The sequence below is a fragment of the Mycobacterium sp. NGS15 genome, from assembly GCF_059813245.1.
On the sequence record NZ_JCALEF010000002.1, the window covers coordinates 563,015 to 620,178 of the forward strand.

At 64.4% G+C, this 57,164-nt stretch carries 54 protein-coding genes and 1 tRNA gene (2 of these 55 running past the window's edge); 31 read left to right on the forward strand and 24 right to left on the reverse strand.

Annotation, left to right across the window (positions count from 1 at the left end; genetic code table 11):
- The 8 genes from AC5Y5C_RS07035 to moeA form a co-directional block, all read right to left on the reverse strand.
- Positions 1-444, reverse strand: the 5' portion of a protein-coding gene (locus tag AC5Y5C_RS07035) for a Na+/H+ antiporter subunit D (protein ID WP_499970676.1). Its footprint begins 1,149 nt before the window's first position; 444 of the gene's 1,593 nt are visible here — the first part of the coding sequence; it begins with the start codon at positions 442-444; its stop codon lies off the left edge, out of view.
- A 5-nt stretch (positions 445-449) separates the two neighbouring features.
- A complete protein-coding gene (locus tag AC5Y5C_RS07040) occupies positions 450-914 on the reverse strand; it encodes a Na(+)/H(+) antiporter subunit C (protein WP_499970379.1) in 465 nt (154 codons plus the stop codon).
- Entirely contained in the window at positions 911-3,814 is a 2,904-nt protein-coding gene (locus AC5Y5C_RS07045) for a Na+/H+ antiporter subunit A (RefSeq protein WP_499970381.1), read from the reverse strand. The genes AC5Y5C_RS07040 and AC5Y5C_RS07045 overlap by 4 nt, the downstream gene beginning before the upstream one ends.
- A gap of 226 nt (positions 3,815-4,040) precedes the next feature.
- On the reverse strand, positions 4,041-5,150 hold the full coding sequence (locus AC5Y5C_RS07050) for a hypothetical protein (protein ID WP_499970383.1): 1,110 nt from the start codon (positions 5,148-5,150) through the stop codon (positions 4,041-4,043).
- Positions 5,151-5,720: 570 nt separating this feature from the next.
- Positions 5,721-7,943 (reverse strand): AAA family ATPase, encoded by a 2,223-nt coding sequence (locus AC5Y5C_RS07055; RefSeq protein ID WP_499970385.1) that lies wholly within the window; start codon positions 7,941-7,943, stop codon positions 5,721-5,723.
- A 6-nt stretch (positions 7,944-7,949) separates the two neighbouring features.
- Complete coding sequence (gene pssA, locus AC5Y5C_RS07060; protein WP_499970387.1) at positions 7,950-8,837, reverse strand: CDP-diacylglycerol--serine O-phosphatidyltransferase; 888 nt, start codon at positions 8,835-8,837, stop codon at positions 7,950-7,952.
- 11 nt (positions 8,838-8,848) lie between these two features.
- A complete protein-coding gene (locus tag AC5Y5C_RS07065; protein ID WP_499970389.1) occupies positions 8,849-9,580 on the reverse strand; it encodes a phosphatidylserine decarboxylase in 732 nt (243 codons plus the stop codon).
- Between the two features lie 83 nt (positions 9,581-9,663).
- On the reverse strand, positions 9,664-10,857 hold the full coding sequence (gene moeA / locus AC5Y5C_RS07070) for a molybdopterin molybdotransferase MoeA (protein WP_499970391.1): 1,194 nt from the start codon (positions 10,855-10,857) through the stop codon (positions 9,664-9,666).
- Positions 10,858-10,973: 116 nt separating this feature from the next.
- Here moeA and AC5Y5C_RS07075 point away from each other — a divergent pair, with 116 nt between their 5' ends.
- From AC5Y5C_RS07075 to AC5Y5C_RS07085, 3 genes are all read left to right on the forward strand, one after another.
- Complete coding sequence (locus AC5Y5C_RS07075) at positions 10,974-11,771, forward strand: HAD-IIA family hydrolase (RefSeq protein ID WP_499970678.1); 798 nt, start codon at positions 10,974-10,976, stop codon at positions 11,769-11,771.
- Between the two features lie 15 nt (positions 11,772-11,786).
- The gene (locus tag AC5Y5C_RS07080; protein WP_499970393.1) at positions 11,787-12,167 is read left to right on the forward strand and encodes a VOC family protein; all 381 of its coding nucleotides are present in this window, start codon (positions 11,787-11,789) and stop codon (positions 12,165-12,167) included.
- 114 nt (positions 12,168-12,281) lie between these two features.
- Entirely contained in the window at positions 12,282-13,196 is a 915-nt protein-coding gene (locus AC5Y5C_RS07085; protein WP_499970680.1) for an SDR family NAD(P)-dependent oxidoreductase, read from the forward strand.
- Between the two features lie 9 nt (positions 13,197-13,205).
- Here the strand turns inward: AC5Y5C_RS07085 and AC5Y5C_RS07090 are convergent, their stop codons facing one another.
- From AC5Y5C_RS07090 to AC5Y5C_RS07105, 4 genes are all read right to left on the reverse strand, one after another.
- Positions 13,206-14,036, reverse strand: coding sequence for an alpha/beta fold hydrolase (locus AC5Y5C_RS07090; protein WP_499970395.1), 831 nt, complete (start codon positions 14,034-14,036; stop codon positions 13,206-13,208).
- Between the two features lie 28 nt (positions 14,037-14,064).
- Positions 14,065-14,568 carry a cupin domain-containing protein gene (locus tag AC5Y5C_RS07095; protein ID WP_499970397.1) on the reverse strand — a complete coding sequence of 168 codons (504 nt, stop codon included), beginning with the start codon at positions 14,566-14,568 and terminating at the stop codon, positions 14,065-14,067.
- Positions 14,569-14,587: 19 nt separating this feature from the next.
- A complete protein-coding gene (locus tag AC5Y5C_RS07100; protein ID WP_499970399.1) occupies positions 14,588-16,282 on the reverse strand; it encodes a DEAD/DEAH box helicase in 1,695 nt (564 codons plus the stop codon).
- Between the two features lie 146 nt (positions 16,283-16,428).
- Complete coding sequence (locus tag AC5Y5C_RS07105) at positions 16,429-17,352, reverse strand: SDR family NAD(P)-dependent oxidoreductase (protein ID WP_499970401.1); 924 nt, start codon at positions 17,350-17,352, stop codon at positions 16,429-16,431.
- Between the two features lie 100 nt (positions 17,353-17,452).
- On the opposite strand from AC5Y5C_RS07105, the gene AC5Y5C_RS07110 reads away from it, so the two are divergent.
- Together AC5Y5C_RS07110 and AC5Y5C_RS07115 are read left to right on the forward strand one after the other, a co-directional pair.
- Entirely contained in the window at positions 17,453-18,016 is a 564-nt protein-coding gene (locus tag AC5Y5C_RS07110; protein WP_499970403.1) for a TetR/AcrR family transcriptional regulator, read from the forward strand.
- Between the two features lie 46 nt (positions 18,017-18,062).
- A complete protein-coding gene (locus tag AC5Y5C_RS07115) occupies positions 18,063-19,157 on the forward strand; it encodes a hypothetical protein (protein ID WP_499970405.1) in 1,095 nt (364 codons plus the stop codon).
- Here the strand turns inward: AC5Y5C_RS07115 and AC5Y5C_RS07120 are convergent.
- A complete protein-coding gene (locus AC5Y5C_RS07120) occupies positions 19,148-19,393 on the reverse strand; it encodes a hypothetical protein (protein WP_499970698.1) in 246 nt (81 codons plus the stop codon). The two genes, AC5Y5C_RS07115 and AC5Y5C_RS07120, sit on opposite strands and share 10 nt — an antisense overlap.
- Before the next feature lie 129 nt (positions 19,394-19,522).
- Here AC5Y5C_RS07120 and groL point away from each other — a divergent pair, with 129 nt between their 5' ends.
- Complete coding sequence (gene groL, locus AC5Y5C_RS07125; RefSeq protein ID WP_499970406.1) at positions 19,523-21,148, forward strand: chaperonin GroEL; 1,626 nt, start codon at positions 19,523-19,525, stop codon at positions 21,146-21,148.
- 154 nt (positions 21,149-21,302) lie between these two features.
- Here the strand turns inward: groL and AC5Y5C_RS07130 are convergent, their stop codons facing one another.
- Positions 21,303-22,271, reverse strand: coding sequence for a DUF7847 domain-containing protein (locus AC5Y5C_RS07130; RefSeq protein WP_499970408.1), 969 nt, complete (start codon positions 22,269-22,271; stop codon positions 21,303-21,305).
- Positions 22,272-22,601: 330 nt separating this feature from the next.
- Here AC5Y5C_RS07130 and scoE point away from each other — a divergent pair, with 330 nt between their 5' ends.
- The 9 genes from scoE (at position 22,602) to AC5Y5C_RS07175 (ending at position 31,271) form a co-directional block, all read left to right on the forward strand.
- Positions 22,602-23,471, forward strand: a complete 870-nt coding sequence (scoE, locus tag AC5Y5C_RS07135; protein ID WP_499970410.1) for a (3R)-3-[(carboxymethyl)amino]fatty acid oxygenase/decarboxylase — start codon at positions 22,602-22,604, stop codon at positions 23,469-23,471.
- On the forward strand, positions 23,468-24,022 hold the full coding sequence (locus tag AC5Y5C_RS07140) for an FcoT family thioesterase (RefSeq protein WP_499970412.1): 555 nt from the start codon (positions 23,468-23,470) through the stop codon (positions 24,020-24,022). Before scoE ends, AC5Y5C_RS07140 begins: the two co-directional genes overlap by 4 nt.
- 49 nt (positions 24,023-24,071) lie before the next feature.
- Entirely contained in the window at positions 24,072-25,565 is a 1,494-nt protein-coding gene (fadD10, locus tag AC5Y5C_RS07145; RefSeq protein WP_499970682.1) for a fatty acid--CoA ligase FadD10, read from the forward strand.
- Positions 25,558-25,809 (forward strand): phosphopantetheine-binding protein, encoded by a 252-nt coding sequence (locus AC5Y5C_RS07150; protein WP_499970413.1) that lies wholly within the window; start codon positions 25,558-25,560, stop codon positions 25,807-25,809. The genes fadD10 and AC5Y5C_RS07150 overlap by 8 nt, the downstream gene beginning before the upstream one ends.
- Positions 25,806-29,975, forward strand: a complete 4,170-nt coding sequence (locus AC5Y5C_RS07155; protein WP_499970414.1) for an AMP-binding protein — start codon at positions 25,806-25,808, stop codon at positions 29,973-29,975. The genes AC5Y5C_RS07150 and AC5Y5C_RS07155 overlap by 4 nt, the downstream gene beginning before the upstream one ends.
- A 31-nt stretch (positions 29,976-30,006) precedes the next feature.
- A complete protein-coding gene (locus tag AC5Y5C_RS07160; protein ID WP_499970416.1) occupies positions 30,007-30,324 on the forward strand; it encodes a PE family protein in 318 nt (105 codons plus the stop codon).
- Between the two features lie 36 nt (positions 30,325-30,360).
- Complete coding sequence (locus tag AC5Y5C_RS07165; RefSeq protein ID WP_078324150.1) at positions 30,361-30,654, forward strand: type VII secretion protein EsxS; 294 nt, start codon at positions 30,361-30,363, stop codon at positions 30,652-30,654.
- A gap of 34 nt (positions 30,655-30,688) precedes the next feature.
- A complete protein-coding gene (locus AC5Y5C_RS07170; protein WP_030095673.1) occupies positions 30,689-30,979 on the forward strand; it encodes a WXG100 family type VII secretion target in 291 nt (96 codons plus the stop codon).
- Between the two features lie 67 nt (positions 30,980-31,046).
- Complete coding sequence (locus tag AC5Y5C_RS07175; RefSeq protein ID WP_499970419.1) at positions 31,047-31,271, forward strand: heavy-metal-associated domain-containing protein; 225 nt, start codon at positions 31,047-31,049, stop codon at positions 31,269-31,271.
- Between the two features lie 27 nt (positions 31,272-31,298).
- On the opposite strand, the gene AC5Y5C_RS07180 is transcribed toward AC5Y5C_RS07175, so the two are convergent.
- Positions 31,299-32,105, reverse strand: a complete 807-nt coding sequence (locus AC5Y5C_RS07180) for a class I SAM-dependent methyltransferase (protein WP_499970420.1) — start codon at positions 32,103-32,105, stop codon at positions 31,299-31,301.
- 167 nt (positions 32,106-32,272) lie between these two features.
- Between AC5Y5C_RS07180 and AC5Y5C_RS07185 the strand changes: the two genes are divergently transcribed.
- The 5 genes from AC5Y5C_RS07185 to AC5Y5C_RS07205 all read left to right on the forward strand — a co-directional run bounded on the left by AC5Y5C_RS07185 (position 32,273) and on the right by AC5Y5C_RS07205 (position 35,881).
- On the forward strand, positions 32,273-33,682 hold the full coding sequence (locus AC5Y5C_RS07185) for a PPE domain-containing protein (protein WP_499970422.1): 1,410 nt from the start codon (positions 32,273-32,275) through the stop codon (positions 33,680-33,682).
- Positions 33,683-33,835: 153 nt separating this feature from the next.
- Positions 33,836-34,885: an FAD/NAD(P)-binding protein gene (locus AC5Y5C_RS07190; protein ID WP_499970684.1), complete on the forward strand. Its 1,050-nt coding sequence runs from the start codon at positions 33,836-33,838 to the stop codon at positions 34,883-34,885.
- Complete coding sequence (locus AC5Y5C_RS07195) at positions 34,864-35,232, forward strand: YidH family protein (RefSeq protein WP_499970424.1); 369 nt, start codon at positions 34,864-34,866, stop codon at positions 35,230-35,232. The genes AC5Y5C_RS07190 and AC5Y5C_RS07195 overlap by 22 nt, the downstream gene beginning before the upstream one ends.
- A gap of 128 nt (positions 35,233-35,360) precedes the next feature.
- A tRNA-Thr gene (locus AC5Y5C_RS07200) sits at positions 35,361-35,435 on the forward strand.
- A gap of 41 nt (positions 35,436-35,476) precedes the next feature.
- Complete coding sequence (locus tag AC5Y5C_RS07205) at positions 35,477-35,881, forward strand: HNH endonuclease family protein (protein ID WP_499970426.1); 405 nt, start codon at positions 35,477-35,479, stop codon at positions 35,879-35,881.
- Positions 35,882-35,889: 8 nt separating this feature from the next.
- Here the strand turns inward: AC5Y5C_RS07205 and AC5Y5C_RS07210 are convergent, their stop codons facing one another.
- Complete coding sequence (locus AC5Y5C_RS07210; RefSeq protein WP_499970428.1) at positions 35,890-36,639, reverse strand: hypothetical protein; 750 nt, start codon at positions 36,637-36,639, stop codon at positions 35,890-35,892.
- A 116-nt stretch (positions 36,640-36,755) separates the two neighbouring features.
- Here AC5Y5C_RS07210 and AC5Y5C_RS07215 point away from each other — a divergent pair, with 116 nt between their 5' ends.
- Together AC5Y5C_RS07215 and AC5Y5C_RS07220 are read left to right on the forward strand one after the other, a co-directional pair.
- Positions 36,756-37,496 (forward strand): response regulator transcription factor, encoded by a 741-nt coding sequence (locus AC5Y5C_RS07215; RefSeq protein WP_099051502.1) that lies wholly within the window; start codon positions 36,756-36,758, stop codon positions 37,494-37,496.
- Positions 37,462-39,021 (forward strand): sensor histidine kinase, encoded by a 1,560-nt coding sequence (locus AC5Y5C_RS07220; protein ID WP_499970430.1) that lies wholly within the window; start codon positions 37,462-37,464, stop codon positions 39,019-39,021. The genes AC5Y5C_RS07215 and AC5Y5C_RS07220 overlap by 35 nt, the downstream gene beginning before the upstream one ends.
- Here the strand turns inward: AC5Y5C_RS07220 and AC5Y5C_RS07225 are convergent.
- On the reverse strand, positions 38,993-39,397 hold the full coding sequence (locus tag AC5Y5C_RS07225; RefSeq protein ID WP_499970432.1) for an HIT family protein: 405 nt from the start codon (positions 39,395-39,397) through the stop codon (positions 38,993-38,995). The two genes, AC5Y5C_RS07220 and AC5Y5C_RS07225, sit on opposite strands and share 29 nt — an antisense overlap.
- 9 nt (positions 39,398-39,406) lie before the next feature.
- A complete protein-coding gene (locus tag AC5Y5C_RS07230; protein WP_499970433.1) occupies positions 39,407-40,378 on the reverse strand; it encodes an EamA family transporter in 972 nt (323 codons plus the stop codon).
- Between the two features lie 72 nt (positions 40,379-40,450).
- Between AC5Y5C_RS07230 and AC5Y5C_RS07235 the strand changes: the two genes are divergently transcribed.
- Complete coding sequence (locus AC5Y5C_RS07235) at positions 40,451-41,344, forward strand: LysR family transcriptional regulator (protein ID WP_499970435.1); 894 nt, start codon at positions 40,451-40,453, stop codon at positions 41,342-41,344.
- Positions 41,345-41,347: 3 nt separating this feature from the next.
- Here the strand turns inward: AC5Y5C_RS07235 and AC5Y5C_RS07240 are convergent, their stop codons facing one another.
- Complete coding sequence (locus AC5Y5C_RS07240; RefSeq protein WP_499970437.1) at positions 41,348-42,193, reverse strand: alpha/beta fold hydrolase; 846 nt, start codon at positions 42,191-42,193, stop codon at positions 41,348-41,350.
- Positions 42,190-44,001, reverse strand: a complete 1,812-nt coding sequence (locus AC5Y5C_RS07245; protein ID WP_499970439.1) for an N-acyl-D-amino-acid deacylase family protein — start codon at positions 43,999-44,001, stop codon at positions 42,190-42,192. Before AC5Y5C_RS07245 ends, AC5Y5C_RS07240 begins: the two co-directional genes overlap by 4 nt.
- A gap of 108 nt (positions 44,002-44,109) precedes the next feature.
- On the opposite strand from AC5Y5C_RS07245, the gene AC5Y5C_RS07250 reads away from it, so the two are divergent.
- Together AC5Y5C_RS07250 and purD are read left to right on the forward strand one after the other, a co-directional pair.
- Positions 44,110-44,706: a TetR family transcriptional regulator gene (locus AC5Y5C_RS07250; protein WP_499970441.1), complete on the forward strand. Its 597-nt coding sequence runs from the start codon at positions 44,110-44,112 to the stop codon at positions 44,704-44,706.
- A gap of 32 nt (positions 44,707-44,738) precedes the next feature.
- On the forward strand, positions 44,739-45,998 hold the full coding sequence (gene purD / locus AC5Y5C_RS07255) for a phosphoribosylamine--glycine ligase (RefSeq protein WP_499970442.1): 1,260 nt from the start codon (positions 44,739-44,741) through the stop codon (positions 45,996-45,998).
- A gap of 5 nt (positions 45,999-46,003) precedes the next feature.
- Here the strand turns inward: purD and AC5Y5C_RS07260 are convergent, their stop codons facing one another.
- Both AC5Y5C_RS07260 and AC5Y5C_RS07265 read right to left on the reverse strand, forming a co-directional pair.
- Positions 46,004-46,813, reverse strand: a complete 810-nt coding sequence (locus tag AC5Y5C_RS07260; protein ID WP_499970444.1) for an alpha/beta hydrolase — start codon at positions 46,811-46,813, stop codon at positions 46,004-46,006.
- 120 nt (positions 46,814-46,933) lie between these two features.
- Complete coding sequence (locus tag AC5Y5C_RS07265; protein ID WP_499970446.1) at positions 46,934-47,749, reverse strand: alpha/beta hydrolase; 816 nt, start codon at positions 47,747-47,749, stop codon at positions 46,934-46,936.
- On the opposite strand from AC5Y5C_RS07265, the gene AC5Y5C_RS07270 reads away from it, so the two are divergent.
- The 3 genes from AC5Y5C_RS07270 to purB all read left to right on the forward strand — a co-directional run bounded on the left by AC5Y5C_RS07270 (position 47,748) and on the right by purB (position 51,148).
- Positions 47,748-48,965 (forward strand): pyridoxal phosphate-dependent aminotransferase, encoded by a 1,218-nt coding sequence (locus tag AC5Y5C_RS07270; protein ID WP_499970448.1) that lies wholly within the window; start codon positions 47,748-47,750, stop codon positions 48,963-48,965. The genes AC5Y5C_RS07265 and AC5Y5C_RS07270 overlap by 2 nt on opposite strands.
- Positions 48,966-49,036: 71 nt before the next feature.
- Complete coding sequence (locus AC5Y5C_RS07275) at positions 49,037-49,720, forward strand: TetR/AcrR family transcriptional regulator (protein WP_499970450.1); 684 nt, start codon at positions 49,037-49,039, stop codon at positions 49,718-49,720.
- A 9-nt stretch (positions 49,721-49,729) separates the two neighbouring features.
- Positions 49,730-51,148 carry an adenylosuccinate lyase gene (gene purB / locus AC5Y5C_RS07280; protein ID WP_499970452.1) on the forward strand — a complete coding sequence of 473 codons (1,419 nt, stop codon included), beginning with the start codon at positions 49,730-49,732 and terminating at the stop codon, positions 51,146-51,148.
- A gap of 161 nt (positions 51,149-51,309) precedes the next feature.
- Here purB and AC5Y5C_RS07285 read toward each other — a convergent pair whose 3' ends face one another.
- Positions 51,310-51,936, reverse strand: coding sequence for a hypothetical protein (locus AC5Y5C_RS07285; RefSeq protein WP_499970454.1), 627 nt, complete (start codon positions 51,934-51,936; stop codon positions 51,310-51,312).
- Between the two features lie 18 nt (positions 51,937-51,954).
- On the opposite strand from AC5Y5C_RS07285, the gene AC5Y5C_RS07290 reads away from it, so the two are divergent.
- The 3 genes from AC5Y5C_RS07290 to AC5Y5C_RS07300 are packed head-to-tail and all read left to right on the forward strand — an operon-like array spanning position 51,955 to position 55,800.
- Positions 51,955-52,848, forward strand: a complete 894-nt coding sequence (locus tag AC5Y5C_RS07290; protein WP_499970456.1) for a phosphoribosylaminoimidazolesuccinocarboxamide synthase — start codon at positions 51,955-51,957, stop codon at positions 52,846-52,848.
- Positions 52,845-54,986 (forward strand): S9 family peptidase, encoded by a 2,142-nt coding sequence (locus tag AC5Y5C_RS07295; protein WP_499970458.1) that lies wholly within the window; start codon positions 52,845-52,847, stop codon positions 54,984-54,986. Before AC5Y5C_RS07290 ends, AC5Y5C_RS07295 begins: the two co-directional genes overlap by 4 nt.
- Positions 54,979-55,800, forward strand: coding sequence for an SDR family oxidoreductase (locus AC5Y5C_RS07300; RefSeq protein WP_499970460.1), 822 nt, complete (start codon positions 54,979-54,981; stop codon positions 55,798-55,800). The genes AC5Y5C_RS07295 and AC5Y5C_RS07300 overlap by 8 nt, the downstream gene beginning before the upstream one ends.
- Here AC5Y5C_RS07300 and AC5Y5C_RS07305 read toward each other — a convergent pair.
- Positions 55,793-57,164, reverse strand: partial view of a sugar porter family MFS transporter gene (locus tag AC5Y5C_RS07305; protein ID WP_499970463.1) — the 3' portion only. It continues 32 nt past the right edge of the window; only the last 1,372 of its 1,404 coding nucleotides appear in the window; the start codon falls outside the window, past its right edge; its stop codon occupies positions 55,793-55,795. The two genes, AC5Y5C_RS07300 and AC5Y5C_RS07305, sit on opposite strands and share 8 nt — an antisense overlap.

The following is a 57,164-nucleotide window of genomic DNA, read 5'->3' on the forward strand; positions in this document are numbered from 1 at the left end:
CACCTCGAAACCGACGTACAGGTTGAACAGATCGCCGGCCAGGAAGGCGTTGCACACGCCGGCCGACAGCGCCAGATAGGTGGGCATGAAGATCGACACCGGCTGGCGCTCGTCACCGTCACGAATGCCTTGAGCCGCCGCGTACAGCACCACCGTCAGCAGCACGATGGCCGAGACCACCAGCATTAGCGCCGAAAGGCGATCTACCACAAGCGTTATTCCGAGAGGTCCCAGCTTCTCCTCGGTCGGCCCCCAGCCGCCGACGGCCAACGCGAAGGTGCCGTCGCGATCGGCCAGGTAGAGCAGCGCGGCGCAGACCCCGAGCACCGTGGTCAAGGCTGTGACGGTGATCAAGAGTTGCAATCGTGGGCGGCGGCCCGCGATCAGAGTCAGCGCGGCCGCCGCCGTCGGGATGAGGACCGGGAGCGGTGTGAGAACAGTCATGGCACTCATGACTTCTCACCCATCGGTAGGGCATCGAGTTCGGCGGGGGAATCCTCATCGACAGATGCGGATTCCCCCTGGTGTTCGTCCCGATCGTCGGTGACGGGCTCCGGCGGTTCGTGGGCGACGCGCGCGTCCTCGGCGTCGTCATCCACGACGTCATCGGCCTCTAGCGTGAACATGCGATAGATCAGGGCCAGGGCAAAAGCCGCAACACCCATGGTGATGACGATCGCTGTCAGGATCATGCCCTGGGCCAAGGGATCCGCCACAGTGGTTCGGCCATCGGACTGCCGTCCGATGATCGGTGGATTGCCGGACGGGCCACCCACCGTAAGGATCAGGAGGTTCACCGCATTGCCGACGAGCAGCAGACCCAACACCATGCGGGTCAGGTTGCGTTCCAGCATCAGGTACACGCCGCACGCCGTGAGGGCGCCGATGATGACGAGCAGTCCGAGGTTGGTCACGATCCGCGCACCCCTGTCCGGGCGCGTGGAGATTCTTCGAGCTCGACGTCCAGGCGCGCGCCCAGACTGCGGAGCACATCGAGCACCAGGCCAACCACCACCAGGTACACGCCAAGATCGAAGAACAGCGCAGTCACGATCTTGACATGGCCAAACCCGAGCATGTCGAATTGGATTGTGGCCGAAGATAACACCGGCGCGCCCAGCAGAATCGAGGCTAGGGCGGTACCCCCGGAGAAGGCCAGTCCGAGACCGAGGATCTTGCCGGCATCGAATGGCAGAGTCTCGCCCAGCTCGTAACGGCCACCGGCGAGATAACGCAGTACGAGTGCCAGCCCGGCCGTCAGGCCGCCGGCGAATCCTCCGCCCGGAACGTTGTGCCCGGCGAAGAAGAAGTAGAACGAAAGCACCATCACGAGCGGGAAAATCAGCCGCGTCGCCACTTCGAGTACCAGCGACCTGTGCTTGGGATCGCGCAGCTCGCTGCCGCGCAACCAGACCCCTGATGCCACCACGACATCCGGTTGACCTGCCGCGTCGGTTAATGGTCTTCGCCCGAGCTGGGGGTGTCTCCCGCTTGCGGGGGACTCATCCCCAACTCGAGGGGCCCTGCCAAAACGCCGGTGCCGGAACATCAACGAGGCAACACCCGTCGCGGCAACAAGCAGCACCGAGATCTCGCCCAGAGTGTCCCAGGCGCGGATATCCACCAGCAGGACGTTCACCGTATTGGCGCCGTGCCCGCGCAGATACGCCGCGTCGGGGAGCAGGTCGGCGATCGGGCGATCGCGTCGTGCTGCCATCGCATACACCCCGAGAGTGGTGACCGTGCATCCGACCGCGATCGCGAGTACGGCACGGGGCAGCCGGAACCTATTGGCTTGCTCCACATCTGATTCGGCAGGCAAGGCCCGCAGCACCAACACGAAGATCACAAGGGTCAGGGTCTCGACGAGGAACTGCGTCAGCGCCAGATCTGGTGCACCATGTAGCGCGAAGATGACGCCCGTCCCATAACCGGTGATGCCCACCAGTAGCACCGCCGCCAAACGGTTGCGCATGACGGTCGCACCGATGGCGGCCGCAAGCATCAGTAATCCCACCACTCCCTGCAGCGGGGAATCCCACAGTTTCAGGTGTGGTTGGTCGCGGGCCCCGAGGGCCAGCACGATCGTCGGCAGCATGACCAGAGTGACCAAAATGGTGGCCTGGGTGAACGGGATGGAGCCCCGCTGAGTGAGTGCGGTCAGTCGCTGAGACAGCACATCGGCTCCGCGCAGTACCGCGTCGTAGCCGCGGTCGGCATTGCCCAGCGGATTGACGGCGAGCCGTGCTCTGCGCAGGCGGCCCCGTGAGAAGAACGCGACAATGCCGACCGCGAAGGCGAGCGCGGTGAGCAGAAGCGGTGTTCCGAAGCCCTCCCAGATCGCAATATGCGCGTCAACAGGATCGGCGTAGCTGCCCAGTGCCCAGTTGAGCCAGTCGGGCAGTATGCCGGCAGCGATACTTGCCACGGACAGTAGCGCGGGAGCCACCAGGAAGACAGCGGCCGGAGCATGCATGGCCTGTACGCGGGCGCTGGGTTCGGGTAAACCCTTGCGCGCGAAAGCTCCCCACATGAACCGCATGCTGTAGGTGATGGTGAACATCGAACCGACGACGATCCCGGCCAGCACCCAGGGCGCGGCCGAACCGAGCACCTGGCTATGCAGCACCGTCGCGAAGGCCAGCTCCTTGCCGACGAATCCCAGGGTGAGTGGCACCCCCGCCATGCTCGCCGCGGCGAGCCCGGCGATCACGAGTAGCGACGGTGCGCGCGGTCCCAGCCAGGCCAGCTTGCGGATATCGCGCGTACCGACGGTGTGGTCGATGATTCCCACCACCATGAACAGTGCGGCCTTGAACAAGGCATGCGCGCACAGCATGACAAGCCCGGCCAAGAGGATGTCGGGATCGCCCGTTCCGGTGAGAACCACCAGGAACCCGAGTTGGCTTACCGTGCCGAAGGCCAAGATCAGCTTGAGGTCATACTCGCGCAGGGCGCGCCAACCCGCCAGGATCATGGTGGCGATGCCCAGCACCAGCACGATGGGCCGCCACGGTGTCGCCTCGGCGAACCCTGGCGACAGGCGGGCCAACAGATAGATACCGGCCTTCACCATGGCCGCGGCATGCAGGTAGGCGCTGACAGGAGTGGGCGCCGCCATGGCGCCCGGAAGCCAAAAATGCAGGGGCACAATGGCGGACTTGCTCAGGGCACCGATCAGCACCAGCACGAGACCGGCGCTGGCGGCCATACCCGACGGTGGGTGCGCGATGAGGTCGGAGAGCAGGAAGCTTCCACCGACGTGACCGAGCACGATGACACCGACCAGCATTGCCAGTCCACCGGCGGTGGTCACCAGAAGTGCCTGCACCGCCGCGCGGCGACTGGCAAGCCGTTCCGCGTAGTGGCCGACCAAGAGGAAGGACAACACGGTCGTCAGTTCCCAGAAGATGTAGAGCAGCAGCAGATTGTCGCTGATCACCAGGCCGAACATGGCGCCGGAGAATGCCACCAGCTCGGCAGCGAAGCTCGGCAATCGCGGCTCGGTGTGCCCGTCGCGATGACGGAAGTAGCTCGCGCAATAGAACAGCACCATCGATCCGATGCCCAGCACCAGCACACTCATGATCGCGGCCAGCGAGTCGAAGCGCAGTGCGATGTCCATCGCTAGCTCGGGCACCCACGCAATGTCCACGCGGACGTCCGTACCCTCGCCCGGCCATCTCGCCAATACCCAGATCAGCGAACCTAAGGGGACCAGGGCAAGAGGATAGAACGCCAGTCGGCCAGCGCGCGCCACAAGTAGCGGCGCCATCGCGGCCGCAAGTGCGTGGGCAAGCAGAATGGCAAGCAAAGGCACTCCCGTCTATCGGTTATTGGGCGGGGTGTCGTGGTGTCTAGTTTACGGGGCGAAGATTCGACGTTCCTGTTAGGTCTCCGACCGTACTGAGTAGCAAACATATGCAGCAGCTGTGCCAGACCGCTTCATCTAGCGCTATGTAGGGCATGTAGCGAGAGAGATAGGTGCGATCACTACGCATCTAGTTAACCGGCCAACCCGATTATGGTGCGGGAAGGGATTAATCAAGGCTGCCGCTAGGTTTGATCGGATGGTGCATCTTGTCCGCGAGCGGATGATTCGCGCACGGTAACCCGCAGTTCTGCGTCGCTACGCGGTCAGGACGCGCGAGGCGGGGTACCAATGGCGTTGGTGGTGTTCCGGTGGGCGCGGTAACGCTTGCTTCCCCACACTCTCCCCTGCGCTCCCATGTTGAGGTGTGGACAGGTGTGTCGTGTGCTGCCACGGTCGTCATAGTTACCAATGGGGCAGCCCAGAGGCCGGTGGCCTGATGGTATTGGTAGCTGGTCTCGACGGAGTTGGCGAACTGGCGCAGATTGTGCCGGAGCGCGAGGGTCAGATCGGCGACAAGGCGTGTGTGTTCAATCGCAGTCACGTCAATGGCATCAACAAGTTCGCCAACAGGTAGTTCGTGGCATACGAATTCGGTGAATGCGTGACGCGCGGTGTCTGCGAAGCTGTCGCCGACCCGGCGTACACGGTCAATGACGTCGTCCGTGTAGGCGGCATTGATGTTTTCGTTTGTCTTGAGAGCGCGAGTCGGCGCCAGCTCAATGAGAAGAGCCGGTTTAGTGGTCGCCAACGGTGTCAGGTGCGGTGGTGTTGACCATTTGCCAGTGGCTCCGAAGTTTTTCCATGCTCCCGCTATGGCGCTGATAGCGACACTCATGTGTTCGCCCATGATCTTGAACGACTGTCGGTGTGCGGTCATGATCGTCGCAGTGCCCGCCAGCAACAGGTGTACTGCCACCTCGTGGGGTGCCTGATCTCGTATCCCGACGATTGCCTGGAGAGTGCTGGCTGTTACCTGGCTGATAGTGTCAGCCAGAGCGTCCATGCGGCTTAGCGTAAGAGTCACGGCCGGATCTGCGTCAGCGAATGCCTGCGCGTGAGGCACGTCGACGAACTGGCCATGAAACGGATCATCCACCAGGTCATTATGTAGGAACCGTGATTGGGTGGCGACTACGCTGGTCACGTGCATCACCAAACTTGCTATATAACGATGCAAGGACGACGATAGACGCATGGACCGGTTCGCTGGCTCACACTCGCTCGATGATTGCATGGGAATGGATTGCGTGATCCACAATCCCAGTGGCCACCACATGCGGGACTGGCCGCAGCGGTGGCGGGCAACCGACGTTCTGGACCGGGTCTGTGAACATGGGCAGGCCCATCCTGACCCGGACCAGTTCATGTTGTGGCTGGCGCAAGGGTACGAGACGTTAGCGGTGCATGAGTGCGACGGCTGCTGTGCCTACCCCTCGCACGCACAGACAGATCGCCGCACCGCAGCTGATGTCGAGTCAGAATTATCGATGCTGAAAACGGTGCGCGATGTAATAAAAAATAGCGGAGCGCCCGCGGCCCGTCCCACCGTGTTGGATGAAATATTGCGCGACGAACTCGAACGTTTCCGACACCGCGACAAGTAGTAGTAGTCGTAGTAGTCCCACAAGGTTGGCAGGCAGCGTCTCGATTCTGGCGGTCAGATGTCGTTATGCAAAGTGCTGTATGACTGCAGAAGGCATTTCGAGTGATGACGTGAGGATGGCTGTCACCGACCCCTGAAAAAGTTGGCGACAGCACGGGGAGCTGGTTCGACCCGCGCCCCGGCGGCATTTCGTACGCCAACACCGTTTACGGGCACTTGACGATTGGCGCGACGCAACCCTTTTCAGCGGTTGTCAGCAAACGCGCGCAGGGATGCCACCTGCACGGGATCCAGCGACGGGCGCACCGTGGCGCGCGCGGTCTCGACGTCGGCGACGGTGACGTCTGCGGCGTCGATGGATCGTCGCATCGCCGCCATCGCGGCCTCGCGTAACAACGCGGCGCAATCGGCAGCCGAGAAGCCGTCGAGTTCGGCGGCGAGGGCGTCCAGATCCACGTCGGTATCGAGCGGGACCGCGCGTGCGGCCGTCTTGAGAATGTCTTTGCGGGCCTGAGCGTCCGGGGGTTCGACGAACACCAGGCGTTCCATCCGGCCCGGGCGCAGCAGCGCGGGGTCGATGAGCTCGGGGCGGTTGGTGGCGCCGAGCACCACCACATCACGTAGCGGTTCCACCCCGTCCAGTTCGGTAAGCAGGGCCGCCACCACACGGTCGGTGACTCCCGAGTCGAAGCTCTGCCCGCGCCTGGGTGCCAGGGCATCCACCTCGTCGAGGAACACCAGGGAAGGCGCCGAATCGCGCGCCCGCCGAAACAGCTCGCGGACCGCCTGCTCGGAGGCTCCGACCCATTTGTCCATCAGCTCTGCGCCCTTGACCGCATGCACGGACAACCGCCCGGAGCTGGCCAGCGCACGCACCACAAAGGTCTTTCCGCAGCCGGGCGGTCCGTACAGCAGCACCCCGCGGGGCGGGTCCACGCCTAGGCGTTCGAAGGTGTCCGGATGCTGCAAGGGCCACAGAACGGCTTCTGTCAGTGCCTGTTTGGTGGTCACCATGTCGCCGACGTCGTCGAGGGTTATCGAACCGATGGCCACCTCCTCGGTACTGGACCGAGACAGTGGACGGATCACGGACAGCGCGCCGACGAGGTCTGCCTGGTCCAGAGCTGGTGCGCTGGCCTTCTCGCTGGCCCGCGCCGCTGCCCGCAATGCGGCCTCGCGTACCAGTGCGGCCAGATCGGCCACCACAAAACCCGGTGTCCGTGCCGCGATCTCATCGAGCTGAAGGTCTCGCGACGGCACCTTCACCAACAGAACTTCGAGTAGTGACTTGCGGGTGGCCGCGTCGGGCAGGCTCAGACCGAGCTCGCGGTCACACAGCTCGGGAGCACGCAGCCGAACGTCGATAGCATCGGGATGGGCGGTGGTCGCGATGAATGCGACCCCAGAAGTAGCCACCGCAGAACGCAATTCAGCGAGAATTAGTGTCGCCACGGGCTCTGCGGTGGCCGGCAGCAGCGCGTCGATATCGGAAATCAGCAGGACTCCGCCGGACTGCCGGACGCGGCTCACGGCTCCGCGTATTGCGTTGAGGCGCCCGTCCGCTGTGGTGGCACCTACTTCCGGTCCGTCCAGCTCGATGAGTGTGCGCGGTGTACAGACCGCGCGGGCCAACGTTGCCTTCCCGACCCCACCTGGGCCGGATATCAGCACACCCAGATTTGGTTGTGCGCCAAGTGTTTTCAGCAGGCCCGGTTCATCGAGGGCGAGTTTGAGCCACTCGGCGAGCCGGGCAGCCTGCGCCTGCGAGCCCCTGAGATCCTCTGTGGAGACCGCCGCGGGCGGCTGGGGAGGCGGAGCCGTATCGGCGGCGGATTCCGGTGGCCGCGCCAGCGCCGGTTGCGGGGTGGGGCTCAACGGGGTCGAGCCCTGCCAGCTGACAAGAGAATTGGGCTGCACACTGACCGGACCGGCCGGATCCACGGCGGTCACCGTGAGCAGCTCGGAGGTCCAGGTGATGCCCACAGAGCGGGCTAGCGATGTCGTCGCCTCCGATGTGGATGTTCCGGGGCCGAGGTCCCGTGGCAGTAGCGAAACGGTGTCCCCGACGGTCATCACCTTGCCCAGCAGTGCGAGCCGAAGTGTCGCGGACGAAACAGATTGGGTGGTAAGAGAGGAACCGCTCACGCTGATCGACCGTGCTCCGTACACCGTCACGGGGGTGACGATGACGGACGCGTCCTCACGCAGCCCCGCATTGGACAGCGTGACGTCGTCGAGCAAGGCAGTGCCGGCCGGAACTGAGCGCGGTGCGACCCCGACGACGGCCGCCGTCGTTCGCGATCCGGTCAGAGATATGGCATCCCATTCCCGGATGCCCAACGCGGCGATCGCTTCTGGATGCAACCGAACTACACCGCGCCGTGAGTCGACAGCCGATGTGTTGAGGCGAGCGGTGAGAGTCAGCGATGAGCCAGTAGGGCGAAGAGCATCCGGATATGCGCTCATGCGTTCCTAGCGTGGCCTGCCGGGACGGCGCAGGCCCAGGCGTTCTGCGGTGCGCCGCTTGGGCAGCGCGGCCTGCCGGAAGGCGCGTCGCTGGTCTCGGCGCTGATCGCGGCGAAGGTCACGACGCTCTTTGGGCTTGGCGTCCCAGGATTCGGGCCGCGCCGCCACCCAGCGCTGACTGCGCCAGGCGAACGGGATATGTGTCAGGTAGACGACGATCAGGATGAGCAGCAGCACATAGGGGTACTGCAGTAGCCCGGCGGCGGCCACCGTCACCAGTGCGAGCAGTAGAACCACCATGCGCGGCGGTACCGAGACGGATTTCATGGCGGCGGTGGGTATCTGGCTGACGATGAGCATGGACACGAAGACCATCCACGCGCATATCGCCCATACCGACGACCACCATCCGTCGCCGAACTGCAGGACGGCGGCCAGTGGGGCGAGCACCATCAGTGCTCCCGCGGGAGAGGGCACCCCGACGAAGTACTCCTTGGTGAACGCGGGCTGGGAATCGTCGTCGAGCAGCGTGTTGAAGCGAGCCAGCCGCAGCACGATGCATACCGCGTAGAGGAGTGAAAAGACCCATGCGGTAGGGGTATCCGACAGCATCGAGATATACAGCACCACTGCGGGGGCAACACCGAAATTCACCGCGTCGGCCAGCGAGTCGATCTCCGCGCCCATTCGTGACGTCGCGTCCAGCAGTCGGGCGATCCTGCCGTCGAGACCGTCGAGGATGGCCGCGGCGGCGATCAACGTCAGCGAGATGTACGGCTTTCCGTCGAACGCGAACTTGATCGACGACAGGCCACCGCAGATCGCCAGCACCGTCATCACACTCGGCAGGATCCGGATGTGCACGGGGCGCTTCGAGAATGCGGCTTGGGTCATGGCTGAGCCGCTTACGCGTTATCTGTCGAGGAGGGCAGCTCGGCCAGCACGGTCTCGGCGCCGACGGCGCGTTGCCCCGGCTGGACAAGAATTTTCGAACCCTCAGGCAGATATGTGTCCACCCGGGAACCGAATCGGATCAATCCGTAGGTATCGCCGATGGACAGCTGGTCGCCGACCTTGGCGTGGCAGATGATCCGACGCGCGATGAGCCCGGCAATCTGCACCACCACCACATCGTGCCCGGAGCGGGTGCGAATCTGCACGCTATTGCGTTCGTTGGCGACACTTGCCTCGGCGCGATCGGCAGACAAGAACTGCCCGCTGCGGTGAATGACCGCAGTCGCCTCACCGGCGACCGGAACCCGCTGAACGTGGACGTCGAACACCGACAGAAAGATGCTGATGCGGGGGAGCGGTTCGGCAGGCAGCCCGAGCTCGGCCGGCGGCACGGCACGGTCGACCAGGCAGATCTGGCCGTCGGCGGCGGCTACCACCACCTCGGCGCGGTTGGGTGGGATACGCGCCGGATGCCGGAAGAATGCGGCGCACGCGCCGGCGAGCGCCAGCCCGGTACCGCGAATCCAACGATTCTTGAACCCGAGACCTGCCAGCCCCAGTCCCCCGGCGATGAACGGAAGGCCTGCCGGATGGATCGGTGGGATGGTCGAGCGGAAGAGTTCGACGATATGCGGGATGCCGGAATCCGGCTCTGAACCTACGGGGCGGGGGCGTCTTGCCACCGGACCATCCTAGTGATGCGGCCGATGCGCCGGGGACGGCACGACCGACACAGTGGCTAGGATGCCCTTGATAATGCCCGTCATCAGCTCAGATTCCACACGCTGACTGTTGTGCCCGCCGCCAGTTGGGTGACGTCTTCCGGGATATCCAATAGGCAGTTCGATGCCGCCAGCCACCGCAAGTGGTGCGATGCGGGAGGTCCGACTGCCCTCACCGTGCCATTGCCGGCATCCCAGCATCCGCGACGGAACTGCCGCTTACCTGGGGGAGCGGAGATCGGGTCGGTCAGGACCGCCTCGTGGCGTACCCGCGCCGGATCTAATCCCATGGCCGCCCGTAACGGCTCGCGAATGAATACCTCGAACGACACCAGCGCGCTGACGGGATTGCCGGGCAGGGTGAGCACCGGAACGCCGTTGACGTGTCCGGAGCCCTGTGGCTTACCGGGCTGCATGGCCACCGAGACGAATTGGACACCAGCGTTCGTGAGCGCATCCTTGACGACCTCGTAGGCTCCGGCGCTCACCCCGCCGGTGGTGATCACCAGATCGGCCTGCGCACCGAATTCGTCGAGCACGGACAGGAATTGTTCGACGTCATCGGCGACAGTCGGTGCCACCACGGCGTCGGCTCCGGCCTCCTGTACGGCGGCGGCGAGCATGACGGCGTTGGATTCGTAGATCTGTCCGGGCTTGAGATCGGTGCCCGGGGGCATCAACTCGCTGCCGGTAGAGGCGATGACCACCCGCAGCCGGGGGCGCACGGTGAGCTCTTCGAGTCCGAGTGCCGCCGCCAGACCCAACGCCGGCGCCATGAGGCGGGTACCGGCGTACAGCACGGTATCGCCGGCTTGCACATCCTCACCGGCAGATCGGATGTGTTGCCCGGCACGGGGTTCGCCGGTGATGGTCACGATCTCGGTGCCACTGTCGGTGACCTCGACGGGCACCACCGCGGTGGCGCCGGCGGGCAGCGGTGCACCTGTCATGATTCGGTGTGCGGTGCCGGGTTTGAGTGTCAGCTCGTCGGTGCGCCCGGCGGGGATGTCCTCGGTGACGGGCAGTTTTACGGGATGGGTGGGCGAAGCCCCTGCGAGATCGCCGCGGTGGACCGCATACCCATCCATCGCCGAGTTGTCGAACATCGGCAGATTCAGTGGCGCGATGACATCGGCTGCAAGGACCAACCGATCGGCCGCGCCGACCGGTATCCGCACGGGCGATGGCGCCTGGATCAATCCGGCGACGACTTGCTGGTGTTCGGCGACGGAACGCATCGGCTCATTATTGCCCGATCGCCGCGCGCATACCGCATGCAGGGGTTTTTGCTGCGTATGTGCCCACGGTGGGCCCTCAGCGTGCGGTGCTCACCGCATGGCAGGAAACTAGCGTTATGACCGTCGGCGGAGTGCTCTTCGATATCGACGGGGTCCTGGTGACCTCGTGGGAGCCGATCGATGGTGCTGCGGAGGCCCTCAAGGTGCTGGCGAGCGAGGATGTTCGTCGTTGCTTCTTGACCAACACCACCTCGCGGACTCGGGTGCAGATCGCGGAGTTGCTCACTGCAGCCGGGCTGGCGGTACCCGCGGATGAGGTGATTACCGCCGCGATGCTGACCGCCGACCACGTGATCGCCCAGCACCCCGGCGCGCGGTGTTACCTGCTGAATGATGGCGACATCACCGCCGATATGCCCGGAGTCGACTTCGTCGAGTCCCTCTCCGACGATCCCGATGTGATCATTCTTGGCGGGGCCGGTCCGCAGTTCGATCACGTCGCACTGAGCCGGGTCTACGACCTGATGGCTCAGGGGATTCCGGTGGTCGCGATGCATCGCAATGCGATGTGGAGCACCCGCGAGGGATTGCGCGTCGATACCGGTGTGTACTTGGCGGGTATGGAGCAGGTGTCGGGACGCAAGGCCGTCGCGGTGGGCAAACCGGCCCCGGCCGGGTTCCAGCTGGCTGCTGAGCGGATGGGGTGCGAGCCGGATCAAGTCGTGATGGTGGGTGACGACCTACATGTGGACGTGCTGGCCGCCCAGGTTGTCGGCATGACGGGCGTGCTGGTGCGCACCGGCAAGTTCCGTCAGGACACGCTTGATAGGTGGGCGGCCGATCAATATGCGATGCAACCGGCGTACGTCGTTGACTCGATCGCCGACTTACCGCCGCTGTTGTCGGGCCTGTAGGCCAGAATCTGCGTCATGATCGATCACTTCGGCATCAACTGCGCGGACGTGCCGACGGCGGCCGCGTTCTACGACAAGGTGCTCGGCGTCCTCGGGTTCACCCGCCAGATGGATTTCGGTGTCGCCATCGGGTACGGGACGGCGGGAAAGCCCGACTTTTGGATTGGCGGCGGTGACGTTGCGAGCGGTCCCAATCGTGAGATCCACGTTGCTTTCTCGGCTACGAGCACTGAGAAAGTCGACGAGTTCTTCGCGACGGCCACGGGTGAGGGCGCCGAGGTGCTCCATGCGCCGCGGCTGTGGCCTGAGTACCACCCCGGCTACTACGGCGCGTTTGTGCGTGACCCCGACGGAAACAATATCGAGGCCGTGTTCCACGGAGCGGTACCCGCCTAAGCGCCCGGAGACGAGCGTATTGACTCCGACTGTGTGATCGCTGGTATCGAACACCGGGAGAACTGTGAATGCGGTGGGGTGGGCAGTGCGGCGGCTCTGGGGCAGGATGCGTTTGTGACCGCGCACTGGACTACCGCTGATATTCCTGACCAAGCCGGACGCGTCGTCGTCATCACCGGCGCAAATACCGGTCTGGGTCTTGAGACGGCCCGCGCGCTGGCCGCCGCGGGAGCCCAGGTGGTTCTCGCCGTCCGCGACCTGGACAAGGGTGCTGCCGCCATCGAGGAGATCAAAAAGACGGTGCCCACGGGGAACCTGGCGCTGCAGCGGCTCGATCTGTCCTCGCTCTCGAACATCACATCCGCAGCCGGGCAGCTGAGCACCGATTATCCGCGGATCGATCTGCTCATCAACAACGCCGGAGTGATGTATCCACCGAAGGGTGCCACCGCGGACGGATTCGAGCTGCAGTTCGGCACCAACCACCTGGGGCATTTCGCATTCACGGGGCTGCTGCTGGAGAACCTGACCGGGGTGGGAGGTTCGCGCGTCGTCACCGTGAGCAGCAACGGTCATAAGTTCAGGGCCGCAATACATTTCGATGACCTGCAGTGGGACCGTGGTTACAGTCGAGTGGGGGCGTACGCCCAGTCCAAACTTGCGAACCTGTTGTTTACCTACGAGCTGCAGCGTCGCCTTGAGGCTGCAGGAACCGAGACGATGGCATTGGCGTCGCACCCCGGTGCATCGGGCACCGAGCTGATGCGTCACATCACCTTTGGTCCCGAGGCGCTCAGTGCGGCGGTGTTGAAACTCGCACAGAGTCCGGCGATGGGCGCGCTGCCCAGCCTGCGCGCCGCCACGGACCCGGCCGCATCGGGCGGCCAGTACTACGGGCCCGCAGGCTTCGGGGAGCTGCGTGGGTATCCCAAGGTTGTCAGGTCCACCAAGCAGTCACACGATGAGCCTCTGCAACAACGGCTTTGGTCCGTTTCGGAGGAACTGACCGGAGTGCGGTTCCCGGTCTAGCGTGGCCGGTCAGGCTGAGGCAGCGTATCCCTCGGCGGGTCGCAATGCCCGAAGTACCTCCGCCAACACACCGCGGTTATGTGCCATTGACCAGTGATTGGCGAGGCTGCCCGGGTGCAGGTTCTGGATGGTGATGTTCCGCGTGCCCGGCCCATTCAGGAAGGCTGAGGTGTGCGGTGTGATGACCATGTCGTAGCGAGTGACGATCGTGGTGTATTCAACGCCGGGTACGGTGTCGTCAACCGTATTGAGCTGACCGATGAACCCCGAGCTGCGCAGCTGTTGCATCGGTGCGATATCGATAGCCTTGGCAAGTGTGTAGAGGTGCGGCAGGCGGATTCGCAGCCAGTCGATCACCGAGTCCAGTCCCCAGACTGTCGACCCGTGATAGCTCGGCGAAAGACCGATAACCCTGCGGGCGTACCTCGCGCCCCCCAGGAAGTGAAGGTAGTAGCGGATGAGTGGGCCGCCCTGGGAGTGGCCGATAAGGTCGACGGAGTTCGCGCCGGTCACTTCTCGTACGCGGTCGACGAATGCCGCGAGTTCAGCGGCCGAGCGCCGCATGTCTCCGGTACCGCCGACGCGGCCCATCCGCATTCCGCCATAATTGAGCGCGAACACGCGGTGCCCGTTGTTGAATAGTAAGGGCGACAACGCATTCCAGTTCAGTAGCATAGTGACATGGGTTCCATGTACCAGTATCACCGGAATCGTGCCAGCAGGCGCCGGGCTCGTCCAATCATTCGCTCCGGGCGGCGCGGCGAGCGGATTCCGCAGCCAGGATCGTAGTGCGGACAACATCGAGTAATCGACCGGCAAGGCTGCCTGAATCTCGGTCACCCGTGGATGTTGTCACAGGCGACCGGGTTCATACGAAGAAATTGTCGTGATCGATGAACCATTGCGTGCGCTGTTCGTCGGTCATGTCGGCGAGCTCGCCAAAACCTTCGAAATACCGCTGCCGGGGTGCGCCGGGGGCGAACAGCATGAGCAAGGAAGCCGCTTCGCCCGAATCGTTCTGGAATGCGTGAAGGCCGCCCGGCGGGACGAACAAGAAGTCGCCCGAGGTGGCGTCGACCCATGTTTCGCCGTTGTACAACCGCCACGTTCCGGAGAGCACGAAGAACGCCTCCGACATAGCTTTGTGGAAATGCGTTGCGGCCCCAAAGCCTTTCACCGGTCCGGCATCGATTCGGTACAGCCCGTAATCGCCTGCCGTCGACTGCTGGGTCGCCAGGTAGTGATACTGGACGACATTGCCGTCGCCGGGGGCATAGTCGGGTGGATCGGTGGCCGGTGTGAATGTCGCGCTGACCACGCCGGTGTCGCCGTGATACCGCGGCTCGGGGTACCCAGAAACGATCAGTGACATGCGATCCACGCTACGCGCGTCACAGCTCCCGATGAAGGGTGCGGACGGCGACAATGCGCTCCTTGAGCTGATCGCGGGTGGCTGCCGCGATCGGAGGGCCGCCACACCGGCGGCGCAGCTCGTTGTGAATCCAGCCGTGCGGTTTACCCGACTTGAAATGTGTGGCTGACACCAGCGCGTTCAGCTCGCGTCGCAGCTCGCGCAGTTGGCCGTGCGTCGAGGTAATCTCGGGGGGCACCTCACCCGAAGCAGTGCGTTTAGTGAGCTGCTCTTCTTGCCTGCGCCGCAAGAGGTCTCGCATCTGGTTCGGATCGAGCAGGCCAGGGATACCGAGGTACTCGGCCTCCTCGTCGCTGCCCGCGGGTGTCGCGGTGCCAAAGGATGCCCCGTCGAAGATCACCTGATCCAGTTCGGCGCTGGCACTCAGTGATTCGAAGCCCTTCTCTTCCTCACCGGGCTCGGTACGCTTGCGTTCCACCGGCTCCTCATCGCCCATCGGTTCGCGATGTGGCTTGCCGAGCACATGATTACGCTGCTCTTCCAGCAGACTGGCGAGCTCCAGCAGTGTCGGCACCGAGGGCAAGAAGATGCTGGCTGTCTCGCCTGGTGTCCGCGAACGCACGTACCGCCCGATCGCCTGGGCGAAGAACAGCGGCGTGGAGGCACTCGTCGCGTACACGCCGACCGCCAGCCGCGGCACGTCCACACCCTCGGAGACCATGCGCACGGCCACCAGCCACTCGCTGCCGTCGGTAGCGAACTGGGCGATGCGGTCCGAGGATTTCGGATCGTCGGAGAGCACCACGGTGGGTTCTGTGCCGGTGATCGTGGTCAGCAGCTTCGCATAGGCGCGGGCGGCCTTCTGATCGGAGGCGATGATCATGGCCCCGGCATCGGTCATGCCGCCGTTGCGCTTCTGCTGCAGCCGCGCGTGGGCGGCGCGCAGCACCGCGGGTATCCAGTCGCCGTTGGGATCCAGGGTGGTGCGCCAGGCGCGTGCGGTTTGCTCGGCGGACAGCGGCTCGCCGAGGCGGGCGGCGTGTTCCTCGCCGGCGCTGTCACGCCAGCGGGCCTCGCCCGAGTACGCCATGAAGACCACGGGACGCACCACGCCGTCGGCCAGCGCCTCGGAGTAGCCGTAGGTGTGGTCGGCCTGCGAGCGCTGGTAGCCGGCGCCGTCGGGCTCGTAGTTGATGAACGGGATCGGGCTGTCGTCACTACGGAATGGGGTTCCGGTCAACGAGAGGCGTCGGGTCGCGTCGTCGAACGCTTCACGGACGGCCTCACCCCAGCTCTTGGCGTCTCCGGCGTGGTGTATCTCGTCGAAGATCACCAGGGTGCGGTGGTTCTCGGTGCGGACCCGGTGTCGCGTGGGGTGGCTGGCCACCTGTGCATAGGTGACGACGACTCCGTGGTACTCCGAGGAGTTCTGCGAATCCGAGTTGCTGAATCTCGGGTCCAGGGACAGGCCGAAGTCGGTTGCCGACTGAGCCCACTGGATCTTGAGGTGTTCTGTCGGCACCACGACGGTGATCTTGTCGATGGTGCCGTCGGCCAGCAGCTCGGTAGCAATGCGCAGGGCAAATCTTGTTTTCCCTGATCCAGGGGTGGCGACCGCCAAGAAATCACGGGGTTTGGCGGCCAAATACCGCACTAATGCCCTACGCTGCCAGCCCCGCAATGTATGGGTGCTGGGCGCTTCTACAGCCCGCACCCTATGGACTCCTTACTGATCGAACAGGAGCCTAACGCAAGGGATTACGGGGCTGCATCCTGACGGGCGCGGCGGGCACCGCGTGTCGTGTCACCAGGGTGGCGGTCGGTGACGATCAGCACAGTGCCCGTCTTCGTCCCGCTCTCCTACTTGACGGGGAAGGTCACGTCGGTGAGTTCTTCAGATACCGACCACAGCCGGCGCTGCAAATCGAGGTCGTAGGACTGATCGCTCGATGCGACGACCTTCGGGTTACCGCGTTGTTCCATGAATCCATCTGGTCCGTAGTACTGGCCGCCCAGAGCGGCCGGGTCGGTGGCGGCCCGCAGTGTGGGCAGTGCGCCCATATCCGCGCCCTGGACGAGTAGCGGCGCCACAACGTCGAAGACCGCCCGCACCCACAGTGGAGAGTTGCGTGCGAGCTCGGTGTTGGAGCCGCCCGGGTGGGCGGCCAGGGCGACGGTGTTGGTGCCGACCAGGCGCCGCTGCAGTTCATAGGTGAACAGCAGGTTGGCCAGCTTTGATTGCCCGTACGCCGCTACCCGGTCGTAGTTGCGCTCCCACTGCAAGTCTTCGAAGTGGATGGCCGCGCGTAGACGGTGCCCGATGCTGGAGACCGTCACCACGCGTGACCCCTCGACGGGCAGTAGGTGGTCTAGGAGCAGGCCGGTAAGCGCGTAATGCCCCAGATGATTGGTGCCGAACTGAAGCTCGAAGCCGTCGGCGGTGGTCGATTTCTCTGTCCACATCACACCGGCGTTGTTGATGAGCAGGTCGATCTTCTCGTAGCGCGCCTTGAGCTCGTCGCTGGCTCGGCGGACGGATTCCAGCGATGACAGGTCCAGCGACTGCAGGGTGACATCGGCGTTCGAGTGGGTCGCGGTGATCTCGGCGGCAGCGGCCTTTCCCTTTTCGGTATTGCGCACCGCGAGTACGACGTGGGCGCCGTGTGCGGCGAGTGCCTTGGCCGTTTCCAGGCCCAGTCCGGTGTTGGCGCCGGTGACGACCGCGACGCGGCCGGTCTGATCGGGGATGTCGGTGGTACTCCACGTGGTGGTCGATCGTGTCATGGGGACTCCTGAGTAGTATCTCCAGTAACCGGGGCGGTTACTCCGCTTACGAATATACGGAACGATCGCCCCGTTTTGTCAATGCCTGAAGGAGTGTGAGATGGATCAACCCGTCCGGCCCTTGCGGGCCGATGCCGCCCGCAACCGTGCACGGGTGTTGGAAGTCGCCTATCAGGCATTCGCGGAGGAGGGTCTGGGCGTCTCGATCGATGAGATCGCGCGGCGCGCGGGCGTGGGCGCCGGCACCGTGTATCGGCATTTTCCGGCCAAGGAGGACCTGTATCGCGCGGTCGCAGAAGATCAAATGGGCAGCGTGATTGGCAAGGGGCGTGAGCTGCTGGAATCCGCCAGCCCCGGCGAGGCGCTGTTCGGCTTCTTGCGTGCGGTAATGGACTGGAGTAGCGCCGATCAAGGATTAGTGGACGCGTTATCGGGTGCGGGTATCGATGTTCAGACTCTCATGCCGGATATAGAGGAGTCCTTCTACGCAGTCCTTGGCGACCTATTACAGGCCGCACAGAAGGCGGGCACGGTGCGCCCCGATGTCGGGGTGCACGAGGTAAAGGCGCTCATGGTCGGGTGTCAGGCCATGCAGAGCTACAACCGGGAGGTCTCGCAGCAGGTGACCGATGTCGTGTTCGATGGGCTGCGGCCGCGTCAGTAGTCACAGCAGGTTTGCGTCGCTACCTTGGGTGGGTCGGAGGTAGCAAATGTCTTTTCGTCGTTGGCCGGTCGTGCTGGCAGCGCTCCTGCCGGTGGCCGGGTGCTCGTACTTCGGGGCGCGGCACGCGGACGATTGGCGCAGTCGGACCGACGTGGATTCGGCCGAGCTGGCGGTCAACGCCGCGCTGCGGAATATCGATCCGTGCGGATTCGTGGACGCTGAATCGATCAAAGCCAGGATTCCCCGCGCGATCTCCTATGGACACACTGAGGGTTTTGACCGGTGCACTCTGCAGCTGGGCGCGTATGACGGTGATTTCGTGAGTGACGTCTCGGCGACCATCGGATTCGATCTCGCGACTGCGCCCACGCAACTGCCGGAACCACCCGTCGATTCGACGGAGGTCAACGGGATCGTGGTCAGTCACGTGCTGGGGCCGACGAGTAATCGCGGATGGTGCCGGTACGTGTTCAACCTCGACGCGAGTGATGCTCCCGATGTGTCGTCTCAAGGTGGCGCTGCCGATCTGATGAAGCGTGTTCGCCTGGTCGTGGTGGCTAGCCTCGCCAGGGATCCAGGTCCGGGTCGTCCCGTCTACCCCTGCAAGGAGGCAATCGCGATCGCCACCGGGGCTGCGCAGATTCGATCACGACATCTGCCCGTGAGATCCGATTCCGTTGTGCGCCCCGCCGAACAGGATCCATGTTCACTACTGGCTGACCTGCGCGGATTCGCCAGTTATCGCCCGGGCAATAGTGGTGTGCTGGAGAAGGAGCTGTACACCTGCTGGTTCAGTGCGGGGCCGCCCGAAGATCGGAAGGCGCAAGGAGTTGGGCTGACGCTGCGTCCGGTGGATCCACGCGAACCTGGCACCTCCGAGTACGGCAGCGAGCGGCACTCGGTGGTGGAGCAGGCCGCCGGGGTGGAACTGCACGTCAGTACCGTCACCCGGACGTACGACAAGCCGTTCTGCGAGGTCTATGTGTTTCTCGGACGGAACTATTCGCCTACTTACCTGACTCCAGAAGGCGCCCGTCCGCAGGATGTCCGAGTGCCTGCCGCAGTGCTGCGCGGCACGTCTTCCTGTGACGATGTCAAGGCAGTGGCCGTGGCGGCGGGTAAGAAGTTCGGTCAGCCGTAAGCGGGTAGCACGAAGGATCGACCGACCGTCAGCGCCCGGCGGGCAACCAGCTGACGCACGCCGGGCAGCCGCAAGGACCACAGACCGAGCGTCCGCTCTCCGAAGCGCTTTTCCGACGCCTGTACGGCGGTTTCGGCGACCGGCTCGGGAGGCAGGGCGTCGACGTCGCATTTGTTTGGTGTAGGGAGTCGACGACCGCCCTTGCACTCGCCATGCCCGAGTGCTAAAAATGGCATTGGCACTCACGACCGGTGAGTGCTAGGTCGGGACGGTGAGGCCGCAGCCCACACAGCTGCGTCCGTCCGTCGCGGGCACTGCGCCCGGCCCAGAACGTGCAACCCCCTATACGGAGGAATCACTTCGCAATGGCCAAGACAATTGCGTATGACGAAGAGGCCCGCCGCGGCCTGGAGCGGGGCCTTAACGCCCTCGCTGACGCGGTCAAGGTGACGCTGGGCCCCAAGGGTCGCAACGTCGTCTTGGAGAAGAAGTGGGGCGCCCCCACGATCACCAACGATGGTGTGTCCATCGCCAAGGAGATCGAGCTGGAGGATCCGTACGAGAAGATCGGCGCTGAGCTGGTCAAGGAAGTTGCCAAGAAGACCGATGACGTCGCGGGTGACGGCACTACTACCGCCACCGTGCTCGCTCAGGCTCTGGTCAAGGAAGGCCTGCGTAACGTCGCCGCTGGCGCTAACCCGCTTGGCCTGAAGCGCGGTATCGAGAAGGCAGTCGAGGCCGTTACCAGTGCCCTGCTGGCTTCCGCCAAGGAGATCGACACCAAGGAGCAGATCGCGGCCACCGCGGGTATCTCCGCGGGTGACCAGTCCATCGGCGATCTGATCGCCGAGGCCATGGACAAGGTTGGCAACGAGGGTGTCATCACCGTCGAGGAGTCCAACACATTCGGCCTGCAGCTGGAGCTCACCGAAGGTATGCGCTTCGACAAGGGCTACATCTCGGGTTACTTCGTGACCGACGCCGAGCGTCAGGAAGCCGTCCTGGAGGATCCCTACATCCTGCTGGTCAGCTCCAAGGTGTCGACCGTCAAGGACCTGCTGCCCTTGCTGGAGAAGGTCATCCAGGCCGGCAAGCCGCTGCTGATCATCGCTGAAGACGTTGAGGGCGAAGCACTTTCGACCCTGGTCGTCAACAAGATCCGTGGCACCTTCAAGTCCGTCGCCGTCAAGGCTCCGGGCTTCGGCGATCGCCGCAAGGCCATGCTGCAGGACATCGCGATCCTCACCGGTGGCCAGGTCGTCAGCGAAGAGGTTGGCCTCTCCCTGGAGACCGCCGACATCACCCTGCTGGGTACCGCTCGCAAGGTCGTCGTCACCAAGGATGAGACCACCGTCATCGAGGGTGCAGGCGATGCCGACGCGATCCAGGGCCGCGTGGCCCAGATCCGCAGCGAGATCGAGAACAGCGACTCCGACTACGACCGCGAGAAGCTGCAGGAGCGCCTGGCCAAGCTGGCCGGCGGTGTTGCGGTGATCAAGGCCGGAGCCGCCACCGAGGTGGAGCTCAAGGAGCGCAAGCACCGCATTGAGGACGCCGTTCGCAATGCGAAGGCCGCCGTCGAAGAGGGCATCGTCGCCGGTGGTGGCGTCGCCCTGCTGCAGGCTGCCCCCGCGCTGGACTCGCTCTCGCTTGAGGGTGACGAGGCCACGGGTGCCAACATCGTGCGGGTGGCGCTGTCGGCTCCGCTGAAGCAGATCGCCTTCAACGGTGGTCTGGAGCCGGGTGTCGTCGCGGAGAAGGTTGCGAACCTTCCTGCGGGCCATGGCCTGAACGCGGCGACCAACGTGTACGAGGACCTGCTCGCGGCCGGCGTTGCCGACCCCGTGAAGGTGACCCGCTCGGCGCTGCAGAACGCGGCGTCCATCGCGGCGCTGTTCCTCACCACCGAGGCCGTTGTTGCCGACAAGCCGGAGAAGTCGGCCGCACCTGCCGGCGACCCGACCGGTGGCATGGGCGGTATGGACTTCTAAGTCCTATATAACGAGAAAGGCCCGGTCTGGCTGGAGTAATCCAGTGCAGGCCGGGCCTTTTCGTTGTTTAACTCTGTGCGCCGAGCGGGAAACTGGCGTGGGAAACTGGCTCGATTCTCTCGTGAGATTCCCACTCGGCCTGCGGTGCAGAGGTTTACACCGGTGCTGGTGCGATGACGCCGCCAGTGAGGCGTCGGTAGGTGTAGACGTGGATCAGCGCCGTGAGCGCCATTTGCATCGGTATCGCAATGATGCCGGCCAGGCCGCAGGTGATCGACGCCGCCGTGCTCGCGGCGAAACTGATCAAGGCCGTAATCAAGTACACCAAGAAGACCGGCCCCAGGTTGTCCTTGACGATTCGGAAGCTTGCCTTGATGGCGTCAACGGGGCTCAGTCCGCGGTCAACGGTGAAGAACACCGCGTACTGCGCGAAGAAGGCAAAGATCAGCCCGGGAATCACGAGAAGGATGAACCCGATGATCGTGCCGAGCCCGACCAGTAACGCGGTAGCGACAAAGGCGCCGAAGCTTCGCGCTCGGAAGAACGAGCCAAAGGTCACGGGTTTACCGTCGGCGACATCGAGGTTGGCCGTCGTGATGGATGCACCCATATAGAGCCCGGCCGCGGCCACCGCGAGTCCGATGATGATCATCAACACGGTCGTCCCCGCTCCGAGGCTTGAGGAGCTCTCGTAGGAGTACGACATGGAGTCTTCGTCGTAGGTGCCGGTGCCGGTGGTTGCCACCATGGCGGCAATGAAGACGAAGTACATGATGGCGAATGGCACCACGATGGCAAGGAACCACACCAGATACGGCGGAACGAAGGTTCCGAAGCGCTTGGTGACCTGGGCCCACGACCAGCTCCACGACTCACCGGCATTGAATGGTCCCTGCGGTGGCCATGGCGCCTGCGGCGGGTAGCCGTAGCCGGCGGGCGGGTATCCCGGCGGCGGTGGTGGGAACTGCCCGCCCGGGTACTGGGGGGCTCCCGGGGGAGGACCGGACTGGTATCCGGGTTGATATCCGGGAGGCGGGGACGGCTGATAACCCGGGGGTGGCTGATTCGGGTCGTATGCTGAGGGATCGCCCGCTGCGGGCGGCTCCTGCGGTGGGTAAGTCACCGACCTAGGCTAGCAATGAACGTGTTTGCTGAGCGCGATATGCGCATGATGGCCGAAGGCGTGTTCTGGTGGCAGGTTTCAACACATCGGGATGATTCTGCCGACTGGCGCCGTACGGTAGCCGGCCCTCGGCCGCGTGATCCTCGGCCGGTGACACGGGTGACTGTTTATGGCAGGCGTGATGTCGAACACTAATTCTATTGTTTTCCAACGATTTACCTGTCGGTGGGAAATGACTCGTCGAAACTCGGGAACTTTTGATGGGCCCGGCTCGACTGCTCCATTAGTCGCGCATCAGGCGGCCAGATCAGCGAGAAGAGTAGGAAGTCGATGACGCTCAACGTGAAGGGCGAGGGACTGGGGGCACGGGTCACGGGGATCGATCCCGGGAACCTGGACGGAATCACCACGCAGGAGATTCGTGAACTCGTTTACCGGAACAAGCTCGTCATCCTCAAGGATGTGCATCCCTCACCCGAGGAGTTCATCCAGCTTGGGAGGCTGATCGGGGAGATAGTCCCCTACTACGAGCCCGTGTATCACCACGAGGACCACCCGGAGATCTTCGTCTCGTCTACCGAAGAGGGACAAGGGGTTCCGCGGACCGGCGCATTTTGGCACGTCGACTACATGTTTATGCCGAAACCGTTTGCGTTCTCCATGGTGGTGCCGCTGGCGGTTCCGGGGCGTGATCGCGGGACCTATTTCATCGATCTCAACAAGGTATGGGAATCGTTGTCTAGCAAGGTAAAGGACTCTGTGCGGGGAACATTCAGCACGCACACTCCGCGGCGTTACATCAAGATCCGGCCGAGTGACGTCTACCGGCCCATCGGAGAGATCCTGGCCGAGATCGAGAAAGTCACGCCCCCACAGAAATGGCCGACGGTGATCAAACACCCGAAGACCGGGGAAGAGATCCTCTACATCTGTGAGGCGGGCACCGAGATGATCGAGGACGCCGACGGAACGCTCCTGGACGCTGCGCTGCTTCAGCAGCTACTCGAAGAGTCGGGTCAGCTCGACCCAGACTACGCGTCGCCGTTTATCCACGCCCAGCACTACGAGGTGGGGGATATCGTGCTGTGGGACAACCGTTCTCTAGTTCATCGTGCGAAACACGGAACGGCCTCGGGCACGCTGACGACTCACCGCCTGACCATGTTGGATGGCCTCGAGACTCCCGGATTTGCGGCGTGAGCGCGGTCGCGGCGACCTTGTCGGTACAGACCGGGCTGCCTTCCACCGGGATGGCCCCGATCGAGGAGGGTCTACTCGCCAGAGTGCTAGAACCATATTCATACAAGGGCTGCCGCTACCTGGCCGACGCCGAATATGGAATCACCTCTGACGCGGTGCACGCGCAGGGCAACTTCGCGATCAACGAGTCCGCCTATATCCGGAGTACGGGGCACTTTAACGCGGTGGAGTTGGTGCTGTGCTTCAACCAGCTGGCCTACTGTGCCTTCGCTCAGGGTGTCGTCAACGATGACATCTGGGCATTCCGGGGCTGGTCGATCGACGACTACTGCCAGAACCAACTCGCCAGCATGCTGATCAAGAGCACATCGTCGCGCTTTCGGCGACTGGTCAACGCGGAGCGGTTCTCCGCCCGCCTGCAGGCCCGTGATTTCCATATCGTCGACCGGTCGTGGCGTTACCTCCAATTCCACAGCACCATCGAATTCTGGGACGAGGACGGAGGATCCGCGGCCGGTGAGTTCGAGATCGCGGTTCTGAACATCCCCTAGCCTACGACAGGAAGCGCATCCCACCGCCATGCCTCAGTCACCGCCCACTGTGTTGGAACGGATCCTCGAACAGGCCCGCCTGCAACCTGGGCTCATCGCATTGCGCCGCACGGACGGTGCCAGTGCCGTCACGTACGGTGAGCTCGCCACCGGAGTCGGAAGGCTCGCCGCGACCCTTGGTGCCGCATCGGTCACTCGTGGGTCCCGTGTTGTGGTTCTCTCGGACAACGGGCCTCAGACGTACCTCGCGGTACTGGCATGCGCGCAGCTCGGGGCCATCGCCGTCATGGTGGACAACGCCCTGCCCCCGGCAACCATCGCGCGGTTCTGCGAGATAACGGAGCCGGCCGCGATCCTTCCGAACGTGGCAGACGAGGATGATTCGGTTCTTCCTCCGAGTATCGAAACAGCTTGGACGGCAGCACAAACCAAGGTCGGTGTCGACGACCCGCTCGCCATGATCTTCACCAGCGGCACGACGGGTGAACCGAAGGCTGTGCTGCTCCCCAACCGCACGTTCTTCGCAGTCCCCGACATCCTGCGCGACGAGGGGCTGAGCTGGATTGACTGGATGGCAGGGGAGACGACCTACTCGCCCTTGCCCGCGACGCATATCGGTGGGCTCTGGTGGATTCTCAACGGGCTGATGCACGGCGCATCGTGTGTCACCGGCGGTGAGGGCGGCGCGTCACTGAGGGAGCTGCTTGTCGAGAACGACGTGGCCACTGTGTGCTTGGTGCCCACCCTGTTGACCAGGCTGGTGTCCGAGCTCAAGCTCACCGGAGCGGGCGTTCCGTCATTGCGACTCATCGCCTACGGGGGCTCACGGGCCATCCCGGCCGATGTGCAGTTCATCGAAGCGGCGGGGGTGCGAACGGCCCAGGTCTACGGACTGAGTGAAACAGGATGTACCGCACTGTGTCTACCGACAGATGACGAGTCAATCGCCAGGATCGAGGAGGGTGCCGTCGGGCGTCCCTATCCAGGGGTGCAGACCTTCTTGGCGGATGGTGAGACCAGCGGGCCGACACATGGCGGTATCTCGGCGTCGTACGGCACGCTGTGGATCAAGTCGCCGGCCAACATGCTGGGGTACTGGAGGAATCCTGATCGCACCCGTGAGGTGCTGGCCGAGGGATGGGTGAATACCGGCGACTTGGTGGAAAGGCGTGACGATGGCTTCTTCTATATCAGGGGCCGTTCCTCGGAGATGATCATCTCCGGAGGAGTCAATGTGGTGCCGGACGAGGTTGACCGGATAGCCGAAAACGTTGCAGGGGTAAGTGAAGCTGCATGCTACGAGATACCGGACGAGGAGTTCGGGGCGCTCGTCGGGTTGGCAGTGGTGCCCACCGCACAGCTCGATGGGTCAGGCACAGCCGAGCTCAAGGGGCGGATAGCGGCGAAGTATCGGCACGAATCGGAATCGATGGCCAGGCCGTCGATCATCGCAGTCGTCGACGAGATCCCTCGGACCAAGTCCGGCAAGGTCATGCGATCCTCATTGGCGGCCACCCTCAACGGGGTGCCGTCTCGTGCCTGAAACCACGAGAGACCGGATCCTGGCGGCAGTCTGTGACGTGCTGTACATCGCGGATTCGGAGCTCTTCGACGGCGATGCCACTGATTTGCGAGAGCTGGGGCTCGACTCTGTCCGTTTCGTGCTGTTGATGAAAAAGCTTGGTGTGACTCGCGGTTCGGAGCTGCAGAAGAGTTTGGTCTCAAACCTTTCCATCGCCGGATGGGCTGAGGCACTGCAGCAAGCGCAGCCGGAGGGTGTCACATGACGTTGGCGGTGGAGCCGCGCGTGGACCGGGTGCCGTTGAGCAGGTCACAGCAGAACATGTACAACGGTGCGTTGCAGGCCGCTGATCCCGGGTTGTATCTCATCGGGAAGAGCTATCCGCTCCATCCGATCGAGGTGCCCGTGTTCCTGTCCGCGCTGGCGGGAGCGATAGAGGCCAACCCGCTGCAGCTGTGTGTCCTCGAACCGGTGCGGGAAGGTGCCCACTATCCAGAACTGGTGCGGCGGTTGCGGTTCAGTGACATCGTGACGGTGGCTTCGGAGCGGGAGGAGCCGACAACGCGGGCCGCCGGCGACCTGGTGCATATGTGGTCCACGGACCTCGCCGCCAAGCCGCTCGTGCGGTATACCGTCCGCACGGGTGCCGGCGGACAGGTGGTGGGGCTCGAGATCCACGCGCATCATCTCTTACTCGATGGCGGCGCGATCGGGGTGATAGAAACCGATCTCGGGCGTCGTCTGGCCGGTACTTCGGAATCCGGAGCACCCTGTGCGAGTGCAGCACTGGCGAAGATCGCGGCGGCGCACAGTCTCGAGGTCGTCAAAGCCGAGGAGTCGCTGCAACGTTTCGGCCCGGCACTCCAGCGCGAGCTCAACGACGCGTCACGACATGGAGGGCACGGGTTCAGTCCTGGCGACGAGTCGGCGGGCGCGGCCAGAGGTGAGTTGCAGGAATCGGTAACGCTATCCGGCAAGGCCTTCGACGCGATCGAAGCGCTGTCCGAGGCCAAGCAGGTGCCGTTGAACATTCTGGCGGCGGCGGCTTCGCTTGCGGTGGACGCAAGTCTGCGACAGAGCACCTCGACACTGCTGATTCATGCGGTGGACAATAGGTTCGGGGAACCCGACCTCAACGTCGCGACCTGCCTGGTCAACTCCATCGCGCATCCGGTCCGTTTCCCTGCTTTTGCTTCTGTGCGCGATGTCGTACAGGCACTTGATCGCGACTATGTCAGAGCCTCACGGCGCCGGTGGCTCCGCGAGGAGCAATATCGCCGAATGTATCTGGCTATCAACAAGACATCGCATGTCGAGGCGCTGACCTTCAACTTCATCCGGGAGACCTGCGCACCCGCCCTACGCCCATTTTTGTCGGCCGCACCGCATGCGACGGATATCGGTCCCGTGGAGGGCATGACCGTGTCGTGCGTGATGGACGAGGATCGGCGCACCCTCACCGTGTCTATCTGGCACCGTGCGGACCAGGAGGGTGCAACCACGCATCGGTGGATCGCCGAGCGGATCGCGGCGGCCCTGGCGTCGATGGAATCCATGTGGGACTTGCCGATTGCGATGACCGTCAACGAGTGGTTCGGGATCGGCGCCGACGGCACCCGCCGCAGGGGTGATGATTGTGCGCGGACTGAGCCCGCCGCGGCGCCCGCCTGGTTCATGCACACCGAAGGCGGTGTGGAGCAATTCCTGCAGAGGCGACGATTCGTCGAGCCGTGGATCGCCTGGCTTGTCATCAGTGGCGTTGCACCCGGCGACATCGTGGTCTGCGTCGACGATGACACCGACAAGACCATCGATCTTCTGATCGCCTGTCACCTCGCCGGCTGTGGGTACAGCGTGTGCGATAGTGCACAAGATACGTCCTTGCGTGCCGATTCGATTGTCGAGCACGGCGGCGTAGCGGCTCATGTGGTCGATATCTCCGCCCCGATCCCGATGGACCTGGAAGGTCCGATGCGTGACCTCATCAACGAGCGCATTGAAGAGGTGAAACGGGACGCGGCTTTGGCAATGAGCACCGCATATGTCATGGCGACCTCGGGGTCGACCGGTCAGCCCAAACTCGTGCCGGTCACCCATGGTGCACTCGCGTTGTTCGCCCGTGCTGCCGGACACGCCTATGGCTGGGGTGCGCAGGACAGCATTCTCCAATGTGCGCCGTTGACCTCGGATATCAGCGTCGAGGAGATCTTCGGTGCGGCGGTCTGCGGAGCACGGCTGCTCCGTTCCGCGGCAATGAAATCCGGAGATCTGGGCGCCCTCGTACGGGACATCCGGGAGCTGAGGCCCACCCTGATCGACCTGCCGACCGCCGTGTGGCATCTGCTGTGTGAGGACGCCGAGGCCCTGGCCATGATCGATGCCTCCGATCTGCGTCAGGTGGTCGTCGGCGGTGAAGGCATTCGGTCCGGCGCAGTGGACAAGTGGGTGGAGGTCGTGGGGGCACAGTCTGTCTCACTCGTCTCGAGCTACGGACCGACCGAAACGACGGTCGTCGTCACGTACCTGCCCATCGATGGGGAGTCGCAGGGAGATGGTTCAGAGCGGCTTCGGGTGGGTCTGCCGGTCATGCCCAACACCGTCTATGTCGCCTTCGGTGAAATCGTCGTCATCGGAGACACCGTGTCGGCGGGGTACCTCGGGACACCGGGCGAGAGCTTCGGCGTGGTCGGCTCCGCCGGTGGCGCGCCCAGGCGGGCATTCGCGACCGCCGACCGGGTGGTGTTCGACGAGGACGGATTTCCCACCTTCGCCGGACGCCGCGATGCGCTCGTGAAGATCTCCGGTAAGCGGATCGACACCACGTCAGTGATCCGCCGCATATCCGAGGACCCGGCAATCGTCGATGTCGGTGTGGGGTTGCACAGTGGTGCACTGGTGGTCTGGTTTCAGGCCCATAAGGACCTGGACGACAACAAAATAGCGGCGCGGATCAGACGTCTTCTCGTGGACCTCGGGGTCTCCTCGTTCTTCGTGGTGAGTGTGTCGGGCATCCCGCGTAAGCCGAACGGCAAGATTGACCACGACAGCCTGCTGACCCTGCCGCAGTTTGTGAACGCAGTGCCCGATGAGACAGAGACCGTAGAAACTGCCGCGGGTCTGGCGCGTATCTGGAGTCGGTGTCTCGGGCGGGAGATCGGTGGGGAGTCGTCGCTGCTTGCCGAGGGAATTGGCTCGCTCGATCTGATCAGAATGCTGCCGGACACTCGGCGGTATCTCGGACGCCAACTCTCGGTACTGGATCTGATCAGTGCCGATAGCGCCGCTTACCTTGCCGCGGCCGGCGCGGCGGGTGTCGAGCTCGGTGCCATCGACACCGCCATCGATATCGGCGCGGACCTCGAGCGGTTGACGGCAGCTCCCCGCGTCACAACACTGCGCCGAAAAAACTCACAGGTCAGTGACGACGGACCGATCATCGTGTTGGGTGCGTCGGGGATCGTCGGTACCGGGTTTGGTCGAGCCACGCTGGACCTGAAACGCCAGGGCGCGCTGGGCCCCGACATCGTCTTAGTGACGAGATCGGAGCTCCCCGATTCCGGGCCTTGGCCCGCGCTACGGGCCATCGACGGTGTCAGGGTCCACCATGCCGGCTCCGGGTTCGGCCCGGAAGCACTGGACACACTGCTGGGCGAGACGGGAGCTCACACCCTGGTCAACTGCATCGGGAACACCAACATGCTGGCTCCCTATCGTGATATCCGGGATGCCAACGTGGAGTGGGTATCCGCGGCCGTGGAAGGGTGCGCGGCGCACGGCACCTGGTTGATCCACATGTCGACATTCGTGGTCAACGCGGAGGCGGCCGCCGCACGCGTCACCGATCCACGTGAAGCCCTCTATCCGTACGCGGCGTCCAAGGCACTGGCCGAACTGGTGGTCGCGGCATCGCCGCTCGGGCTTGACTTCACGCTCGCGCGGCTGCCCCGGGTACTCGGAGAGGCGAGTCAATTGGTTGACGGTGCCGATGTGCTGGTATCGATTGTTGACGCATGTCTTGCGCTGCAAGCCTTTCCTTCTGTCACGCTGATCGAAGAGGTCACCACGGGAAGCGCTGCGGCGATGTCCATTCTTGGCATGGTGGGGGAAGCGTCGACGCTCGGCCGGGGAATCACCGTGGTTCGGGGCACGGAAGTTCCCTATGCGGAATTCCTCGGTGGGTATGGCCTCGACGAACTCGAGCTACCCGAATGGAAATTTCTGCTGGACCGCAGCGATTGGGCCAAGCGAAACCCTCGGAGATGGTCGGTGATTGACGCCTGGACGGGGCTCGCGAGGCGACTGGGCGCGCAGAGCTATGCGGACCATCTCGCGGGATATTCGACTATCTCCCTTGATGCCACGCCAGTAACCGAACTCCCCGCGGTACCGGAGTCGATCCGAGATCTACTCGCGCAGGGACGTTCTCAATGACCGAAATGCACACAGAGGAGGAGAACTTGCCATGATCCTGAACGTCGTTCCCGAGGGACTGGTCGCCGCCAGTGCCGTGGTGGAAGCCTTGACCGCACGGCTTGCCGCCGTGCATGCGGCCGCCGCGCCGGTGATCAGCGCTGTGGTGCCGCCGGCGGCCGATCCGGTATCTATCCAGAGTGCGGCGGCGTTCAGTGCCCACGGAATGGAGCGTGACGCTGCCGCGGCCGGCGCGGCCTATGAACTGGGCAGGGCCGGTGTCGGAGTCACCGAGGCTGCCGCGGGTTACACCGTCGGCGATATGCAAGCTGCCGCAACCTATATGCCCTATATGCCGGGAATCGCGTAGTTCCCGGGACAATCCACACGATTGAGGAGATGAATAATGAGTTTGCTTGATGCACATATTCCGGCTTTGGTGGCCGCTGAGGGCACGTTCGGTGCCAAGACCGCGTTGATGCGTTCGACGATTTCGCAGGCCGAGCAGGCCGCGATGTCGGCGCAGGCCTTCCATGTCGGGGAGTCCTCGGTGGCCTTCCAGGCCGCGCACGCCCGGTTCGTGGAAGTGGCCGCCAAGGTCAACGCGCTACTGGATATCGCCCAGATCAACCTCGGTGATGCCGCCGCGACCTACGTGGCCGAGGACGCCGCCGCCGCCAGCCGCTACATCGGCGTCTAACCCACCCCACTCGACGGAAAGGACAAAACAAAAGATGTCGCAGATCACGTTCAACTACCCCGCGATGCTCGCCCATGCCGGCGAGATGAACACCTACTCCGGCGTGCTGACCGCCCTGGGCGCCGACCTGGCCGCCCAACAGGCCTCTCTGCAGGCCGCCTGGCACGGCGATACCTCCATGAGCCAAGCCGCCTGGCAGGCCCAATGGAACACCGCCATGGAAGAACTCATCCGCGCCTACCGCGCCATGGGCACCACCCACGAAACCAACACCCTGTCCATGAACGCCCGCGACATGGCCGAAGGAGCCAAATGGGGCGCATAAACGCCCTGTTTCGGAGGCCGCTGCCTCCACATCCGTCGTGAATAAATATTTCAGGAGGAAACACGATATGTCCGAGCAGATTTTTGCCATCAGCGGGATGCACTGCAACTCATGCGTCATGGGAGTGACCGAGGCGCTGACCGCACTTGGCCCGGTGCGCGAGGTGTCCGTCGACCTGGACCCCAAGGGTGCCTCGACGGTGCGTGTTCTGTCCGACAGTGTGCTGTCGGTGGAAGAAGTTCACGAGACGCTTGTACGTGCCGGTGGTGATTTCGCCGTCGCTGCCGGATAGCGGCTAACGGGCAGAAATGCTGCAGCCTCAGCCGAACTCGATCACCGTATGAGGTGCACGCAACCGGTCGAGGCCGGGCAGTGCATACAGCAGCGGACCGGCCCAGCGCAGTACCTTGCCGCGCCCGGCCGGCATCCGCAGCTCCCGAACACTGCGGATGCCTCGGATGGCGCGCAGTTCTCCGTACTGATTTGCGGTGAACGAGAAGGGCATTGGCGGAACAGTGTACTGCTCGCTGAGCCTCATGCCGCGCTGTGAGTGTGTGCTCAGGAACTTCGGCACGGAGTCAAAGACCAGCCTTCCGCCGGGAAAACGCTTGGCGCACTCGGTGATCAGGTCGAATACTGGCTCACGTTCCAGGTACTGGAAGAGGCCCTCGGCGGTGATCAGCACGCCGCCGGCGCCGTCGATCCGATCCATCCACGAATAGTCGAGCGCGGATTGTGCGCAGTAGCGCAACCGGTCCGATTGCGGGAGCAGCTGCTGGCGCAGCTGCACAATGGGCTCCAGGTCTACCGACCACCAGGTGAGCTCGCCGTTGTCGACGCGCCAGAAGCTGGTCTGTAATCCCTCGGCCAAGGCCACCACACTCGCGCGCGGATGCGCCGTCAGGTAGTCCCGCGTGGCTACGTCGAATATCAAGGCGCGCAAGGCCGTAGCTTGGTGCGTGCGTCCGAAATGCTGGAAATCGTAGTCAAGGCGGGCGTGCAGCGCGATGGCCATGGGGTCCTCAATGATGCCGTCCAGACGGGCTGCCTCGGTCGCTCGTTGATGCAGCGTGAGCAGTGCGGTCTCGGACACCCCGTGGAGGTGTCGGGCGTCGACGACTGGCATGGGCCCGACTGTACGGGAAGGCAATAGCGCGTGGGAATTCCTGGCGCGCAACGATACATGTGATTTCGGACGCTGATTCTGATTGTGCGGGAACTTTCTGACGCAGGGTCCGACTACTCCCATGGTGACGTGAAACCGTTTGCGTCTATTCAGCAGGGAGGCGGCGTGTGACGGCACCGATATGGATGGCGGAGCCTCCGGAGGTGCATTCGGCGCTGTTGAGTGCAGGGCCCGGACCGGGTGGCGTGCTCGCCGCCGCCATGCAGTGGCAGGAGATCGCGGACAACTATGCGCGCACGGCGGCCGAACTGACCCAGGTCTTGGCCGGAGTTCAGGCAAGCAGTTGGCAGGGGCCCAGCGCGTCGGAGTATGTGGCCGCTCACCTGCCGTACCTGGCATGGCTCGAGCAGGCCGCTGTCGAGAGCGCTGTCATTGCCACCCAACATGAAACAACTGCGGCGGCTTACGGTGGTGCGCTGGCGGCCATGCCCACGCTTGCCGAGCTTGCCACCAATCACGTCACGCATGGAGTGCTGGTCGGCACGAACTTCTTTGGAATCAACACCATCCCGATCGCGCTCAATGAAGCAGACTACGTGCGCATGTGGGTGCAAGCGGCCGCCACCATGAGCACCTATCAGGCGACGGCCGAGGCCATGACGTCGGCGATACCACCGACCCAGCAGGCGCCCGCGATCCTCGGGCCAGGCGGTGAGGCCCGCGGTGACCAATCGGATGTCCCGGGCTCGCCGGACCAGATCATGAAGATGCTGCAGGGCTTTCAGCAGTGGTTCGAGAAGATGGGCTTCAACCCCGCGACCTCGGCCGTGCTCGCCGTGATCATGCTTTTCCTCTACGACCTGCTCTGGTACCCGTACTACGCCTCGTACCTGCTGCCGTTTCTCATTCCCGCTCTCAGTGGGCTCAGCGGTCTGGCGGCACTGGTACACCTTCGGCCCACTGCGGCAGCGGTTCCGGCTCCGGCGACAGCACCCTCCGCGGACAGGCCGGTATTCCGGGCCGTGCACCGTCCGGAGGCAGGTCTGGCGGCCGCGCCCCTGCCGGCCATGTCCGCTTCTCCTTCGGGGGGCTCGGCGCCGGCCACTCCCACGCAGGGCGCTACTGCCCCGGCTTCCTCCGCCGCTCCGGCATCAATGAGCGGGATCACTTATGCCATACCCGGTTTTGTGCCGCCCGGGGTGAGCTTTGGCCCCAAGGGCACGGCGAAATCGCCGGATTCCGCCGTCGACACCATCGATGCCGCCGCGGCGGCGAGTGTGGCTGGGGCGGCTCCGGCGCGGCGCAGACAGCGCGGTAAGGGCAAGGCCCGTATCGGAGGGCAGCGCTACGAATACCTGGAAGAGACTGCCGGTATGGGTGCAACGGCCGGGTCCTCGACCGAGGTCGGCGAACACGCCGCGACCAACAGAGGTGCCGGCCAGCTGGGGTTCGCAGGCACGGCGCCCGCCGCGACCAGTGCGCGCACCGCCAGGACGGTCAGGTTCGGATCGGAGGACACCCGGCACGTGGTTCCCATGCTCCCGAGTACGTGGGAAACGGACAATCCGGAACAGTGATAGCCGTTCTACCTTTGTTTATAAGCAAAGCTTTGGGGCTGTTCACGGATTAGTCACTACTCACGGGCTTCTTTGCGCAGAACAATCGAAGGCAGTCAGCGGAAAGCATCGTCGGTGGCGTTCCTGGATTTTCACGCAGAGAAGGGCAGAGCAGTGAGTGAGTACGGGTGGACAGTGGTCGGCGCGGGCCCCGCGGGCATTGCGGCAGTGGGGAAGCTGCTCGATCACGGAGTGCCGTCCGGCTCGATCGCCTGGATCGACCCGGAGTTCGCCGCGGGCGACTTTGGCACGAAATGGCGTGCCGTGCCGAGTAATACGTCGGTAAAGCTGTTCATCAACTACCTGACGGGCGCGCAATCCTTCCGGTTCGCCCATGCGCCACATTTCGCGCTGAACGACCTCGCGCCCACCGACACCTGTCTGCTTGGCGATGTGGCGGATCCGCTGGTGTGGATCACCGGGCAGCTTTGTGAGCAAGTGAGCGCCCTGCGCACGACGGCGACCGGTCTGACACTGCAAGGCGGCCGGTGGACCGTGCGGACCGAAATCGGCGATATCACCTCGAAGAACGTGATCCTCGCGGTCGGTTCGGTTCCCAAGACGCTCGACTACCCGTGGTTGAACGAGATCCCGATCGAGACGGCACTCAATCCGGAGAAGCTCGCTGCGCTGCCACTCGAGGGGGCCACCGTTGCCGTCTTCGGCGCGTCACATTCGAGCATGATCGCCTTGCCCAACCTGCTGGCCGGGCCGGCGGCCAGCAGGTTGGGCAAGGTCATCAACTTCTATCGCGGCCCACTGCGTTACGCGGTCGACATGGGGGACTGGACGCTATTCGACGACACCGGCCTGAAGGGCGAGGCCGCACGGTGGGCGCGGGAGAATATCGACGGAGTGCTGCCCGACCGGCTGCAGCGCTGCCTGGTCGACAGCCCTGAATTCCCCGAGCTGCTCCAGAGCTGCGACTACGCCGTCTACACCGTCGGATTCAATCCCAGGCCAATACCCGCTGCCCCGCAGTGGGGACACCTGGAGTGCAATGCCGCCAATGGGATCATCGCTCCCGGTCTGTTTGGGGCCGGAATTGCGTTCCCCGAGTATCGGATCGATCCGATGGGCTTCGGTGAACACCGTGTGGGACTGCAGAAGTTCATGGATCGCCTCAACAAGGTGGTGCCGTTATGGCTGAAGTACGGCTCGTGACCGTCGGTGAATCCGTTGGCGCCGAACCCGATTACCGATTCACGCTCGCCAACGAGCGGACATATCTGGCCTGGGTGCGTACCTCGCTGGCGCTCATCGCCAGCGGGGTAGCCCTCATGCAGTTCGTTCCGGAGTTCTGGATTCCGGGTGCCCGGCACGTGGCAAGCATCCTGTTGGTCATCACCGGCGGCGTGCTGGCGATGGCGGCCGCGCGACGGCGGCGCCGGGTGCAGGACGCGATGCGCCGCGATGCCGACCTGCCGCCGAGCCATATGCCGACGTTCCTCAGCGTCCTGCTGCTGGGGATGGTCGTGCTGCTGGTGGCGCTGCTGCTCAAGGGCTGGTGAGGAGCTTTGTGGAGCCCGTAAACGGTAGATTCGGTGGTCCGGATATGCGGCCGGCGATGTACCTGGCTGCGTGGGTGGTCTCCGAACATGTCATCGACGATGACCGCTAAGCTGTTCGACGTTCCATCGCCTCCGTAGCTCAGTGGTAGAGCACCCGCCTTGTAAGCGGAAGGTCGTCAGTTCAATCCTGACCGGGGGCTCCATACGTATCCGAGGTGTCAGTGCCTGCCCGTAATTTCAGCCCATGAGAACGTGCCTCGGCTGTGGTGGGTCACTTTCCAAGCGCAGTCAGAAGGTCTATTGCGGCAACGCATGCCAAGCGATGGCCAGGCGTGAGGAAAGCATCAAACTCTGGCTCGCGTCCGGCGAGGCATGGGTCGACAGTCGTCGGGGACATTACGTCCGCGCGTTTCTCGCCGAGGCTCAATCGGGCCGTTGCGCGATCTGCAGCGGAGCGAGCATCTGGCGAGACTCCCCGCTCGTACTGGTGTTGGACCATATCGACGGAAACCCGGCCAACAATTGTCGAGAGAATCTCCGGCTCGTCTGCCCGAATTGCGACTCGCAACTGCCGACCTACAAGAGCCGCAATCGCGGCAATGGCCGCAGTTTCCGCCGGCAGCGCTATGCCGACGGAAAGTCGTACTAGCCCGCCCGCTATATCTCACCGTCGATAACCCGCTCGGACCGTATCGGCCGCGGTGAGCTGGACGGTCGCGACGGCCGACGGCGCGGCAGGAAACCGCCCAGCGGACCGACCACGGAGCTGAGCGCCGAGACGGTATCGGTCAGTAGCTCGATGGTGGGTGTGAGTGCGTCAATATTGGGCGCCACTTTGGCGGCCGTCTCCGAGAGGTTGGCCAGCTGCTGCAGCGGACCGTCCTTCGCGGTGAATTTGTCCAGGACGCCCTCTTCGCGCATCAGCCGTTCGAGAATCCCGTCCTCGGCGAGCAGCTGGTCGACCAGCCCGCCCGGTGCCAGCGCCCGGTCCAGGGCGCCGTCCTGTGAGGTGAGTCGATCGATGGGCCCGTCCTTGGCGAAGAGCCGGTCCAGGACGCCGCCGGGTTCGGTGAGTCGATCAGCAAGCCCGCCGGGCGCCATGACGCGCTCCACTGGTCCGCCCGGCCGCAGCGCCCTGCCGATAGGCTTGTCTTCTTCCATGAGCTCGGCGACTTTCATCGCCGAGCTGAGCGGACTCTTGCGTCCGACCAGCCCCAGCAGGGATTCGACGGTGCCGACCAGGCCTGCCCCGGGGGCGTCAGGTTGGCCGTTGTGGGGCTGTCCATCGGGAAGTTCAGCGAGAATTTCGCGCCCGGTATCGATCGCCTTGGCAGCCACCGCCAAGCCGGTATCGGCAACGGCCAGCGAAATCTTGAGCGGCGCGGTGATCAGCGACACCAGCTTCATGGCACAACTCTAGGGCGACTTTGCGCGGTTGGCTGACAATCTCCTGTGAAGAACTCACAGGAACCTCACAGCGAAGATCCAGCGCACCGTAAATTTTGAGGGGAAGATTGTCGGAGGTGAGCATCACGACTGAGACACACCAAGGAACGTTTCCCGCCAACGGCACCACCCCCGCCAAGGTGCTGGTGGTCGACGATGAGTCGAACATTGTCGAACTACTCTCGGTCAGTCTGAAATTCCAGGGGTTTGACGTCTATACCGCCGACAGCGGCGCCGCCGCCCTGGACCTGGCCCGCACGGTTCGCCCCGATGCGGTGATCCTCGACGTGATGATGCCCGGAATGGACGGATTCGGGGTGCTGCGCCGCCTGCGGGCCGACGGGATCGACGCACCGACGCTGTTCTTGACCGCCCGCGACGGCCTGCAGGACAAGATCGCCGGGTTGACGCTGGGCGCCGACGACTACGTGACCAAGCCGTTCAGCCTGGAAGAGGTGGTCGCCCGGCTGCGGGTGATCCTGCGACGCTCCGGGATGGGCTCGGAGCCTGCTCGTAAGTCGCGACTCAGCTTCGCCGATATCGAGCTCGACGAGGACACCCACGAGGTGTGGAAGACCGGCGAGCCGGTTGCGCTCTCGCCCACCGAGTTCACGCTGCTGCGGTACTTCATGATCAACGCGGGCACCGTGCTCAGTAAGCCCAAGATCCTCGACCATGTGTGGCGTTACGACTTCGGTGGCGATGTGAACGTCGTCGAGTCCTACGTCTCGTATCTGCGGCGCAAGATCGACAACGGCGAGAAGCGGCTATTGCATACGCTTCGTGGCGTGGGATACGTATTGCGCGAGCCGCGCTGATGAGCGCTGGCGTGAAGAAGATCAGGCGGTGAGTACCCGCCCCGGCGCTCGTCGGGGTGTACCGCTGCGGGTGAGCCTCGTGGTCGGAACTTTGGTTCTGGTTGCGCTGGGGTTGGTGGCATCTGGCATCGCGGTGACTACCACCATGCAGCGCACCATGATGAACCGCGCCGATCGCGAGCTGATCGACGCCGCGAATGGGTGGGCGAATCGGCCACCTCCCCCGCCGCCTGCCTTCGAAGCCAATCGGCATCGGCCACCATCCCTGTTCTTCATCCGCACCACCGATGACCGCGGGCGGGTGGTCATCATGCTCAATGACCGCGCCCGGGCCGATCCGGACCTACCGTTCGACAATGATGTGGGCGGCCGTCCCGTGACGGTGCGCTCGGCCGACGGTACAACGGAATGGCGTGCGGTATCCCGCCACGACGCGATGGGTGGGTACACCACCGTTGCCCGCGATATCACCGATGTGCGCACCACGGCCCAGGACTTGTTGTGGTTACAGGTGGCGATAGGGATCGCCGTGCTGACTGTGCTTGGTATTGCGGGATATTGGTTGGTACACCGCAGCCTGCGGCCGCTCGCCGAAGTGGAAGCAACGGCCGCCGACATCGCCGCGGGCCATCTTGATCGGCGGGTACCGGAACGCGATCCGCGGACCGAGGTGGGCCGATTATCGTTGGCGCTCAATGGAATGCTTGCGCAGATTCAGCGTGCGGTGGCCGATTCGGAGAAGTCCGCGAAGACCGCGCGCACTTCCGAGGAGCGCATGCGCCGGTTCATCACCGATGCCAGTCATGAACTGCGCACACCCCTGACCACCATCCGCGGCTACGCCGAGCTCTACCGCCAGGGTGCGGCCACCGACATCGAGCTGGTGCTGGGCCGTATCGAAGGGGAATCAACCCGTATGGGTCAGCTCGTGGAGGACTTGCTGCTGTTGGCGCGACTGGACGCGCATCGGCCCATGGAGCAGCGGCTCGTCGACCTGCTGGTGTTGGCCACCGATGCCGTGCACGATGCGAAAGCCACTGCACCAAAACGTGATATCGAGTTGGAAGTCTTCGACGGCCCCGGCACCCCGGAGGTCATCGGCGACGAGCTCCGGTTGCGGCAGGTGCTGGGCAATCTGGTGAGCAATGCCATCGGCCATACCGCTGCGGCCGTCCGGGTCCGGGTGGGCACGGAGGGAGATGAGGCTGTCCTCGAGGTCATCGATGCGGGACCGGGCATGACGAAAACCGACGCCGAACGGGTCTTCGAGCGGTTCTATCGTGCGGACACCTCACGCACCCGCAGCAGCGGAGGTACGGGTCTGGGGCTGTCGATCGTCGATGCCCTCACCGCCGCACATGACGGCACTGTCACCGTGCACACCGCGCCCGGGGAGGGTTGCCGATTCGAGGTGCGGCTGCCGCGTGCCGATATGACCGACGACGAATCGCCCGACGAGGGGCCCGAGTCGGAGGAGCCGCCAAAGATCGTGCGGGCTAGTCGATCTCAGCCAGCGCAGCCTTGATCTTCGCCTGTGCCTCATCGAGAGATTCCGCCGAAGCGTTGGGATCGGCGTTCTCGAAGCTGAAATCGGTGAGCGTGAAACCTGGGAAGACGTGGATGTGCAGGTGTGGCACCTCCATGCCCGCGATGATGTAGCCGGCACGCGGTGCGTCGAAGGCCTTGCGGATGGCGCGGCCGAGGCGCTGTGCGACGAGATTGACCTTCGCGAAGACGTCCGCGTCGATGTCCTGCCACTGGTCGATTTCGGCACGCGGCACCACCAGGGTGTGGCCCTGGGTGATCGGTGCGATGGTCAGAAACGCGACGACGTCATCGTCCTCGTAGACGAACCGACCCGGCAGTTCTCCGTTGATGATCTTCGTGAACACACTCGACATGTCCCTAGGCTAGTGGCCCGTCATCGGGGCGCAGGCCGCGGACAGCTCGCGGGGTACGGGTGCGTGGGCATCCCGGCGGGGAGTGCGGTCGGCCGGGCGTGCTGTCATGCCGATCAGGCACCCGGCGATGACCACGGCCGCTCCGGCGAGTTCCAGGGCCGTCGGCTGCTCGCCAAGGATCAGCCATGACGCTGTGATACCCACGACCGGGACCAGAAGTGAGAATGGTGCCACGCGGCTCGCCGGGTACAGGCCCATCAGGTAGGTCCACAGGCCCAGGCCCACGACGGTGGCCAGCAGCACGATGTAGACCAGGCCGCCGAGGGCGATGAGTCCGCTGTGCTCACCGATCGAGGCCACCGCGTGCCAGCCTGTCGATGGTCCCTCGGTGAGTGCCGATAGCGCGAACAGCGGGATGGGCGGCACCACCGACATCCACAGGGTTAGGCGCAGCGGTGTGCGTGGATCGGCGTTGCCTGCCATGGCCTTTCGGCTCCCGATGTTGCCGAAGGCCCAACCCAGTGCGCCGAGCATCGTGAGGATTACCGGGACCAGCGCGGCGGACGCACCGTGTGCGGCGCGATCGGCCGCGATGAGCGCCATGCCACCGACGGCCAGAGCGATACCCGCGATCTGACGGCCCGACATCTGCTCGCCGAGCAGCAGCACGCCCAGGATCGCCGTAAAGGGGGCTGAGGCCTGCAACACGAGGGAGGCGAGCCCTGTCGGCATCCCGTTCGCCATGGCAAGGAACAGGAACGCAAATTGGACGGTGCCGAACCCGACTCCGTACAACAGGAACCACTGCATCGGAACCCGTGGCCACGGTACGAACAGGATCACCGGAACCGCCAGCACCGCGAATCGCAGGCCGGCAAAGAAGAGCGGCGGGAAATGTTCCAGCCCAGCGTGGATGGCGAGGAAGTTGATACCCCACAACCCTGCAACGGTCAGTCCGAGGAGGCGGTGGCGGGTTGTCATGCCGTCGATCCTGCGTATCGAATCGTTTCAGCACAATCTAATTAATATGCACTGTTCATGTAGATTTCCTTCATGGATGTGCGCCGCCTGCGGATTCTGCGTGAGTTTGCCGATCGCGGCACTGTTGGCGATGTCGCAGACGCGATGAAGCTCACGCCCTCGGCGGTGTCGCAGCAGCTGAAGGTCCTGGCGCGCGAGGCTGGTGTGCCCCTGTTGCGGCAGGACGGGCGGGGTATCGCCCTGACGGAAGCCGGCCGCGCGTTGGTGCTGCGCGCCGACGAAGTGATTGCCGCCGTTGACCGGGCGGCTGAGGAGATGGTGGCGTACCGGGAGGGGACACAACCGGTCGTGCGGATCGCGTCGTTCCCGTCCGGTGGGAGCCTGCTGCTGCCCAGACTCGTGGCCGCGGTGGAGGGTGTGGTGGATGTGCGTCCGGGTGATGAGGACGTGACGTACAGCGAGGCGCCCAGGTTGCTTACCGAGTACGACATCGTTGTCACCCACAGGGACGAGCGAGCCGCCGCGCTGAGGTCAGCACGGGTGTGGTCGATGACGCTCATGCGGGAGCCGATCGATCTCCTGGTGCACAACGATCATCCGCTGGCGGGGCGTGCGTCGGTGACGCCGGATGAGCTGGCGGACGAGACCTGGATCAGTGTCCCCGAGGGGTTCCCGGTGGACGATGTTCTGGTCTCACTCGGGGTATCCGCGGGCATTCGGCCCCGAGTCAGGTTCCGGTTCAAAGATTTCCAGATTGTCGAAGACATGGTGGCCCACGGCCACGGGATCGCGTTGATGCCGCGATACGTGAGCCGGAGCCCGCGGGTGGCGCGACTGGTTATCCGTGAGGTCCGAGCGGGGAGGCTGTACGAGGTGCTGGCCCGTCCCGGCGCCCAGCACCGACCGGCGATTGCCGCGGCCATCCGCGGGCTGCAGGACGCTGCAGCGGTACTGGAATCCCAGTAGCCGCTAGGACGAGTGCTCGGCGATGTGTTCGAGGACCAGGGCGGCCGTTTCGTTGGGCCGTTCCTCGGCGATCCAATGGGACACGCCTTCGAAGATCTCGAAACGATAGGGGGCCTTAACGTATTTCCGGTTGAGGTCGGCGGCCGCACGAGTCACCGCGGAGTCCTCGTCGCTCCAGATGAACAGGGTGGGTACCCGCACGGCCCGCGCCGGTGACCGCAGCGAATACCGCATCGCCCGATACCAATTCACCGTTGCGGTGGTGGCTCCGGGTTCGCTGAACAGTTCCCGTATGCGCTCGGCGAGCCGGTCGGAGACCCTCATCCACTTCTTGCCGAACTTTTGGAACGCTTCCTTCTCGTTGAAACTGAACAACCATTCCGGAAGCCGTGGGATCTGGAACAGCAGCATGTACCAGGAACGCAGGATCTGGCCGCGCGGCATGGCATCCCGGAATGCGCGCGGGTGTGGGACGGACAGCACGGAGGCGGTGCGCACCCGTTCGTCGTGATTGCCGGCCAGCTGCCAGGCCACCGCGGCACCCCAGTCATGGCCCAGCACATGGAATGTGGAGAATCCGGCCTGATCGGCGAGGGCCAGGACGTCGCCCTCGAGTTTGTCCAGGGCGTAGTTGCGGACGCCGATCGGCCGGGCACCGGGGGAGTAGCCCCGCTGATTGGGTGCCAGCACGCGGAACCCCGCGTCCGTCAGCTTCGGAATGATCTCCGACCACATAGTCGCGCGTTCGGGGAAACCATGCAGCGCAACGATCACCGGTCCGTCGACGGGACCTTCGTCGATGACGTCAAAGGTCAGGCCGTCATTGGTGAAGGTGCTGAGCCTGCTCATCGGACGGCGAGTTTCTCACCGGCCTTCAGGTACCGGCCGGTCTGCAGATCGTGCCCGTAGCCCTCGATGAACTCACCCAGACGGAACACCACCTTGCCGCCGACCGCGGTGGCGACGACGGTCTCGTCATTGCGGTTCACCATGCGCGACAGGTTGTCGAAGAACGGGGCCTGCGCCTCGTTGTAAGCGTCGACGGTGCCGTCTAGCTTCTCCGGATCGATGATGACGAAATCGGCGCGGTCACCTTCGCGCAGATACCCGGCGTCGAGCCCGAACCAGGTGGCCAGCTCGCCGGTGAGCCGGTGCACCGCCTGCCCCAGGGACATCACCGGCTTGCCGGCCTTCTGCGAGTCGTTCATGCGCTTGAGGAAGCGCAGCGAGAAGTTGTAGAACGCCATATTGCGCAGGTGGGCACCCGCATCGGAGAAGCCCATTTGGAAGTTGGGGTCCTTGGCCATCTCGTCGAGCACCTTGGGCCGATGGTTCCCGACCGTGGTCGTCCAGCGGACGTTCTTCTCCCCGTTCTCCACCAAGACATCCAGGAAGGCGTCCAGCGAGGCGATACCGCGCTCGTCGCCGATCTGGCCGAAGGTCTTGCCGATCAGCGAGGCATCGGGGCATTCGACGATGACGGCGTCGTGGAAGTCCTTGTGCCACAGGCCCGGCATGTGCTTCTTCATGGCGAACTCGCGCCGGAACTTGCGGCGGTAGTCCTTGTCGGCCATCAGCTTGTTGCGATCCAGTTGCTCGCGAATGTGCAGCGCTGCGGTGCCGGCGCCGAACTCCTCGAACACCGGAAGGTCGATGCCATCGGAGTACAGCGTGAACGGCAGCGGCATGTGCTGGAATTTGACGTTGGACTTGAAGACCTTGTTACCGATCCGGGCGGCGGCGCTGAAGAACACGTTCGCGCCCTTGATGCTCTTGGAGTCGGCTGCCACCAGCAGGCTGACGGGCACAGCCTTGCGGCGCTTGAAGAAACGGGTTCCCGAGGACAGGAAGAACAACACCGCGGTGAGCGGGTTATTGATATTCGGGGCGCTCTGCAAAATGCGGTCGCGCTTGCGCAGCACGTTGATGAGGCGCCAGCGCTCGTGCCACCAGGCATACGTCGACGGCAGCGCCCGCGAGCGGTAGCGGTCTCCGTCGAGCTTGTCGATGGGGGCGTCCATGCCGGACATGCCGAGCATGCCCGCATCCAGTGCCTTGTCGAGCATGTCGGCCATCCGGTCGAGTTCCTTGCGGGTGGGGAACGACCAGTTGTTGGTGGCCCGGCCCAGCCCCATGACGGCAGCGCGTAGATCCGAATGCCCAAGGAAGGACGTCACATTAGGGCCGAGAGGCAAGGCGTCGATTTTCTTGACGTAGCTCTCCGGATCGGTCCAGTCCTGGAATTCGTTCAGTGCGCCGATCACATGCTTGCGCGGTACGGCCTCCACCCGGCTGAACAGGTCGGCGGCATCCTCGGGCTTGGCGTAGACGGTCGACATGGAACAGCAGCCGAGCACGATGGTGGTGACGCCGTGGCGCACCGATTCATCGAGCCCGGGGTTGAGCAGTATCTCGGCGTCGTAGTGGGTATGGATATCGACGAATCCGGGCAGCACCCACTTGCCGCCGGCATCGATCACCTCGGGGCAGCCGGTCTCGTCCAGCGCGGTGGTCGAGACGGTGGCGACCCGCCCCTCTTTGATTCCGAGGTTGGCCTTACGGGGTTCGGAATTGGTGCCGTTGAACCAGAGGCCATCGCGAATGATGAGGTCGTAGTCGCTCGAGGATGAGCCGCTTGCGCGAAGACTGTCGTCCATGGGGGCTGCCCTTCGTTGGGTGTTACGGCGAGTCTAAAAAAGATGGCAACCAATCACAATGTTAGTGATGGGCGCCACATTGGTGTTGCGTTCCTCTAGTGTGCACCCGTGAGTCCCACCCAGGCCGAGCGCCGTGAATCGACGATCGCGCGGTTGCTCGATTCCGGTATCGACACCATCGCTGAGCTGGGCTATTCGCGTGCCTCCGTGCAGAAGATCGCCCGGCGCGCGGGGTTGTCGTACGGGGCACTGTTCCGCCATTTCCCGGCCGTCGGCGATTTCATGGCTGCGGTGGCCCGTGAGACCCTGCGCCGCCAGCTGGCCACCGTGCGCGCACAGTTCGATGAGGCAGGCGATCGACTCACCGAATTCGAGGATGTGATGGCGGTGATGCGTTCCCTCAAGGAAGAGCCCATCAACGCCGTGCTCTACGAACTCATGGTGGCCGCGCGCACCGACACGCAGTTGCGGGAGACCTTGCAGGTCGCCGTGGCCGAATACGGCGCTCAGATGGTCGCGCTGGCGCGATCGGTGCCGGGAACCGACCGGTTGTCCGACGCGGACCTCGTCACGTTGGTCTTCATGATCACCGACATGTTCGACGGGGAGGCACTGGTGAAGACGTTGCGTCCCTACCCGGAGCTTGTCGCGGGCAGAGACGAGCTACTCGCCAAGCTGCTGCGGGGATACCGCCCGGATGCATAGCCAGGCACACTCAGACCGATAGGGTCTGGGGCATGCGCGTCCTTGTCATTGGGTCCGGTGGCCGTGAACACGCTTTGTTGATCGCCCTCAAGCGTGACCCGAACGTCGACTATCTGGCGATAGCCCCGGGCAATGCGGGCACCGCAACCGTGGCCGAACAGTATGCCGTCGACATCGGCTCCGGAGCAGAGGTCGTGGCGCTGGCCGCCAAGCTAGACATCGACCTCATCGTGATCGGCCCCGAGGTGCCGTTGGTGCTGGGTGTGGGTGACGCCGTCCGTGCGGCGGGTATCGCGTGCTTCGGACCATCGGCGGACGCCGCGCGCATCGAGGGTTCCAAGGCGTTCGCCAAGGACATCATGACGACTGCGGGCGTGCGCACCGCGCGCAGTGAAATCGTCGACAACCCAGCACATCTGGACGCCGCGCTGGACCGGTTCGCGAGCGAGCCGGCGTGGGTGGTCAAGGATGACGGGCTGGCCGCGGGCAAGGGTGTGGTGGTCACCGATGATCGCGCCGCGGCTCGCGCCCACGCCGCGAGTCTGCTCGATGACGGGCATCCGGTGCTGCTGGAGTCCTTCCTGGACGGGCCCGAGGTCTCGCTGCTGTGCATTGTCGACGGCGAGACAGTGGTGCCGCTGCTGCCCGCCCAGGATCACAAGCGGGTCGGCGACGGCGACACCGGTCCCAACACCGGTGGCATGGGCGCCTACAGCCCGCTGCCTTGGCTGCCCGAAGATACCGTCACCGAGATCGTTGACACGATCGTCAAACCCGTTGCCGCTGAGCTTGTTAAGCGCGGCAGCACGTTTACCGGAGTCCTGTATGCGGGGCTGGCGATCACCTCTAACGGCCCCTCTGTCGTCGAGTTCAACTGCCGCTTCGGCGATCCCGAGACGCAGGCGGTGTTGGCACTGCTGGAATCGCCACTGGGACAGCTGTTGAATGCCGCCGCCACCGGGACTCTCCACGACTTCGGCCCGCTGCGCTGGCAGACCGGCAGTGCCGTCACCGTGGTGCTGGCCGCCGAGAACTATCCGTTGCGCCCCCGCACTGGCGATGTGATCACCGGCTCCGAGGCCGAGGGTGTGCTGCACGCCGGGACAGCCCGTCGGGAGGACGGCGCCGTCGTGTCCTCGGGTGGACGCGTGCTGTCCGTCGTGGGTACCGGCACCGACCTGCAGGCCGCACGGGCTGATGCCTACGCGAAGATCGAGGCAGTTCGCCTGCCGGGCAGCCACTTCCGCAGCGACATCGGATTGGCGGCTGCCGAGGGGCGCATCAGCGTCTAGGGCAGCTACCCGGCCAGAATCGGCGCGATCCAGCCCAGCGCGAGTGGGACCTGCGATAACCAGTACCCGCCTTCATGTGCGCCCGGGCCAAACTCCCCGGCCGGTGGCGCCGCCAGCTGCTCGGCGAAAACCTTACTGGCGGTGTAGAACCTGTCGTCATACCCGGCCGACACCCACACCGGCATCCCGTTGAGCTGGGGCCGCCCGAGAACCGAGTTCTCCTCCCAGTTTTCCTCGTTGTCGAAGGCATCGGCGGTGGCCTCGGGGTACGACAGCCAGATCGACGGGCTTACCGCGGCGACGGCGGCCGTCCGGGGCCCGCCCAGGCGAGCGCCGTTGAGCAGCGCGCCGTACCCACCCGCGGACCATCCCATGAAGGCGACGCGGGAGATGTCGAGCCCCTCTTGGTCCGCGAGCATCGGCAGGAACTCGTCGATGATCATCGCCCCGGGGTCGTCGCCGTTCTGATGCGGATGCCAGTAGCTGTTGCCACCGTCGATCGCGGCGACCGCGAAGGGCGGAGCCCCTGCCGCGACCAAATCCCCCAGCATCCGCTCGTAACCCCAGTAGATGGTCCGCTCGGCGTTTTCGTCGCGGCCGTGCAACATGATCACCGGACGCACCGGCCAGTCGACTCCGGGCGGCCTGGCTACTTTCCACCCGGTGGGAATGCCTCCGCGGGCTTCAGAGATAAAGGACCCGCTGGTGACATCGGCGGCCGCCCGTGCGGGTGTCGCCAGCGTCGGAAGAAGCGCAGCACCAGCCCCGAGCGTGACACCCATCTGCAGCAGGCGACGTCGGCTGATTTCGGTCACGGCGCCATAATGCCAGCGGATGGCAAACCCGTCGAGGTCCAGCCAGCCGTCGAGTCTGCGCCTGGCGACGCTTTTCGCCCCGAAACCGTCGCCACACTCAGACTCGGCAGCAGAGCAGTATCACGCAGTGAGCAGCGGCGACATCCATGCCAATTCCGCGCCGATTTGCGAGCTCCAGAAGGAGCCGTCGTGGCCGCCGGGACTGAAGCCGCCCGCGGGCGGCGTTGGAAGCTGGGCGATGAACTGCTTGGTGGCGCTGTAGAACGGATCACTGTCACCGCAGTCGATCCGCAGTGGGATGGAGTTCAGCGCGGCCAGCCCCCATACCGAGTTGGCAGCGTAGTCCTCGGCGCCGTCGAAGGCGCCGGGCGCAGCAGCACCCGAGGATGTCCACAGCGCCGGACTGACCGCGGTGATGGCGGCGGTTCGTCCCGCGCCCAGGCGGGAGCCCAGGAGCATGGCGCCGTATCCGCCCATCGACCAGCCCAGGAATGCCACGCGCGAGGTGTCCAGCCCCTGCTCGGCGAGCAGCGGGATGAATTCGCTCAGCACCATGGCGCCGGAATCCTCGCCCGAGGCCCGCTTGTGCCAGTAGCCGCCGCCACCATCGACGCTCACCAAGGCGAACGGCTTGGCACCCGCGGACACCGCCTGGGCCAGCATGTTCTCCACACCGCCCTCCATGACTCCGGCGGCTGTCTGCCCCTTGCCGTGCAACGCGATGATGGGCCGGATGGGGCTGGTCACACCGGGTGGCCGGGCGATGCGCCATTCGGTGCGGACGCCGCCACGTGCTGCGGAGACAAACGAGCCCGCGGTGATGGCGCCGTCGGCGCGGGCCGGAAAGGCGCCCATGCCCGCGAGGGTGGTGAGTGCGGCGCCGGCGCCGGTTGCCGCGCCGAGTTTGAGTAGGGAGCGTCGGGACAGATCGGGCATGTCGACCATCATGCCGGTTCCGTCCAGATCCCAGGCATTCGATAGCGTCGCAACCGTGGCAGGTCTCTCGCGACGCTCGGACGTTCCGCCGTTCTACGTCATGGACGTGCTGACGGCCGCCGCCGCACGCCAGCGCACGCACGGGGACATGATCTCCCTGGCCGCCGGGCAGCCGTCGACAGGCGCTCCCGCGGTGGTTCTCGACGCTGTGCGCCAGGCACTCGGCTCACATGTGCTCGGCTACACCGAAACACTCGGATTGCCCGAACTTCGCGAGGTGATCGCCCGGTACCACCACGAGCGTTCGGGCATCGAGGTCCATGCGGACGACGTCGTCGTCACTACGGGATCCTCGGGCGGATTCACGCTGCTGTTCCTCGCGGCCTTCGACGTGGGCGACACCGTCGTGATGACCCGGCCCGGATACCCCGCATACCGCAATTGTCTTGCCGCACTGGGTTGTCGGGTCGTCGAGATCGACTCCGGACCGGAGACGCGATACCAGCCGACGGTCGCGATGCTGGAGGCCTTTGTGCAGAAGGAAGGGCGACCACCGGCAGGTCTCATCGTCGCAAGCCCCGCCAACCCCACGGGCACCATCATCGATGCGACGGAGCTGGAGGCCCTTGCGCTGTGGTGTGAGAGCAACGGCACCCTGCTGATTTCCGACGAGATCTATCACGGGCTATCCTATGGCGATCAAAAGACCTCCAGTGCATGGGAATTCAGCCGTGAAGCGGTGGTGATGGGCTCGGTGTCGAAGTATTTCTCGATGACGGGTTGGCGGCTTGGTTGGATGCTGGTGCCGCGCCGGTACCTGCGAGCCGTTGATCGACTGTCCTCCAACTTCACCATCTGCCCGCCGGCCGTGTCTCAATATGGCGCGCTGGCGGCGTTCAGCTCCGAGGCGCGTGTCGAGCTCGACGGGCACGTGCGCCGGTACGCAGCCAACCGGACCCTGCTCATCGACGGTCTCGCCGCGGCAGGAATCTCCAAGATCGCGCCACCCGACGGGGCGTTCTACGCGTATGCCGATATCGAGCACTTGACCGGTAATGCCGAACAATGGTGTGCGGACCTGTTGGCGCGCACGGGGGTAGCCGTCGCGCCCGGCATCGACTTCGACACCGTGCACGGTCACCACACCATCCGCCTGAGCTTCGCGGGAAGCCCGGACGCAATCGAGGAGGCGTTGACGCGGCTCGGACGGGGCTGACTGGCGACTGCTTGCATGAGATAGCGCAAAACGCCCGTGGGGATGCGTCGCTGCTGGCAGCATGACATGACGTGACAGTCAGGCAGCAGGTGGAGGTGTTCCCCGACGGGAATGCCGTGCACCGTCCGCAAGCCACCCCCAAGGGGGAGCGGAGGCGGCGAGCCCTGATCACTGCTGCTGCTGACCTATTGCGGGACAATGGTATTGACGCTGTCCGGCATCGTGCCGTGGCGCAGCGTGCGGGCCTGCCACTGGCCTCGACCACGTACTACTTCTCCTCACTGGAGGACCTCATCGCGCGGGCCGTCGAGCATGCGGGAGCCCGTGAGCTGGAGCAGATCCAGGAACGGCTGTCGTCGGTTCAGTACCGGCGCCGTGGAGCGGCCGCCACCGCCGAGGCGGTGGTGGAACTGTTGTTCGGTACGCCGGGCTTCGGCAGCGGGGAACAGCTGGTGTCGCGGTACGAGCGTGAGCTGGCATGCAGCCGCCATCCCGAACTGCGCGAGGTGCAGCAGAGGTTGCGTGGACAACGCGACGACGCCGTGGCCCAGGTTGTTCGCAGGTCCGGCCGGTCCATCGACAACGACCGTGTCGCGGTGCTGATTTCGACGGTAGACGGGGCGATGGTAGGCGCGCTCACCGAGGCTGCGAGCAGCCCGCAGGCAACGGCGACGTCGATGCTGTTGGACGTCATCGACGTGCTTGCTCCGCTGGAAGCCGAGCAGCTGGCCGAGTCCATTTCCTTCCCCCCATAGACTCTAGTTGTGCAAATCCCTAACGTTCTGGCATCCCGGTACGCGAGCGACGCCATGGCTGCGCTGTGGTCGCCGCAGTCAAAGGTGGTGCTGGAGCGCCAGTTGTGGATCGCGGTGCTGCGCGCACAACGCGATCTGGGCATCGATGTTCCCGACGGCGTCATCGAGGATTACGAGCGGGTGGTCGAGCATGTCGACCTGGACTCGATCGCCGCGCGCGAGCGCGTCACCCGCCACGATGTGAAGGCCCGTATCGAGGAGTTCAACGCGCTCGCCGGGCACGAGCACATCCACAAGGGCATGACGAGCCGCGACCTCACCGAAAACGTCGAACAGCTGCAGATCCGCCGGTCGCTGGAGTACGTCCACGCCCACGGCGTCGCAGTGGTGGCGCGGCTCGCACGCCACGCCGTGGAGTACCGGGACGTCGTGATGGCCGGACGCAGTCACAACGTGGCGGCGCAGGCCACCACATTGGGTAAGCGGTTCGCGTCGGCGGCCGATGAGATCCTCATCGCGTTGACCCGGCTGCAGGAGCTGCTCGACCGGTATCCGCTACGCGGGATCAAGGGCCCGATGGGTACCGGGCAGGACATGCTCGACCTGTTCGACGGGGATGTGGTCACATTGGCCGCACTGGAGGACCGAATCGCCGAGCACCTCGGGTTCTCGGCTGTGTTGACCAGCGTTGGCCAGGTGTATCCGCGTTCGCTGGACCACGATGTGGTGTCCGCGCTGGTGCAGCTCGGCGCCGGGCCGTCCTCGCTGGCGCACACCATTCGCCTGATGGCCGGGCACGAGCTGGTCACCGAGGGCTTCGCGCCCGGGCAGGTGGGCAGCTCGGCGATGCCCCACAAGATGAACACCCGCAGCTGCGAACGCGTCAACGGCCTGCAGGTGATTCTGCGTGGGTATGGCTCCATGTCTGCCGAACTGGCTGGGGCGCAGTGGAATGAAGGCGATGTGTTCTGCTCGGTGGTGCGACGTGTCGCGTTGCCCGACGCCTTCTTCGCCATCGACGGGATGATCGAGACCTTCCTGACGGTGCTCGACGAGTTCGGTGCCTATCCGGCGGTGATCGACCGGGAGCTGCGTCGCTACCTGCCGTTCCTGGCGACGACCAAGGTGCTGATGGCCGCGGTTCGTGCCGGGGTCGGCCGCGAGGAAGCCCACGAGGTCATCAAGGAGCATGCCGTCGCAACGGCGCTCGCCATGCGTGAAAAGGGCGCCGAACCAGACCTTTTGGGCTTGCTGGCCGAAGATCCCCGGCTGCCACTGGACGCATCGGCACTGGAGGCCGCATTGGCGGACCGAGCCTCGTTCACCGGCGCTGCCGCAAATCAGGTCGATCGAGTGGTGGCTGCCGTCTCAGCACTCGTCGACACCTACCCCGAGGCCGCTGCCTATAACCCGGGTGCCATCCTGTAGCGCTCCGGATAACCAAGGCGTCTGTGCGGTGGCCACTACGCGGAAACCTTTGAGATGCTGCGCGATCCGGTGATGTACTCGTCGGTGCCCCTTGCCCGCCGACATGCCGCCTCGTGGCGGGTTCGTATCGCACATCTTCGCCACGAGCGGGCGTGTCGAAATTAGGAGGAGCGCCACTCCTTCGGTGTACTGATACCCGCTGCCTTCAATTCGATGGCGGCCAGGCCGCGTATCGACGCGGTGTCCTGGGCGCGCCACGCGGCTACGGGATCGGCGGTGACTACCGTCAGCTTCTTCAGCGGCCGGTTGGCCAGCGCACGCAGTGCCAGTAGCTGTTCACCGGCCGGAGTGGCTGCGAGCTGTACCGCTACCAACTTGCGGCGAAAGAACCTGATCCGCAAAAAGATCCACGGCCCTGCGAAGGCAAGGACGGGCGGCGCGGCGACGGCGATCGCCAAAACGATTGCCAACCAGGTCGCGGTGGTGTCCAGGTTGTGGCCCGCCCCGGCCAGATCGGCGGCCGCCTCGCTCGCCGCGCGCAGCGGTCCACCGACCTTGTCGCCCACCAACGGAATCCGGTGTGCGCTGTCGCCCGCGGAGTTCAGGTTGTCCGAAATGCCGTCGGCGCCGTCCTTCACCTGCCGCCCCACCTCGGCGATCGTCGACACCGCGGCGTGCACAGCAAGCCCGACGAACACCCAGATGATGGTCCAGATCGTGACCGCTACGTCGCTGAACAGCTGGCCGAGCAACCGTCCCGGTCGGGTCGAGTAGGGCAGGAATCGCATGAATCGTAGGATGGCACGATGCGTCCTCCGCTGTCCGATTACCAGCATGTGGCCAGCGGAAAGGTCCGTGAGCTGTACCGAGTCGACGACGAGCACCTGCTGTTCGTCGCCACCGACCGAATTTCCGCGTTCGATTTCATCCTGGATACGCCGATACCCGACAAGGGGCGCATCCTCACGGCGATGAGCGTGTTCTTCTTCGGACTGCTGACCGTGCCGAATCATCTGGCCGGCCCGCCCGATGATCCGCGCATCCCCGAGGAGGTGCTGGGTCGCGCGCTGCTGGTGCGCCGGCTCGACATGCTTCCCGTGGAGTGTGTGGCGCGCGGATACCTCACCGGATCCGGACTACTGGACTATCAGCGCACCGGCGCGGTATGCGGCCACGTGCTGCCACAGGGTCTTGGTGAAGCCAGTCGGCTGGATCCGCCGTTGTTCACCCCGGCGACGAAGGCCGATATCGGGGAGCACGATATGAATGTCGACTTCGCCGCGGTGGTGGACCTTGTCGGCGGTGTGCGCGCCAATCAACTGCGTGATGAGACCATTAAGATCTACACCCGAGCTGCAGCGCATGCGCTGGATAAGGGAATCATCTTGGCCGACACAAAATTTGAGTTTGGAGTGGATGTAGAGGGCACCCTGGTGTTGGCCGATGAGGTGTTCACTCCCGACTCGTCCCGCTACTGGGATGCCGCCAACTATCAGGCCGGTGTGGTGCAGGACAGCTTCGACAAGCAATTCGTGCGCAACTGGCTCACCGGGCCCGAATCGGGATGGGATCGCGCGTCGGACACGCCGCCGCCGCCCCTGCCGAAAGCGGTGGCCGCGGCCACGCGTGAGCGGTACATCGAGGCATATGAACGCATTTCGGGGCTGAGCTTCGCTGATTGGATCGGTCCGTCGGCGTGAGCGGGCCAGTACGCCCGCCCACCGCGAACCGCATCGACACGTTGCGCGAGTACCACGGGGATACCTTCGTGGACCCATACGAATGGATGCGTGAGAAGGAAAATCCGGCGGTCATCGCGCATTTAGAGGCCGAGAATGCATATGTCGATGACCAGCTCGGGCACCTGGAAGCTTTACGTAACAGCATCTTCGGTGAGATCAAGTCCCGCACCAAGGAGACCGACCTCTCGATCCCCACTCGGATGGGGCAGTGGTGGTACTACGCCCGTAGCTTCGAGGGCAAGCAGTACGGCACCCACTGTCGTTGTCCGATAGGCGAATCATCCGGGGCCGAAAGCTGGGCGCCACCGACACTGGACCATGATGTTCCGGGGGAACAGATCCTGCTCGACGGGAACGTGGAGGCGGAGGGCCACGACTTCTTCTCCCTTGGGGCCGCGACCGTCAGCCCGGATGGGAACACGCTGGCCTACTCGGTCGACGTTGTCGGCCACGAGATGTACACCCTGAGGTTCAAGGATCTGCGGACGGGTGAGATGTACCCGGACGAAATCGCTGACATCGGCGCGGGCGCTACCTGGGCGATGGACAGCCGCACCGTGTACTACCCCGTGATCGATGAAGCGTTCCGGCCCTACGCCATTCGCCGGTACACAGTGGGTAGCGGTGTGGAACCTGTCGAAGTGTTCTCCGAGCCGGACGAGCGTTTCTGGATCGGGGTAGGCCGCACCCGCAGCGACCGCTTCGTCGCCATCAGCGTGCACTCGTCGGTGACCTCCGAGATCTTGATCGGTGACGCCCGCGATCCCGCCACGACCTTCTCGCCGATTTGGCTGCGTCGCACCGGTATCGAATACACCGTCGATCACATTGTGGTTGGCGGTGAGGATCGGCTCTTGATCCTGCACAATGACGGCGCGGTGAACTTCGCACTCGCGGACTTGCCCTTCGCGGCCGTCGCCGATGGTCCGGTGGACCCGGCATTGGCGCGCACCCTGATCGCCCATCGCGACGACGTGCGCCTAGACGGTGTGGAAGCTTTCGCCGAGCGGTTCGTGATCGGTTATCGACGAGAGGCGTTGCCGCGCATCCAGGTATGGCCGATCAGTGCGGACGGATACGGCGCACCGCAGGAGGTCGAGTTCGACTCGGAGCTGATGCTGTCCGGATTGGGCGACAACCCCGAATGGAACTCGCCGCTGCTGCGCGTCGGTTGTACATCCTTCATCACACCGACCCGGGTATACGACCTCGACGTTCACACCGGGGAGCGCACCCTGCTCAAGGAGCAGCCCGTGCTTGGCGGCTACCGCCGTGACGACTATGTGGAGCGCCGGGAATGGGCAATCGCCGAGGACGGCACCCGGATACCGCTGTCGGTGGTCCACCGCAAGGACACTTCTGAACCGGCGCCGACCCTCCTGTACGGATATGGCGCATATGAGATGTGCGAAGACCCGCAGTTCAGCATCGGACGACTCTCGCTGCTGGATCGGGGACTGGTGTTCGTCATCGCCCATGTGCGCGGTGGAGGCGAGATGGGCCGCCTCTGGTACGAGGACGGCAAGATGCTGTCCAAGAAGCACAGCTTCACTGACTTCGTCGCGGCGGCAAGGCATCTCGTCGAAGCCGGAACTGCGCTGCCGGACCGGCTCGCTGCCTGGGGAGGGAGCGCGGGCGGCCTGTTGGTGGGTGCCGCGGTGAATTTGGCGCCCAACTTGTTCGCCGGCGTGTTGGCGCAGGTGCCCTTTGTGGACCCCGTCACCACCATCTGCGATCCGTCGCTGCCGCTCACCGTCACCGAGTGGGATGAGTGGGGAAATCCTCTGGAAGACAAGGATGTTTACGACTACATCAAGTCGTACTCGCCCTACGAGAACATTCGTGCCACCGAGTACCCGACCATTCTCGCGATGACCTCTCTGCACGACTCGCGGGTGCTGTATGTGGAACCTGCCAAATGGGTTGCCCAGCTGCGGCATACGACTACCGGCGATCGCCCCATCCTGATGCGCACCGAGATGACGGCCGGGCACGGCGGCATCAGCGGGCGCTATGAGCGTTGGAAGGAGACCGCATTCCAGCTCGCCTGGATATTGGATGTTCTTGGGGCCAACGAGGAGAAGCCGGATGTCTGACGAAGTTGTCGTCGTCACCGGTGCCGGTGGGATGGGCAAGGTGATCGCCCGCCGTCAGGGCATCGGTAAGACACTGCTGATTGCCGACCACAACGCCGAGGCGCTGCAGGCGGTCGTCGACGAACTGGCTGCCGACGGGCACAACGTTATTGGCCGCCGTGTCGATGTCTCCTCACGCGAGTCGGTGGCTGGGCTTGCCGCAGCCGCCGCGGAGCTCGGGCGGGTCACCCAGCTGGCGCATACCGCGGGCCTGTCCCCGGCGCAGGCTCCGACACAGGCCATCCTCGCTGTCGATTTGGTTGGGGTGGCCCTGGTTTTGGAGGAGTTCGGCAAGATCGTTTCTTCGGGTGGCGCGGGCGTGGTGATTGCCAGCATGGCCGGTCACATGCCCATGGAACTCTCGGCCGAGCAGGAACAGGAGCTCGCGACCACCGGCGCCGAGGATCTACTCGGATTGCCGTACGTCCAGAGCATTGAGTACCCCGCGGTGGCGTACCAGTTATCCAAGCGTGCCAACCACATTCGCGTTCGAGCGTTGGCCCGGCAGTGGGGTGCGCGGGGGGCTCGCATCAACTCGATCAGCCCGGGGGTGGTGTCCACCAGGATGGGGCATCAGGAACTCGCCTCGGAGACCGGCGCCATCACGAAGGCCATGATCGACGGGTCCGCAACCGGACGGATCGGCGCGTCCGACGATATCGCCGCGGCAACGGCATTCCTGCTCGGCCCCGAGTCCTCGTACATCACCGGGACCGATCTGTTGGTCGACGGGGGAGTCGTCGCCGCGGTACGTTCCGGTCAGCTGTTCAGCTGATGACCGCGTCCATGTCCTCCAGCGTTCGGCCCTTGGTCTCTTTCACCCAGCGTGCGACGAACACCAAGGACAGCACCGCACAGATCGCATAGAACCCGTAGGCGATTCCCAGTGCGTCACGCAGCGCGGGGAAGGTGACGGTGACCAGCCAGTTGGCGGCCCAGTTCCCCGCCGTAGCCACTCCCATGGCCGCGGCCCGGATCCTGTTGGGGAAGATCTCGCCGAGCAGTACCCAGACCACCGGACCCCAGGACATTCCGAATGCCACGACAAACAGGTTGGCGGCGACCAGGGCAACGGGACCCGCCACGGGGCCCAGGTGTGGTTTGCCGTCCACGACGGTGGCCAAACTGAAGACGATGGACATGGTGCTGAGCGTCGCGGCCATTCCGGCCGAACCAATGAGCAACAAGGGTTTGCGGCCCACGCGGTCGATCAACGCGATGGCCACCAGTGTTGTGGCGATGTTCGTGATCGAGGTGATGACCGTGATGGTGAAGGACGAGCTCTCGCCGAACCCGACGGCCTGCCACAGCACATTCGAGTAGTAGAAGATCACGTTGATGCCGACCAACTGCTGAAATACTGCTAGCGCCACACCAACCCAAACTATGGCGTGCAAACCACCGGAGGGCTTGCGCAGATCGCGCCATGAGGGCGCGGTGCTTTGATCGAGTGTCTCTTGTATTCGGGTGATCGTGATGTCCAGGTTCTTCTCTCCGAGCAGCCTGGTCAACACCGTGCGTGCCTCGGGAATCCGGTGGGTGGCTACAAGATAACGCGGCGACTCCGGGATGGTGAACGCCAGCGCGCCGTAGACAAATGCTGGTAGCGCCATCGCCAGAAACATCCATCGCCACGCCGGCAGGCCCAACCACAATTCACCGCGCGAGCCACCCGCCAGGTGGGCCAATAGCCAATCGATAGTGAGGGACAAGAAGATTCCGGTCACGATCGCCAATTGCTGTAGAGAACCCAACCGGCCGCGGATATTCGACGGGGAGGTTTCTGCGATATAGGCCGGTGCGATCAGCGAAGCGACGCCCACCCCCACTCCGCCGATCACGCGAAAGATGACGAGCAACTCGACGTTCGGCGACAGCCCGGCTCCGACCGCACTCAGCAGAAACAGGGCGGCGGCGATCTTCATGACGGCCACCCGCCCGATCCTGTCGGCGACGCGCCCGGCCGTCATGGCACCGAGGGCGGCCCCGAGGAGCGCGGAGGCGACCGCGAATCCCAGCTGCGCATCCGGGATGGCGAACTCGTCCTGGATCGCCTGTACGGCACCGTTGATGACCGCACTGTCGTATCCGAAGAGCAGTCCTCCCAGCGCCGCCACCGAGGCGATCCGCAGGGCACTG

Bases quoted from the DNA above. Each gene is read 5' to 3' on its own strand.
- AC5Y5C_RS07050 (WP_499970383.1), bottom strand. From the start codon at position 5,150: ATGTGGTGGCCACTGGGATTGTGGATCACGCAATCCATTCCCATGCAA.
- AC5Y5C_RS07055 (WP_499970385.1), bottom strand. From the start codon at position 7,943: ATGAGCGCATATCCGGATGCTCTTCGCCCTACTGGCTCATCGCTGACT.
- pssA (WP_499970387.1), bottom strand. From the start codon at position 8,837: ATGACCCAAGCCGCATTCTCGAAGCGCCCCGTGCACATCCGGATCCTG.
- moeA (WP_499970391.1), bottom strand. From the start codon at position 10,857: ATGCGTTCCGTCGCCGAACACCAGCAAGTCGTCGCCGGATTGATCCAG.
- AC5Y5C_RS07075 (WP_499970678.1), top strand. From the start codon at position 10,974: ATGACCGTCGGCGGAGTGCTCTTCGATATCGACGGGGTCCTGGTGACC.
- AC5Y5C_RS07080 (WP_499970393.1), top strand. From the start codon at position 11,787: ATGATCGATCACTTCGGCATCAACTGCGCGGACGTGCCGACGGCGGCC.
- AC5Y5C_RS07095 (WP_499970397.1), bottom strand. From the start codon at position 14,568: ATGTCACTGATCGTTTCTGGGTACCCCGAGCCGCGGTATCACGGCGAC.
- AC5Y5C_RS07105 (WP_499970401.1), bottom strand. From the start codon at position 17,352: ATGACACGATCGACCACCACGTGGAGTACCACCGACATCCCCGATCAG.
- AC5Y5C_RS07110 (WP_499970403.1), top strand. From the start codon at position 17,453: ATGGATCAACCCGTCCGGCCCTTGCGGGCCGATGCCGCCCGCAACCGT.
- AC5Y5C_RS07115 (WP_499970405.1), top strand. From the start codon at position 18,063: ATGTCTTTTCGTCGTTGGCCGGTCGTGCTGGCAGCGCTCCTGCCGGTG.
- AC5Y5C_RS07120 (WP_499970698.1), bottom strand. From the start codon at position 19,393: ATGCCATTTTTAGCACTCGGGCATGGCGAGTGCAAGGGCGGTCGTCGA.
- groL (WP_499970406.1), top strand. From the start codon at position 19,523: ATGGCCAAGACAATTGCGTATGACGAAGAGGCCCGCCGCGGCCTGGAG.
- scoE (WP_499970410.1), top strand. From the start codon at position 22,602: ATGACGCTCAACGTGAAGGGCGAGGGACTGGGGGCACGGGTCACGGGG.
- AC5Y5C_RS07155 (WP_499970414.1), top strand. From the start codon at position 25,806: ATGACGTTGGCGGTGGAGCCGCGCGTGGACCGGGTGCCGTTGAGCAGG.
- AC5Y5C_RS07160 (WP_499970416.1), top strand. From the start codon at position 30,007: ATGATCCTGAACGTCGTTCCCGAGGGACTGGTCGCCGCCAGTGCCGTG.
- AC5Y5C_RS07165 (WP_078324150.1), top strand. From the start codon at position 30,361: ATGAGTTTGCTTGATGCACATATTCCGGCTTTGGTGGCCGCTGAGGGC.
- AC5Y5C_RS07170 (WP_030095673.1), top strand. From the start codon at position 30,689: ATGTCGCAGATCACGTTCAACTACCCCGCGATGCTCGCCCATGCCGGC.
- AC5Y5C_RS07175 (WP_499970419.1), top strand. From the start codon at position 31,047: ATGTCCGAGCAGATTTTTGCCATCAGCGGGATGCACTGCAACTCATGC.
- AC5Y5C_RS07180 (WP_499970420.1), bottom strand. From the start codon at position 32,105: ATGCCAGTCGTCGACGCCCGACACCTCCACGGGGTGTCCGAGACCGCA.
- AC5Y5C_RS07195 (WP_499970424.1), top strand. From the start codon at position 34,864: ATGGCTGAAGTACGGCTCGTGACCGTCGGTGAATCCGTTGGCGCCGAA.
- AC5Y5C_RS07205 (WP_499970426.1), top strand. From the start codon at position 35,477: ATGAGAACGTGCCTCGGCTGTGGTGGGTCACTTTCCAAGCGCAGTCAG.
- AC5Y5C_RS07210 (WP_499970428.1), bottom strand. From the start codon at position 36,639: ATGAAGCTGGTGTCGCTGATCACCGCGCCGCTCAAGATTTCGCTGGCC.
- AC5Y5C_RS07225 (WP_499970432.1), bottom strand. From the start codon at position 39,397: ATGTCGAGTGTGTTCACGAAGATCATCAACGGAGAACTGCCGGGTCGG.
- AC5Y5C_RS07230 (WP_499970433.1), bottom strand. From the start codon at position 40,378: ATGACAACCCGCCACCGCCTCCTCGGACTGACCGTTGCAGGGTTGTGG.
- AC5Y5C_RS07235 (WP_499970435.1), top strand. From the start codon at position 40,451: ATGGATGTGCGCCGCCTGCGGATTCTGCGTGAGTTTGCCGATCGCGGC.
- AC5Y5C_RS07240 (WP_499970437.1), bottom strand. From the start codon at position 42,193: ATGAGCAGGCTCAGCACCTTCACCAATGACGGCCTGACCTTTGACGTC.
- AC5Y5C_RS07245 (WP_499970439.1), bottom strand. From the start codon at position 44,001: ATGGACGACAGTCTTCGCGCAAGCGGCTCATCCTCGAGCGACTACGAC.
- purD (WP_499970442.1), top strand. From the start codon at position 44,739: ATGCGCGTCCTTGTCATTGGGTCCGGTGGCCGTGAACACGCTTTGTTG.
- AC5Y5C_RS07270 (WP_499970448.1), top strand. From the start codon at position 47,748: ATGTCGACCATCATGCCGGTTCCGTCCAGATCCCAGGCATTCGATAGC.
- AC5Y5C_RS07265 (WP_499970446.1), bottom strand. From the start codon at position 47,749: ATGCCCGATCTGTCCCGACGCTCCCTACTCAAACTCGGCGCGGCAACC.
- AC5Y5C_RS07285 (WP_499970454.1), bottom strand. From the start codon at position 51,936: ATGCGATTCCTGCCCTACTCGACCCGACCGGGACGGTTGCTCGGCCAG.
- AC5Y5C_RS07290 (WP_499970456.1), top strand. From the start codon at position 51,955: ATGCGTCCTCCGCTGTCCGATTACCAGCATGTGGCCAGCGGAAAGGTC.
- AC5Y5C_RS07300 (WP_499970460.1), top strand. From the start codon at position 54,979: ATGTCTGACGAAGTTGTCGTCGTCACCGGTGCCGGTGGGATGGGCAAG.